Below are 51,614 nucleotides of genomic sequence, written 5' to 3' on the forward strand. Positions count from 1 at the left end.
CGGAGGTTAGTCACCTCCCCCTACTCGATTTTTGCTCATTCATAAAGTCGTGGTAATTCTTGGAGTTTGCTGTCTCATCGCATTAGAAGATAAAGATTTAACATACTACATATATAAGGAAAACAATGTGTAGGGTGTGAGAGTGATGGAAAAATCAATTTATCTCCGAATGCGCCATCGCGTACTGGTACAACCCAATGCAACAGTCAGAATAGGACAAATCGTACAGATAAGTGCGGAAGAAAAAGTATCGCAAGAAATTAAAAATATCGTCATTCATCAAGTCAGTAAAAAAGACAAAAACATTGTTGTGATTGATGTAATGAAGGTAATCGATCAAATAAGAAGAAAATTTCCTCAAGTTGACGTTCAAACGGTAGGACCTGCACAAACGATTGTTGAAATTGCCATAAAGAAAAGAAGGTTTACACCTGCTCTATTTGTGGCCGTTTGGTTTTTATTATTTGTGGGGGCTGCACTTACCATGATGAATTTCCATGAAGATGTATCAATGAGGGAGGTTCATATTCGCATCTATACCATGATTACTGGTGATGAGGTTCTAAAGCCATTGCTTTTCCAAATTCCGTATTCTATAGGTTTAGGTCTAGGGATGATTTTATTTTTTAATCACTTCTTCCGCAAACGTCTTAACGAAGAACCAAGTCCACTTGAAGTAGAAATGTTTAATTACCAACAGGATTTAGATAATTATCTCATTATTACAGAAAATAAAGAAAGCATGAAACACATCGATGACAATTAAGGTCCTCCTTATTATTTTTCTAGGACTAGGAAGTGGACTAGCGGTTGGTGGCGGTTTTGTTGCCTTTTTGGCAGTATTAGGAATCATCCCAAGGCTTACACAATTAACGAAAACGATGAAATTCATTCGTTTTTATGAATGGGGTGTAGTGTTCGGCGCTGTATTTGGTAGCTGGTTTACTCTGAATGATCATATCTTTCATTTATGGGATTTAATAGTACTTCCAGTAGGATTAGCGAGTGGGATATTCGTTGGGATGTTAGCAGCTGCCCTTACGGAGGTACTGAATGTTTTTCCGATATTAGCTAAGAGAATTGGGATAGAAAATAAAATCGTAATATTGGTCATGGCGATTGTTTTCGGAAAAATTGTAGGGTCCTTGTTCCAATGGATTTACTATGTAAAATAACATATTCTTATTTTTGCACGCGAGGAGTGAACATAAAGTGGCTACTAAGAAAAAGATTAAAGACGATTATAAAAATAGTATTAAAAAGTACCAGCCAAAGCCACGTTATTTTATTAATTGTGTTAAAGCATTTCTTGTAGGTGGAGCGATATGCTGTGTCGGACAAGGAATCCAAAATTTCTATATGACTTTCTTTCATTTTTCAGAAAAAGATGTTGGAAATCCAACTGTAGCAACCCTTATTTTAATTTCTTCCTTGCTAACCGGTTTAGGTCTATATGATAAACTTGGTCAGTTTGCAGGAGCGGGGTCTGCAGTTCCTGTAACGGGATTTGCCAATTCGATGACGAGTGCCGCAATGGAATATAAAAGTGAAGGTATCGTATTAGGGATCGCTACAAATATGTTTAAGCTAGCGGGAAGTGTTATCGTATTTGGAGCAGTTTCTGCGTATATTGTGGGGATCATTCGATACTTCTTTAAACTCACAATTTCTTGAATGATTGCAAGGAGTGGACTTTAATGAGGCTAGTTGGAAAACAAACATGGGTATATAAAAATCAAATCTATTTAAATTCAACGGGTACGGCGGTGGGACCTAAAGAAGGTCAAGGTCCTTTAGGCACTAGTTTCGATATAAAGTATGATGATCTGCATTGTGGTGAAGATTCCTGGGAATTAGCTGAAAGAAGACTAATGGTTGAATCTGTTGATTCTTGTCTGCAAAAAGTGAACTTAACGAATGATGATATAGATTTCTTTCTAGCAGGTGATTTGTTAAATCAAAACGTGACGACAAACTATACAGCGAGACACCACCAAATCCCACTAATTTGTATGTTTGGTGCTTGTTCAACTTCTATGGAGACATTGGCTGTCGGTTCAGCATTAGTTGATGCCGGGTTTGCAAACCGTATCCTAGCATCTACTAGCAGTCATAACGCAACAGCAGAAAGGCAATTCCGATATCCAACCGAATATGGTGGACAAAAGCCGGATTCTGCAACATTTACAGCTACTGGTGGGGGAACTGCTCTTGTTAGTAAAGAGAAAGGTCCAATCCGTATTACATCTGCAACGATTGGAAGAGTCATGGATTTAGGAATAACAAATCCATTTGATATGGGTTCTGCAATGGCACCAGCTGCTGCAGATACCATTACTCGACATTTTAAGGATTTAAATATCACTCAAGATGAATATGATTTGATTGTCACTGGTGACTTATCAGGTGTAGGAAGTCCTATTTTGAAGGAAATGGTAAAAGAAGAAGGCTATGATTTAGGCAATAAATATAATGATTGTGGGCTTATGTTGTATCATTCAGACCAAGAAGTTTTTGCGGGTGGAAGTGGTTGTGCTTGTTCAGCAATTGTAACCTATGGGCATATTGTCAAAGAATTAATTAGCGGAAACTTAAATAAAGTTTTCATTGTTGCAACGGGTGCACTCCTTAGCCCAACCATGATTCAGCAAAAAGAAACAATTCCTACAATCGCACATGGTGTTGTTTTGGAACGAGTACAGGGTGGTGAGTAAGATATGGAATACTTATACGCATTTTTAGTCGGTGGAGCAATATGTATTGTTGGACAACTCTTACTTGATTTTGCAAAATTAACACCTGCTCATGTAATGAGTATTTTTGTCGTACTTGGGTCAATTTTAGATGGATTTGATTTATACGACAATCTAATCAGATTTGCAGGCGCTGGTGCAACTGTTCCAATTACTAGCTTTGGTCATTCCCTTTTACATGGTGCCATGCAAAGTGCAGAAGAGCATGGTTTTATCGGAATCGCCATGGGGATTTTTGAATTGACCTCTGCTGGTATATCCTCAGCAATATTGTTCTCTTTCTTAGTTGCACTGATTTTCAGAGCGAAAGGATAGCATATATGGATGAAACTAGAAGAAGAGTAATTCTAGTAACAGATGGTGATGAATATGCACAAAAAACATTAGAATATATTGCAAAAGAGGTGGGAGGACGGTGTATTTCTAAGTCACAGGGAAACCCAACCACTTTAACGGGAAAAGAAATGGTGGAATACATCCTTCAATCCTCCCATGATCCTGTTTTTGTAATGTTTGATGATAGTGGTTATTTAGGTGAAGGGGCTGGCGAGCATGCATTAAAGTTTGTCGCAACCCATCCGAATATTGAAGTGTTAGGCATTATTGCAGTGGCATCGAAAACTCATCAAACAGAATGGGCAAAGGTTGATATTAGTATTGACCGGGACGGTAATCTAACGGAATACGGTGTCGACAAGAGTGGATTAACGGAATATGACATTGGTCGAATAAACGGAGATACCGTTTATTGTTTAGACGAACTGGATGTTCCAATAATTGTGGGTATTGGAGATATTGGAAAAATGGCACGTAAGGATGATATTAAAATGGGTGCCCCTATTACAAGAAAAGCAGTGGATCTAATACTCGAAAGGAGTGGTTACGATCGGAAAGGAAACACACACAACTAAGACTCCAATCTCTCCTGACATTGTAAAAAATGATGATTTTTTTAAAACACATATAGGTATGGGTACGGGAAGTTTTGATATCGGAGTTAGAAAGATAAAAATTTTAAAGAAAGATGTTCATCTCTATTATCTAAATGGACTTTGCGATACTAATTTTATCGTTCAACTTTTAAAGGAACTAGTCAATGTTAATGATAAAGAAACGAACGTAAATCAGGCATTCCAAGTAATTGAAAACCGGCTTGTACATCAACAGGTAAGTACAATTAAGAACTTAGATGAAGGAGTAGACCAATTACTTTCAGGGCTCATCCTTATTTTAGTCGAAGGGGAAGACTCTGGATTAGCAGTAGATGTAAGAAGTTACCCAGGAAGAACTCCACAGGAGCCCGATACTGAAAAAGTAATTCGCGGTTCACGGGATGGCTACGTGGAAAACATTATTGTCAATTGTGCATTAACGAGAAGAAGGATAAGAGATGAGAGACTTCGCCATGAGATTATGCAAGTTGGAGAAAGATCGAAAACGGATATATGTATCTCTTATATTAAAGATGTAGCGGACCCAGATTTAGTGGACATTATTCGCAAAGAACTAAAGAGCATTAACGTCGATGGTTTAACTATGGCAGATAAGACGATTGAAGAATTCATCGTAAATCAAGGGTTTAATCCATATCCATTAGTTCGATATACGGAACGTCCAGATGTAGCGGCAACTCACTTACTTGAAGGACATGTTGTGATTATGGTTGACACATCTCCAAGTGTCATTATTACTCCAACTACAATGTTTCATCATGTGCAGCATGCTGAGGAATATCGCCAAGCTCCCGCTGTCGGTACATTGTTAAGGTGGACAAGATTTATTGGAATTTTAGCATCAATCTTTCTTTTGCCACTTTGGTTTTTATTAGTATTAGAACCTGACATGATTCCAAAAGCTATCGATTATATTGGTCCAAATGAGAAATCAAATATACCGATTGTAGTTCAAATCTTTCTCGCTGATATGGGAATTGAATTCTTAAGAATGGCGGCAATACATACGCCAACCCCATTATCAACCGCAATGGGATTAATTGCAGCTGCATTAATTGGTCAAATTGCAATTGATGTTGGCTTGTTTGTTCCAGAAGTAATTCTATATGTAGCGATTGCTGCCATTGGAACTTTTGCTACACCAAGCTATGAATTAAGTGCTGCAAATAAGATAGCAAGATTATTCTTATTGATACTTGTGGCCATTTTTAAAACACCTGGTTTTGTCATAGGTTGTACGATCTATGTCTTGTTCCTAGCTAATATTCGTTCTCTTAACACACCTTATTTATGGCCATTTTTACCATTTAATGCGAAAGCTTTATTACAAATCTTCATTCGAACATCGGTTCCTGGGGCAAAACTACGACCAAGTATTGTACATCCTCAAAAACCTTTCAAACAATAGTTGCACCATAGTATACGTTGTGTTAATCTATTTTTCATATAGCACAGCGTTAAAGAAGGATAGACAGCTGATGACTATATCAGCTGTCTTTTCTTCTTTAATGATGGTGTGGCACGAAAGTGTGCTTATCGAAAATGGCTCTGATGAGTACTTTACAGAAACGAGGGGAATTAGATGTATCTACACGGAACAAGCAAGGTAAATGATAAGAACCACTTAGAAATTGGTGGGGTTGATACAGTAGAATTAGCAAAACAATACGGAACACCTTTATATGTGTATGACGTGGCACTTATCAGAGAGCGCGCAAGAGGTTTTTTTGAAACATTCAACCGATTAGGTATTCCGGCACAGGTTGCGTATGCAAGTAAAGCCTTTTCAACAATTGCAATGTTTCAGCTCGCTGAAGAAGAGGGGCTTTCCCTAGATGTCGTTTCTGGCGGAGAATTATTTACTGCGTTACAAGCAGGATTCCCAGTAGAAAGAATCCACTTCCACGGGAATAATAAAAGCTATGAAGAACTCGATATGGCGATAAAAAATAAGATTGGTTGTATTGTTGTTGACAACTATTATGAACTTTCATTATTAGAGCAAGTTTGTATCGAAAATAAAACAACGGTAAAGATATTATTACGCGTAACGCCTGGAGTAGAAGCGCACACTCATGATTATATTACGACTGGTCAAGATGATTCAAAATTTGGATTTGGACTAGAAAATGGACAGGCAGACAAAGCTGTTGAGCTGGCTATTCAGTCAGAATCTATCAACTTATTAGGAATTCATTCTCACATTGGTTCACAAATTTTCGAGACAACAGGATTTTTGGTTGCTGCAGGCAAAATGTTTGGTAAACTCAAGGAATGGAAAGATCGTTTCGGTTTTACACCTAAAGTATTAAATTTAGGCGGCGGATTTGGTATTCGCTACACCGAAGAAGATAAACCACTACCACCTTCACAATATGTAGAAGCAATCATTGGAGAAGTAAAGAAACATGCAGATGACCTTTCCATTGATATACCAGAAATTTGGATTGAGCCAGGTAGATCGATTGTAGGGGACGCAGGGACAACTATCTATTCTGTAGGCTCTCGAAAAGAAGTTCCAAATATTCGACAATACCTTGCTGTTGACGGAGGTATGACAGATAATATTAGACCTGCATTATATCAGGCGAAATATGAGGCTGTTTTAGCTAATCGTGTACAGGATCCGGTTGAGGAAACTGTATCAATAGCTGGAAAATGCTGTGAGTCTGGGGATATGTTAATTTGGGATTTACCATTACCTAAAGCAAGTTCAGATGATATGCTGGCGGTGTTCTGTACAGGAGCATACGGATACGCAATGGCCAATAATTATAATCGTATTCCAAGACCTGCAGTTGTGTTTGTAGAGAACGGAGAAGCACAGTTAGTGGTTCAACGTGAAAGCTATGAGGATCTTGTAAGATTAGACATTCCATTAAAATCAAAAGTAGTTGAATAAATTGAGTGCAAAAAACCCACGATTATTCGTGGGTTTTTATTATAGCCAATTATTTAAACAGACCTTTAATAGCGTCTATGAGGTTAACAAAGAATTCTTTCAGTTTATCAAGAAAACTTTGCCCTTCTTCTGACTCAAGGAAATTTGTTAGCTTTTCCTTGGCTAGATTTAGTTGTTCTCCAACTTGATTCCAATCAATATTGAGTTCCAATAACTTATTAAACAGCTCCATAAGTCTAGTTATGTCAGCATCAGTTAATGTGATTCCTAGGTCATTGGCAGCATTAACGATAATAGTCCTAAGTTCTTCGTCATTTTGGGGAGCGTTTTTTGCAATTTCATCTTTTATTTTTGCCATTAATGCCGCAGCATCTTCGGCTCCAATTTTTTCACTTAACTTTGTTGTTTCTACCATCTCTTCATTTGCAATCTGCTTCACTTCTTCAGGAATAGCTTTATCTGAAGAAACTTCATAGGCTTTAATAATTCCAGTTAATGCAGCAGTTCCAGAAACATTACCTGGTCCGGTTACAAAGATTTTTGCATCTTTTACACCAGCTGTGATTAAAGCATTTGCATACATTTCCTCTGTAATTAAGGTGATATGCTCCGTTATCGTTACATCTAATCCAGACCCTTTTTCACCTATGGTGATTGAAGCAGAGGATAAGGCCTTGTTCCCAATTCTAGCCTTTGGAATGTATTGACCAAGGTATTGGTGTTCTTCTTCGTTTGTAACAACCACAATTTGTGGGTTCTCAGGTGCGTTCATTTCGTTTAAAATCGTTTCTTTTTGAGTTTCTGTTAGGTCTTGGCCAAGTGTAATAATCACATCTCCAGGTGCAGCGTCTGCAAAGCTTAGTGATGGAAAAATGAGTGAAAATACAAGTAAAAATGAGAGTGTTATTTTATTTCTCAAACTAGTTTCCTCCTTTATTTTTCGAAAAACAAGGTATCCATCGTACATATTATACATTATTCTATACCGGAAATATCTTTTTGACGGTATTTAGGAAAAACTCCCCACTTTCGTATTGGATTATTACAACCATTTATAGTAAAATGAACTCGTTCAATACATATGGACGAAAGAAAATGAGCGGAGGTTTCAAATGAAAAAAGCAAGCATTGAATTCGAAAATGGAGAAAAAATCGTAATTGAGTTATATTCAAATGAAGCACCTGGAACTGTAGCAAATTTTGAAAAACTTGCAAACGAAGGTTTCTATAATGGACTTACATTTCATCGTGTAATCCCAGGCTTTGTTGCACAAGGTGGTTGCCCACGTGGAAACGGAACTGGTGGACCAGGTTATTCTATAAAGTGTGAAACGGAAGGAAATCCACATAAGCATGTGGCTGGATCGTTATCAATGGCGCACGCTGGTAAAGACACTGGTGGAAGCCAATTTTTCATCGTACATGAGCCACAACCGCATTTAGATGGAGTACATACTGTATTCGGTCAGGTGGTTGAAGGATTAGAGTCTGTTTACCGCATTAAACAAGGCGATGTTATGAAAGAAGTTAAAGTTTGGGAAGAATAATAGTAGATTTTAGACACAGCAGGTGATTCTTGTTGTGTCTTTTTCTTTTATTGTCCTATAATAATTCTTGAGGTGAACTAGATGGGAAAAGGAAAATGGACAGTGTTTTTTGTTCTGCTATTATTATCTTTAGCATGGGGAGTCATTTATTGGTTGTTTATAGTCTAATTTGAATGTAAAGTGTAAAATTCGACAAAATAATAATACTTTATGTTATACTGTTTTAAATCGCTATGATAATTTAATATTTTCCTTCGGGGTTAGGTGAAATTCCTTACCGACGGTGATGAACAATTTGTTCTAAGCCCGTGACCCATTTTAATGCCACATATTATGTTGGTAGGCACTTTAGCCATAAGAACTCAAGGTTTTGATTACTTATTTAAAATGGTGGACTTGGTGAGAATCCAAGGCCGACAGTTAAAGTCTGGATGGGAGAAGGATGTTAGGTACGACAGGTATGTGAAAAAATTTGCTCAATATACCCTTATTTGTGTTGGGCAAAAATACATATTGTGTTACTTGATTACATCTACCAGACCCCGGATTGTATTCCGAGGTCTTTTTTATTTTGGTAACTAAGATAGAAACTCCCTATTAAGTAAAAGATAAAAGAAAGGAGCGTAGTTAAAATGAGAGATCAGGATTATATGAATTTAGCGATAAATGTAGCAAAAGCGGGGGTCGGTCAAACCACTCCAAACCCTGTGGTGGGTGCAGTTATTGTAAATGACGGTCGTGTTGTGGGAATCGGAGCACATCTGAAAGCGGGTGAACCTCATGCAGAGGTGCATGCCATTAGGATGGCAGGAGAAAGGGCACAAAATGCAACTGCGTATGTTACGTTGGAGCCATGCAGTCACCATGGAAAAACCCCACCTTGTGCGGATTTATTAATAACAAATAAGGTGAAAAGAGTGGTAGTTGCAACTACTGACCCCAATCCACTCGTTGCTGGAAAAGGCATTGCCAAACTAAAAGCAGCAGGGATTGAAGTAGAGGTTGGGGTTTGTAAGGAACAAGCCGATGCCTTAAACGCAGTCTTTTTTCACTATTTAGATAAAAAGCGACCATATGTAACCCTAAAATCTGCTACCACTCTTGATGGAAAAATAGCGACCGTTACTGGTGAGAGCAAATGGATAACGGGCGAGGCTGCAAGACAAGATGTTCATTTATATCGTAGTATACATGATGCCATTCTTGTGGGTGTTAACACAGTACTTATGGACAACCCAAGCTTAACAACAAGACTTCCAAATGGTACAGGGAAAAATCCTATTCGTGTTATTTTGGATTCGAAATTACGAACACCACTGGAATCGCAAATAGTAAATGACGGCAAAGCAGAGACGTGGATTATTGTTTCTAATCAAGTAAACCAGGAGAAAATGAATGAGTTCTCCGAAAAGAAAAGTGTTCGAATTATTCAATTACAAGAGGCTAATTTATCTATCAACACCATGTTAACACGGTTAGGTGAAGAAGGCATTTCCTCTATTTTTGTTGAAGGTGGAGCTGAAGTGAACGGCAGCTTTTTAAAGGAAAAAGCAATCAACCAGGTTATCGTTTATTTAGCACCTAAACTATTTGGTGGAAAGCAAGCACCAACTGCAATTGGTGGCTCTGGAATTGAATCAATTGATGATTCATTACAATTAACAATTAAATCGGTAGAACAGCTTGGAGAAGATGTGAAAATCATAGCCGAACCGGTATTGTAGGTGAAAAAATGTTTACAGGAATTGTTGAAGAAATCGGGAAAATTAAGGCGATAAATGGATCACAGGATTCAGTTGAAATGGTCATTAAAGCTAGAAAAATTCTTGATGATGTGAATCTTGGAGATAGTATTTCTGTTAATGGGGTTTGTCTAACGGTGACCGAATTTACATCAGATGGATTCACAGTTGATGTGATGCCAGAAACGGTTAAATCAACCTCGTTACGTGATTTACAACGGAATGATGATGTTAACCTCGAAAGAGCGATGTCTGCAAATGGGCGTTTTGGGGGACATATCGTTTCAGGACATGTGGATGGTATCGGAAAAATTGTTCGAAAAGTCCCTAAAGGGAATGCGGTGTATTATGAAATCGAAATTCCTGAAGAACTTATCCAGTTCATGATCTATAAAGGATCAGTAACAGTTGATGGAACGAGTTTAACGATCTTTGGACTGACAAAAAATACTTTTACACTTTCACTAATCCCTCATACACTAACAGAAACAATTTTGCGAAACAAAGGAGTAGGAGATATTGTAAACATCGAATGCGACATGCTTGGCAAATATGTCAGTCAGTTTATGCGAAGGTCTTTTGGAAATGAAAAATCAACTGAATCAAGGATTACAGCGAGTTTTTTAGAAGAAAATGGTTTTAAATAAAAATAAAGGGGGGACTACAATGTTTGATCCAATTGAAGAAGCACTTGCAGAACTAAAACAAGGAAAAGTAATTATTGTATGTGATGATGAGGATCGTGAAAATGAAGGAGATTTTATCGCGATTGCGGATAAAGCAACCCCAGAGGTCATTAATTTTATGATCACACATGGACGTGGACTCGTATGTACTCCCATTACGGAGTCCTTAGCGAAAAAACTAAATCTTGAGCCAATGGTGGCGCATAATACGGATCCACATGGAACTGCTTTTACAGTGAGTATCGACCATAAAACAACTACAACTGGTATTAGTGCAATCGAACGTTCAACAACAATAATGGAGTTACTTAATCCTGAATCAAAAGCTTCCGACTTCAAAAGACCAGGTCACGTCTTTCCTTTGATTGCTAAGGAAGGTGGCGTTCTCCGAAGAGCTGGTCATACCGAAGCAGCTGTTGACTTAGCTGCGCTTTCGGGTGCAGAGCCTGCAGGAGTGATTTGTGAAATTGTAAAAGAAGACGGAACAATGGCTAGAGTTTCTGATTTACGGAAGATTGCAGATGAATTCAACTTAAAAATGATTACGATTGAAGACTTAATTCGATATCGAAATCAAAAAGAAAAATTGGTTAAAAGAGAAATTGAAGTAACAATACCAACAGAATATGGAGAATTTAAAGCGATTGGATACACTAGTCTTATTGATAATAAGGAACATGTTGCACTTGTAAAAGGTGAGATTAGTGAAACAGAACCAATGTTAGTTAGAGTACATTCAGAATGCTTAGCTGGGGATGTATTCGGTTCAAAGCAATGCGCATGTGGACCACAGCTTCATGCTGCATTACGCCAAATCGAGCAAGTGGGCTCGGGCATCCTCTTATATATGCGTCAAGAGGGTAGAGGTCCTGGTTTAATTAATAAAATGCGTGCCTATAAACTTCATGAGGAAGGGCATGACTCTTCAGAAATCTCTAAAAATCTTGGGGGATTACCGGAATTAAGGGATTATGGGATTGGTGCTCAAATCCTTAGAGACCTAGGCATTAAGAAAATGAAACTTCTAACGAATAACCCAAGAAAAATTGCTGGCCTTGAGGGATATAATTTAGAGATAGTAGAGCGTATTCCCATTCAGTTAGATGAAATAAAAAGTACTGAAAATGTAGGGCATATACTTCATTTTTAAAAAAATAGAACAAATAACTTATAACATAGGAGGATCATGATGAATAAAATTTATGAAGGACATTTAGTTGGTACAGGTTTAAGAGTAGGGATAGTAGTTGCACGTTTTAATGAATTTATAACAGCGAAGCTACTAAGCGGTTCACTTGATGCACTTAAAAGACATGGTGTTGCAGATGAAGATGTTGAAATTGCTTGGGTTCCAGGAGCATTTGAACTTCCGTTAATTGCTAAAAAGATGGCTGAATCAAACAAATATGATGCAGTTATTGCGTTAGGTACAGTTATTAGAGGTTCGACCTCTCACTATGATTATGTTTGTAACGAAGTAGCAAAAGGATTGGCTGCAACTGCCCTAGCAACTGGAAAACCTGTTATGTTCGGTGTTTTAACAACAGATACAATCGAACAAGCAATCGAAAGAGCAGGAACAAAAGCAGGAAATAAAGGATGGGATTCTGCGGTAACTGCAATTGAAATGGCGAATCTATCCCGTTCTTTTGAATAATAAATAAGTTTTTGTATAAAATTATAGGATTTTGGTAATAATTTAAATTTAAGGGTATTCCAAAAAGACTATGGAAAAAAAGAATAGAAAATGGTACTCTTAATTAATGTAATGAGGTTAGTCCAAAAGTAGTAGAAAGTTTGAAAAATATACTACTCGGAAAGTTTTTCGATAATGAGGGATTAATATGTTAATTCGTTATAAAAAGAATTATGAGAAAATCGCAATGGGGCTTCTTTCATTTATGCCGACTGAAAAGGACTTAAAGAACCTGCAAGCAACGATGAAGCAATATGATGAAGATGATACCCAGCAGTTATTCTTATGGAAAGAAGAAGATATTGTAGGAATTATCGGAACAACAATCCATGACGGGAATCTTGTGGAAATTCAACATATCTGTGTCAATCCATCCCACCGATATCAAGGCATTGGGAAAAAGATGGTGAAGGCACTTAAAGAGCATTTTCCAGAACGTGAGTTACGACCAAATGAACATACCGCAGCCTTTTTTGAGAAATGTGATTTCTCAGAGAATGAAAAATGCGAAGAAGGACAGTCCTAAGACTGTCCTTCTTATTTTTCGTTCCTTAATTTTTGCTTTATGATGAATTGTTTTTGTCGCTCAGCAATGACATCACTTCGGTCACGTAATTTATGTTTATGAATTAATCCTTTATTTGATAAGTCACTTGGAGCTCCCCAAGGTTGCCCAAATTGTAAAGCCTGAGAAACACAAGTTTCTAAAAGGACTCGATCATTAAGTGGTAAGCTAATACTTTCATAGGGTACTCCGATTTCAATATCATGATATTTCTTTTGTAATATTGCAATCAACTTATCTACTTGTAGGCCTAACTGAACTAAGGCAGTTTTTTGGGCCTTACATATCGTTAATGCACTTTTCATCATACGTAAAGCACCTGCATGATTTCCACGCCGGTGATGATAAAGGGAAACTGCAATTTGAATTAAACCGACCCAATATTGCTTTCTTTCTGCAACAGGGTCTTCTTTCCAATGATCCTCTAATATTTCATGGCATTCAAAATAGTCCCGGTCACAATGGAAGTGGATTAGATATTCAATATAAGCTTGAGGGTACAAGTGGCTTAACACACTCCTTTAACAATATGTATATGTAGTTTATCATATTTTCATATCCATAACATGGAATAAATAAGGTGTTCAGCAAATGCCGAACACCTTATTATCAAATTTTTGTTTTTCTTAGAACCAAGCTGCACCAACAATAATTAAAAGAATAAACAATACTACGATTAAGGCAAATCCGCCTCCGAAGTTATATCCGTCACCCATTTAAAATACCTCCTTCATTTTCTTGGTTACACAGTTATAGTATGACTTTTAGTCCTTCATGTGTGGGCGATTGTCCATATTGACATCATTTTTTTTGAGAATTTTTGGGGCAAATATCCAAAAACCTGATATGGCTTGAATGCAAATTATGTTCTATACTAATTATTGTGTTAAAATTAACAATATGAAATTGCGATGAAGGGTATTTTTGGTGAGATGAGCGAGGAATTACATTACAGCGTAAAAATAGACTCTTTTGAAGGTCCACTAGACCTTCTTTTACATTTAATCAATCGATTAGAAATTGATATTTATGATATACCAGTAGCGGAAATTACTGAACAATACTTAATTTATATACACGCTATGAAAGTATTACAATTAGATATAGCAAGCGAATATCTTGTCATGGCTGCTACACTTTTAGCTATTAAAAGCAAAATGCTACTTCCAAAGCAGGAAGAAGAGCTAATTGACGAAAATTCCGAATTTGAATTTGAAGAAGACCCACGTGAAGACTTAATGAATCGCTTGATTGAATACCGCAAATATAAGAATGCTGCTGATGATCTAAAACATTTAGAAGAAGAGCGGTCTCAGTTATTTACGAAACCTCCAAGTGATTTAAGTGAATTTACCAAGGATGTTACAATTGATCACTCATTAGATGTCAATATCTATGACATGCTAGGAGCTTTTCAAAAGCTAATGCGACGTAAAAAACTGCAGAGACCATTAGCGACAAGAATCACAAGGCAAGAAATACCCATTGAGAAAAGGATGGAAGAGATTATTCATGAATTAAAAGGGTATCGTGGAAAAAAGAAATTCACAGAGCTTTTTCCATACCATGATAAAAATCATATGGTTGTCACATTCCTTGCACTTCTTGAATTAATGAAAAAGAATGCTGTGTTAATTGAACAACAGAACAATTTTTCAGAGATTTATATATCGAGTATGGAAAGGGATTTTATGTAATGAAATTAATAGATTGGAAAGCCGTTATCGAAGGGCTTCTTTTTGCTGCTGGTGATGAGGGTTTGACATTAAAACAAATGGCACTTGTTTTAGAGATTAATGAGGGTACGGCTTTAGATATCATTAATGAGTTAATAAATGATTATAAGCAAGCTGGCAGAGGTATTAATCTAGTTGAAGTGGCTGGAACCTACCAACTCACAACAAAAAAGGAACATGCCGTTTATCTAAAAAAACTAGTAGAATCACCATCATCTTCTTCATTATCACAGGCTGCCTTAGAGACACTAGCAATTATTGCGTATCGTCAACCGATTACGCGTGCAGAGGTCGAAGAAATCCGTGGAGTGAAGACGGAAAGACCGATTCAAACATTAACGGCAAAGGCATTAATCAAAGAAGTTGGCCGTGTTGAAGGGACAGGAAGGGCTATTTTATATGGTACAACAAAGGAGTTTTTAGAGTATTTTGGATTAAAAACTTTAAAAGAACTACCTCCACTTCCTGAAAAAGTAGATGAGGAATATGTCCAAGAGGAAGCAGACCTGTTTTTTGAAAGATTTCAAGAAACGATAGAAGATTCAAATTAATTCACCTTAAATAGGGTAACTATGATAATATGAAGATATATCTAAGTGGAAAATGATGGCTGATGAGGTGAAATTGTGTTAATTAAAAAATGTAGTGGATTTGAGCTTGAGAAAACGTTAAAAAATACTTTTGAAGATTTCTTTAATCAATCTGAAGTCACTTTTGTTGAAGATGGAGAAGAAAAAACATTCCAAGTCCTATATTTACGTTATTTTGATGAACAATTTACATCATTTACTCCTTTTATTGAAGACCCAGTTTTTACATTTGATTCGAAGGAAGTTAATTTCAAGGATCTCGTAGCATTAGTTTGTTTACTTAAAAATCCTGGGTACCGTCATCGTAAACGGGTATATCTCAATGAACAAAAACAATTTGAAATGCATTTTAAAGATATACAATTTGAGAGATTGAAAGAAATTTTTACACATCTCCATCATAAAAATAGCTATGAAGTAAAATCACCACTGGAGTTTTTACAACCATAACAAGTAACCCCAATTGCAGGTACATTGAGCAATCGGGGTTTTCTTTTATTCTTGAACGCGCGGCTTCGTTGGATTACAATTTGGTTGATTGATTTCCTTTGTGGATTGCGCTAATTTAATTAAGTAGTAACATTCTTCTCTTGCCATATGATCTGCCATTAGTGGGGTAAGGACTCCTAGAATTTCTTTATTTAATTGCATCTCCTCTAACTCTTCAAGAAAACCTTTAAAAATTTTCATCTCTAATTCTACATCATTGTTAAAACGAGTAAGGGCAGGGAATTCATATTGACTGGTACGTAAGAATCCAACCATTTCTACTGCTTTTAAGTAAAAATCCTCCCACTCCTTAACAAATTTCTCGCTTTTTTTGAGTAACTTTTTTTCCACGCGGTCAACATTTGAAGCAATTCCACCTGCATGTCCTGCAGCATCTAATAGCCATATAAGGTGATGATGAAGCGCATGAGTCGGTGGTACACTTTTTCCTTCTACTAGAAAGTTGGATATCCGAAGCCATTCATCTAATTCGTTGACCATATGATTGATAAAAGAAGGAGAAAGACTAATTTTTACATTTCCCACTAATTGTTCTTTAATAATATCTAATTTTAAAATGCGAAGCTGTTCTCCTGCACTTCTACCTTCTTTGATAATGGCGATTATTTGATTTGATTGGAGAGGCTGACGTGCAGCATCTAATAAGTAGTCAAATGTGTTTTTAAATTGTTTGGCTTTGGCAATTTTTGCTTCTTCACTAGGTGCTAATGAATCGTGTAAAAATCGGCTGTGGTCACCTAGAACTTGCATCCAAAACTGGGTTTCAAATATAGCTTGCTCTTGAAAAGAATGATTCAATTCTCTATACCTCCTTATAATATATACAAACGTAATTAAACGTAGGGCCTTTTTATCAATTAGGCGTTTGTCTTGAATTCTATATGTATCTTTATGTTGAAAGGATTAAAGAGGTGAATCATAAACAGGCATTTTCATCCCTTATAGTCACGAAAAAGGGTTATACGCATACGATAGTGACGATTAAACCTTAGGGAGGATAAAGATGAGCACCCCTGAAAAGTATATAGAAGATGTGAAACAATGGTTTTTGAAGCTGAAAAGTCAATTTGAAAATGAACGGAATGAAGACCTGCAATCTTGTTTATCGAATTTTTCATCTTTCTTAGATTCAATAGAAGGGAATCTAACACCGACTAGATTGCTTGAATTGCAGGAGCAAGTGGAGATGCTATATAATGCTGGATTAAGATTTGCTGAACAGTCAGAAGAAAATGAAGAGCTTGGAGCGGTCAGAAGGATAGGGATTGGGCAGCACACATTACCGCCTCTCCCATATGACTATGATGCACTCGAACCATATATTTCAAAAGAAATCATGAGACTGCATCATGATAAACACCATAAAAGCTATGTTGAAGGTTTAAATAAGGCTGAGAAAATGATGGAAAAAGCACGTGACACAGGGGATTACGAATTATTAAAGCATTGGGAAAGAGAAGCTGCTTTTAATGGTTCTGGTCACTATTTGCATACGATTTTTTGGGAAGTTATGAAGCCAAAAGGTGGAGGAATGCCAGGACGTGAATTGCTTCGGCAGATTAATAGGGATTTTGGAAGTTTTGAGGTGTTTAAGAGACATTTCAGTGAAGCGGCAAATAAGGTCGAAGGAGTCGGTTGGGCGATTCTGGTATGGTCGCCAAGGGCAGGGCGCTTAGAAATTCTTCAATCAGAACGTCATCAACTTATGACACAATGGGATACGATTCCTTTACTCGTTTTAGATGTCTGGGAACACGCTTATTATCTTCAATATAAAAATGTTCGTGCAGATTATGTGAAAAATTGGTGGAATATCGTCAATTGGGATCAAGTTGAACGGCGGTTTAAGGAAGCATCAAAACTTCAGTGGAAACAGTATTAATCCAATATTTTCTATGCTGACCTTGTGTTGGTCAGTTTTTTTGTGTTCATTTTGCTATATAACTCCAGGAGACCTCCGTTTTTCATAGTTTGTACATATTTTATTCATATAGGTGGACATGTTCTGCATACACTTTTACAAAACAGCAAAAGGGACGGGGATCGAATGACATTTATTCGCAGAAGAATTTTTATACTTATCATCACTGTTATGGTTCTCTTAGGCTTAGTTCCTCAAAAAACGAGCGCGCTTTCTGTTAGTGCAAAAGGTGCGATCTTAATAGAGCAAGAGTCTGGTAGAATTTTGTTTGAAAAAAATGCCCATCAACGAATGAGAATCGCAAGTATTACAAAAATCATGACGGCTATTCTCGCCATTGAATCTGGGAAATTAAACGAGATGGTTAAGGTGAGTAATAAAGCTGTACGAACAGAAGGCTCGTCCTTATATTTAAAGCCTAATGAACAAGTAAAGCTCGAGGATTTAGTTTATGGATTGATGTTACGATCGGGTAATGACTCTGCAGTTGCTATCGCAGAGCATGTGGGAGGTAGTTTGGAAGGCTTTGTTTTTATGATGAACCAAAAAGCTGCTGAAATTGGTATGCAAAATACAGAGTTTGCAAATCCACACGGGTTGGATGACCATGAAAATCACTATTCATCCGCTTATGATATGGCCATTTTAACGCGTTATGCGATGATGAATGAAAAATATCGTGAGATTGCCGGTACAAAAGTGCATCGTGCCCCTAACCCGACTGAAAAATGGGATCGTGTTTGGAGAAATAAAAATAAGTTACTGACGAAGCTTTATCCGTATAGCACAGGTGGAAAAACAGGCTATACCAAGCGGGCCAAACGGACCTTAGTATCAACTGCAACAAAGGATGGAATTGATTTAATTGCTGTAACGATAAATGCCTCTGATGACTGGAATGACCATATGAATATGTTTAACAGAGCATTTGAAACGTATGATTTAGTGAAGGTCATTAAAGAAGGCGATCTTCAAACAGACAATAGTTTTTATAAAGGGAAGGTATTTGTGGACCATGACTTCATGTACCCACTAAATGAAGAAGAGAAAAAGAATATTAAGCTCGATATTTCTTTATTAGAACCTGAAAAAGAGTGGCGCAAACCAGAGGCCGTTCCGGACATAGTAGGAACGATTACTGTGAACCTTGGTGATGAGACGATTGAGGAGATGCCTATCTATTTTGATAACGGCAATGTCAAAAGGTCTAAGGAAACATTCTGGGAAACAATAAAAAGTATCTTTCTAGTAATTTTAGGGGTTAGATGACGATGGTTAATATCATATGGGTTGCGATGACAATTATTGGGATTATCTTTGCCGTAGTGAATGGAACAATCAGCGAGGTAAATGAAGCGATTTTTAAGGGAGCATCAGAAGCAGTTACTATTTGTATTGGTTTAATTAGTGTCCTTGTTTTTTGGTTAGGTCTTATGAGAATTGCACAAGAAGCTGGCTTATTAGAAAAACTCTCGAAATTATTTCGTCCAGTGGTTAGACGGTTATTCCCAGAAGTTCCGGTAGAGCATCCAGCTATGGGATATATCCTATCAAATATGATTGCGAATATGTTTGGACTCGGAAATGCGGCAACACCCATGGGAATTAAAGCGATGGAGCAACTAAGAGAACTGAATGGGGGCAAAACCTCGGCTAGTCGATCAATGATTACGTTTCTAGCGATTAATACTTCGAGTTTGACGCTTATCCCAACTACTGTAATTGCGATTAGGATGACCTACGAATCTACAAATCCAACAGAAATTGTGGGAACAACCCTCATAGCAACGATTTGTTCGACTATAGGAGCCATACTAATAGATCGATATTTTTATTATCGACGGATGAAGAAGGGTGGCTTGGAAAAATGAGCATAATCAATTCCATATCACTTTGGCTAATACCTGCGATTATAGGATTTATCCTTCTCTATGGGACATTTAAAAGAATTCCAACCTATGAAACGTTTGTAGAGGGAGGAAAGGAAGGAATTAAGATATCCTTTTCCATCATCCCGTTTTTGGTTGGGATGTTAGTTTCCATTTCAATCTTTCGAGCATCAGGTGCAATGGAGTTTTTCATTAATTTAATTCGCCCTGCGCTTGAATTTGTTGGATTTCCTGCAGAAGTTGCTCCATTAGCGCTGATTAGGCCAATATCTGGAACAGCAGCGTTAGGAATGACGACAGATTTAATTGCTACATATGGCCCTGATTCTTTTATTGGTATACTTGCTTCGACCATGCAAGGAAGTACAGATACAACGTTGTATATTTTAACTGTCTATTTCGGAGCTGTTGGAATTAAGAAAATGGGAGATGCACTAAAGGTCGGTCTTTTGGCGGATTTAGTTGGCATCGTGGCGAGTATAATTGTCGTAACTTTAATATTTGGTTAAGTTGAAAACACGTGAAAACGTGTTTTCTTTTTTTATATAGGAAAGTTCTGGGTTGGGCATACTAGAGAATGTTTTTATCTTGTGAAAATACAAAGAAACAAGTAAGATGTTTAAGGGGTGAGCATAGATGGAACGTTTACAGAAAGTAATAGCACATGCAGGTGTAGCATCAAGGAGAAAAGCTGAGGAGCTTATTGTTGCTGGACATGTTAAGGTGAATGGAAAAGTTGTAAAGGAGCTAGGTATTAAAGTAGGCTCAAACGATAAAATTGAGGTAAGCGGCATTCCACTTGAAAGGGAAGAGCCTGTTTATTTTTTATTTTATAAACCACGTTCTGTGATTTCTAGTGTAAGTGATGATAAGGGTAGAAAAGTTGTAACCGACTTTTTCCCAGAAACAAAAGAACGTATTTACCCAGTTGGCAGACTGGATTATGATACGTCCGGATTGCTTTTACTAACGAATGACGGTGAGTTTGCAAATCTTTTAATGCATCCAAAGTATGAGATTGAGAAGGTTTATGTGGCGAAACTTAAGGGTATTCCGCCTAAAGAAAAGCTTCGTCAATTAGAACGAGGAATAAAGCTAGAAGATGGTAAGACGGCTCCTGCTAAAGTAAAGCTTATTTCAATGGATAAGCGAAAACAAACTTCAATTGTCGAAATTAGCATTCATGAAGGAAGAAACAGACAGGTAAAAAGAATGTTTGAGGCGATTGGACATCAAGTAATGAAGCTTAAGAGAGAAAAGTTTGGCTTCCTTACTCTAAACGGCTTAAGTACAGGTGAATTCAGAGAACTACTTCCACATGAAGTTAAGCAATTAAGAGCTTTAGCAAGTACGAAAAATAATCGATTGTAGGGAATAGTTTATTCGGATCAATCAAGCTTTACTCGCTCTATTTAGTAAGCTAGGGTGTGACTAAATTACATGAAATCTTTTCGGAAAAGAAGCTTTCTCCTAAGTCTCATGAAATTTAGTCCAATCTAGTCTGGCGATAATGGTTCTCAATTGTCACATAACCTTCAAAATGTATGCAATGTCGCTATATTAATAAGTGCTATAATGGCAAAGAAAGTACACATCAAATCAAATATAAAATAAAGGGAGATTTCAATGGACAAGAAAAAGCGACGATTAGTTATGCGGACCGTCATATTATTACTTCTCGCCGCTGCACTCGTTTATACATTGTATATCAATTTCTTTACTAGTAAGGAAAAGGTTGCAGTAGGGGATAAGGCGCCAGATTTTGTCGTAACTGACTTGAACGGGAAAGAACACCATTTGTCGGAGTATAGAGGGGAAAAAGGTGTGTTCTTAAACTTCTGGGGGACATGGTGTGAGCCGTGTCAACGTGAATTCCCATATATTGATACATACTATCAGGAATATAAGGATCAAGGGATTGAAGTCATCGCAATCAATGTCGGTGAGCCGCAATTCAGTGTTAATAATTTTATTAAAAAGTATGACTTATCATTTCCTGTTGTAATCGATAAAGGAAACCAGTTGTTAAATGCCTATGGAATTGACCCGTTGCCAACAACTTTATTAATTGATAAGGATGGAAAAGTTGTTAAAATAATCACGGGCGAGATGACAAATAAGATGGTGCGAGATTATATGGAGCAAATTAAGCCATAGGGAGTTATTTTTATGGAAAACGTTAAATGCGAATGTGGGCATGTAAATCCACATGGTACAATTTTTTGTGAGGCTTGTGGTAAACCTGTCCAAAACGAAGAAGAAAATCAGGGTGAAAAAGAGAAAAAGCCATTGCTAGATATGAGGTATGAGGGTAGTGCAAGGCGCTCTCAAACCTATAATAAATCAGTAGTTGATAAGATATGGAATTTCTTTTCCTCTGTAAAAGTGGGGATTTGGATTATCGTTGTGCTTCTAATTGCTTCAGCATTGGGGACTATTTATCCGCAAGAATTATACATACCTCCAGCAATGAATCCAGCTGATTTCTATGAACAAGAATATGGCATCACAGGAAGATTATATTATCAGTTAGGTTTCCACAACCTATATGGTTCTTGGTGGTATATGATTCTAATAGCAATGCTTGGTGTTTCCTTAATTATTTGTAGCATAGACCGTGTAGTACCTCTGTATAAAGCATTAAAAAAACAAGGTGTTACACGTCACGAAAGTTTTCTAAAAAGACAGCGTGTATATGGTAAAAACACTGTCGAAAATATCGAGAAGGACTTTGAAAATGTTAAGGAGAAACTAAGGAAGAAACATTATTCTGTACGTGAAGAAAATGGGAATATTTTAGCCGAAAAGGGTCGTTTTTCTCGATGGGGCCCATATGTAAACCATTGTGGACTTATTCTTTTTCTTATTGGTGCGATGCTTCGTTTTGTACCTGGAATGTACATTGATGAAGTACTCTGGCTTCGTGAGGGAGAAACAGCTAGTGTACCAGGAACAGATGGAAAATATTATTTAAAGAGCGAACAATTTCTTGTAGAAGTTTACGAGAAGGGCAAAGAAAAAGAAGTATTTGATGAAGCGATTGAACTTGCCGGAAATGCGATGGTAGTAAAAAACTATCAAACAGATGTTACGTTATTTGAACGTACAGATGAAATTATTCCTGGAGTGGAACCAGAATTAAAAGAAGTTAAATCTCACGAAATTCGAGTAAATGAACCATTAAAGCATGACCATTATGCAGTCTACCAAGTCGACTATAAATTAAATGAATTTAGCACGATGTCCTTTACAATGGTAGACAAAGAGACGAATCAGGAATTTGGTTCAATTACAATTAACTTAAGAGATCCGCAAGATAAATATGACTTAGGTAACGGATATTCAATCGAGTTGGCAAGCTATTTCCCTGATTTCTTTTTTAATGATGAAGGGGAACCTGCCACAAAAACAAAGATACCGAATAACCCAGCATTTGTATTTAAAATGTATGCTCCGGATAAACCAGAAGGAGAAATCAGTTTCGTAGCTATTCAGCAAAATATCGAGCCTGTGGGTGAGAATAAGTATAAAATGGCGTTTTCTGGTATTGATATGAAGAACGTATCTGGATTAACTGTCAGAAGAGACTTTACATTATGGATACTTGCTTTGGGTGGTGCAATATTTATGATTGGTGTTATTCAAGGATCATACTGGCACCATCGTCGGATTTGGATTCAGCGAAAGAATAATGAAGTTATTGTTGCTGGACATACAAATAAAAACTGGTTTGGCTTGAAAAATGAAATTCGTTATGTATTAGCAGATACCGGAATCGCCGAACCTATCGATCAAGTTGATGCGAAAAATAAGGAAAATAAGGAAAATAAGGAGGGATAAAAATGGCTGAATTAAGTTCAAATTTGCTATATGCTGCTTTTTTTCTCTATCTTGTGGCAACATTTGTCTTTGGTGGAGCGATTCGAGATAAAAAAAGTGCAAATGGGTATAACCGCTGGTCCCATATCGGGATTGCTGTTACAATCATTGGATTTGCTGCACAGTTAGGCTATTTTTTTACCCGATGGATTGCAGCTGGACATGCACCAGTTAGTAACCTATTTGAATTTATTACATTTTTCGGAATGATGCTAGTCCTAGCGTTTATCATTATTTACTTTATATATAAAACAAGTATTTTAGGACTGTTTACTTTACCGATTGCATTATTAGTTATTGCTTATGGAAGTATGTTTTCAAGAGAGATCTCTCCATTAATTCCAGCTTTACAAAGTGATTGGCTACACATTCACGTTACGACTGCTGCATTAGGGCAAGCAATTCTTTCAATAAGTTTTGTCGCAGGTATCCTTTATCTTTTAAAAAGTGTGGATCAGTCTATCAAAAGCAAGGAAACATTTTGGTTAGAATTTGTCATGTATGTATTAGTGGTTGTTGTTGGATTCGTAGCCATTTCGACTGCATTTGGTGCTATGAAATATGAATCAGTGTTTTCATGGGTGGATAAAGACAACGTTGAAGCTGAGATGGTATTCAAATTACCTGCTTTGGTAGTACCTAATGAAGGCGAATTACTAACAGATGGTAAGTTTTCTAGCGGGATTGAATTACCTGCCTTATTAAGTGCTAGAAAAGTAAATACATTACTTTGGTCAATTATTTCAGGATCTATTCTATATGGATTACTTCGTTTAATTTTACGTAAACGTGTAGGTGCCGCTTTACAGCCTTTAACAAGAAGATTAAATTTAGACTTAACTGATGAAATTGGTTATCGTTCTGTAGCAATAGGATTCCCAGTATTCACGTTAGGCGCATTAATTTTTGCTATGATTTGGGCGCAAATTGCATGGACTCGCTTCTGGGGCTGGGACCCTAAAGAGGTATGGGCACTTATTACTTGGCTCTTCTATGCAGCATTTTTACACTTGAGGCTTTCAAAAGGATGGCATGGTAAAAAATCTGCGTGGCTTGCGGTAGTTGGATTCTTCATAATTATGTTTAATACTATATTTGTAAATTTAGTTATTGCTGGTTTACACTCATATGCATAATAAAAAAGCCTTCATCATTTGATGAAGGCTTTTTATCTAACATTTTTTGTGTCGAATTATCGACTTTTCCCTCATTGGATAAACTAGTGTGATATATGTTATAGCAAATTATGAAATTTTTATGTACGATAGTGATGTAGAGAAATATTCTTTCGGAAAGAAAATGGAGGAATAACCAAATGGAAAATGAAGCGAAAATTTTAGTTGTCGATGATGAAGAGAGAATTCGTCGTTTACTTAAAATGTATTTAGAAAGAGAAAATTATGCAATTGAAGAAGCGGAAAATGGAAATATTGCCTTAGAAAAGGCTATGAAAAATGATTATGATCTCATTTTATTAGACCTCATGATGCCAGAAAAAGATGGAATTGAGGTATGTCGTGAATTGCGTGAGAAGAAATCAACTCCGATTATTATGCTTACTGCTAAAGGAGAAGAAGTAAACCGCGTGCAAGGCTTTGAAGTCGGTACTGATGATTATATAGTAAAGCCATTTAGTCCAAGAGAAGTTGTTCTTCGAGTAAAAGCTTTACTAAGAAGGGCATCACTTACAACCTATCTTCAAACTGAAACAACGGCTAAGGATGTTATCGTGTTTCCACATTTAACAATTGATAATGATGCACACCGTGTGCTTGCAGATGGCAAGGAAGTAGGCTTAACACCGAAGGAATATGAACTCCTATGCTTTTTAGCAAAATCACCTGACAAAGTATTTGATCGTGAACAACTATTAAAGGAAGTATGGCATTACGAATTCTTTGGCGATCTTCGTACTGTAGATACACATGTTAAACGCTTACGTGAAAAGTTAAATAAAGTGTCTCAGGATGCAGCGAAAATGATAGTAACTGTATGGGGCGTTGGTTATAAATTTGAGGTTGGACAAGAATGAAATTTTGGAGAAGTGTAGTAGGAAAACTATGGGCAACCATTCTTTTACTGTTTTCCTTTGTGTTATTTGTTTTAACGGTACTATTCATGGAGTACTTTGAGAATTACCATATTCAAGAAGCAGAAAGAAGCTTAACTCAACTTGCTGCAAATATTGCTGTTATTATGGAGCAGCATGAGGATAAAGATGTAGCAAGGAACCTTGCTTGGGAGCTTGTGAATGATGAAACAAAGGTTATTATTGCGGCAGACGAAAACACGTTATGGGTATCTCCTGATCGAATCGCTGTTCCAAACATTCCTGTAACAGTTATTACAGAGGACCCAGATCTTAGACGTGTTATTACAAACGACCAAAACGCAAGCAAAAAGATAAAACTAACTGAAAGTGGAAAAACTCCTCAAGAGCAAACACAAGAAATATTTGTGGTTGGGGCCCCTCTTCACATCGAAAATGACCAGATGGGTGCAGTTTTTCTCTATCAATCCTTAGATGTAGTTCAAAAGACTACCAAGGATACTACTCAATTCATAATATTGGCTGCAGGTATCGGAATTGTCCTTACAACAGTTTTTGCCTTCTTTCTATTAACGCGTATTACAGCTCCTTTGCGTAAAATGAGGGAAGCTGCTACTGAAGTAGCTAAAGGGAAATTTGATACGAAGGTTCCTATACTTACTCATGACGAAATTGGCGCTTTAGGAATGGCGCTAAACCAAATGGGAAGGCAGTTAAAATATAATATAAATGCCCTTAATCAGGAGAAAGAGCAGCTTGCAAGCATATTAAACAGTATGGCGGACGGAGTTATCACTTTAAATCGTGATGGAACGATATTGGTAACTAACCCACCTGCGGAACGCTTTTTGCAAGCTTGGTATTACCAACAAGGTATGTATCAGGACGTTGGTCAAGAGCTTCCACCAGAGGTCAAGGATTTATTTCAACGTTCCGTTTCGTTTGAAAAGGAGCAATTTATTGAAATTAGTCTTCAAGGCAGAACATGGGTTATTTTAATGAGTCCACTTTACAATCAGACGTATATTAGGGGTGCCGTTGCGGTACTTCGTGATATGACGGAGGAAAGACGTTTGGACAAGCTACGTGAAGATTTTATTGCTAATGTTTCTCACGAACTGCGAACTCCGATCGCAATGCTCCAGGGCTATAGTGAAGCAATTATGGATGACATTGCGAGCTCCGAGGAAGAGCGAAAGGAAATTACCAAAGTCATCTATGATGAGTCATTACGAATGGGTCGACTTGTCAACGAGTTATTAGATTTGGCTAGAATGCAATCTGGGAATATTACCTTAAATAAAGAAAAAGTTGATTTCGATACCCTTATTAATCGTGTGATTCGGAAATTCCAAGGCTTAGCTAAGGATAATCAAATAACGTTAACTGCTACAAAGGTAGACGAAATTGGTGAAATCTATATAGATTCTGATCGTATTGAGCAAGTTTTTACAAACTTAATTGATAATGCAATTAGACATACCGATGTAAATGGTCAGGTTGTCGTACATGTTACTGGTCAAGAAACTTCAATAAAAGTTGATATTAAGGATACGGGTTCTGGAATTCCAGAAGAAGATTTACCTTTTGTATTTGAACGGTTCTATAAGGCGGACAAGGCTAGAACAAGAGGAAAATCTGGTACTGGTTTAGGACTTGCGATTGTAAAAAACATTATTAGTGCACACAACGGGAATATCTCGGTCCATAGTAAGCTTGGTGAAGGAACGACATTTACTTTCGTAATCCCTCGAAAAAGTGAGTAATTTGAAAAAACGTGGCGAAGATTCTTGTTCCATAAGAAACAATTTCCTTGTCAAAGGAAAACTCTTCTTGTAATATAGGGATTGTTAAATAGAAAGTTAAATAATTTATTGAATTTTAGGTGTCAGAGAAAGTAGTATAATTCTTTTTGACTTAAAAGGGAATCTGGTGTGAATCCAGAACTGCCCCCGCAACTGTAAAAGTGGACGAAATGAGAAGAACCACTGTATGACTGGATGGCGAATGCTGTTCAACATATGGGAAGGACTCAAAGTAGGAAGAAGCTTAAGTCAGTAGACCTGCCTAATTCATTTCTTTTTTAATTCTCCGGGGTGCGAGAATTAGCATTAAAACACCATGCTTTTTTGTTGTTTTTCTGTTATATCTTCAAAGCTCACCCCAAGGGTGAGCTTTTATTATTTTATTCCGCAGAAGAAGGACACTTCTGCGAAATTAAAATAAGAGCCTCCGGCGGATGCCACGATTATTCAAAGGAAACTTTTCGATCTGTAAGATCAAAGACTAAGAACGCCACATCCTGTGGCAACGTCTTTATGACCCACTTCCTGTGGGCCTAAAAATGGGGCGCAAATACGCCAAGGCGCATTTGATTCGATGTTAGGTGCATAAAACACTTATTCATACACATATTTTAACAAAAGGGGAGCTAGAAACATGAAAAAACTATTAGTTGCTTTACTATCATTGGGAATTTTATTTGGATGCAGCAATGATCCATCAACAAATGAATCTTCCAACAACAACACAGCAGAAACAGTAGATAAAGAAGAAACAGCAGAGATTGTAACAGTTGTTATCTCGAAAAACAATGGTGAAGAAATTATTGAAGAAAAAGAAATTAAAATTGAATCAGGAAAAGAAGTTACCGTTATGGACGTCATGCAAGCAAACTTTGACATCGAAACACAATTCGATGGTGCTTTTGTTGCCAGTATTAATGGCGTTGCAGGCAGCGAAGAAGAAAAGACATCATGGTTTTATTCTGTTAATGGTGAAGAAGCGATGGTAGGAGCTAATGAATTCAAATTAGAGCCAGAAGATAAGATCGAATTCGATCTCCATAAGTGGGAATAATGAATTTATCTGTTAAAAACTTAACGCTTTTATCGATGCTAATCGCATTATCTGTTGTAGGTCGAATTACATTTACATTCCTTCCGAATGTCCAGCCTATGACAGCGATTATCGTGATAACTAGCTTATTTTTGGGTCCAATCTATGGTATGGTTGTTGCTGTTTTCGGTTCTGTATTATCGAATCTTGTAATGGGTATGGGTTTATGGACCATTGGACAAATCGTTGCATGGGGGATAATTGGGTTAATTAGTGGGGCTTTACGGAAGTATCGTGATCGAATTCCTGTCATTTTATTAGCCATCTATGCAGTATTTTGTGGTTTCTTATATGGCTTTGTAATCTCAATCCCTCTTTATTTATTCTCGGGTAAGTTCCTTGCCTATTACGTAGCTGGATTACCATTTGATTTGAGTCATGCAATTGGGAATGGAGTATTTTTTCTCATTTTATATCCAATCCTGAGACTACTATTCTTAAAAAATGTAACAATTGCAAAGTAAGGAAGAATATTACCAAAATATTCTTCCTTTTTTTATTAATTCATACTATATTGGGAGTGTAACTTTTTTTATAAAACATTCGACTAATGAAATGAACGGGAGGATTTGCAAATGGATTCCTTGTTTGAGGAACTATATGAAAAGTATCATCACGATGTCTACTCCTTCTTATTTTATATGGTGAAAAATCGTGAACAAGCTGAAGATCTCGTTCAGGAAGTTTATATAAGAGTTTTAAAATCATATGATAGATTCGAAGGAAAAAGTAGTGAAAAAACATGGTTATTTTCAATTGCAAGACATGTCGCGATTGACTCGTTCCGGAAACAAAAAGGGTGGAAACAGCGAATAATCGATTCCTTTGATTGGAGTCGCCAAGAGGTAAAAGACTTTGCTCCACTTCCGGAAGAAATAGCGTTGCAAAATGAGCAGGTACAAATGATGTTCCGATGCTTGGAAAACTGTACGACCGACCAGCGTATGGTGCTTATATTACGATATATCCAATCACTTTCAATTTCAGAGACTGCTGAAGCTCTTGGATGGACGGAGAGTAAGGTAAAGACAACTCAGCATAGAGGTCTAAAGGTCTTAAAGAAGTATATGGAGGAATCAGGCGTAAAGGAGGGTACAGATGATGAAAAATTCAAAGTGGAGTGATGAACAACTCGAGCAGATGCTATCGCAAATGCCAGAAATAAAAGACAAACGGAAACCACAAGAGATTTATCAAAATATCACCCTTAAAATGAATAAGAAAAAGAGAAAAATGTGGCTTGTTCCTACCCTTGCATCTGCGGCAGCAGTGCTTCTATTATTCATCTTAGCTCCTTCTTTCATTAATAATATGAACAGCTCAAGCTTCGATTCTGCTGAAATGGCAAGAGAAAATACAAACATTACTATGGATTCAGAGAACAGAGAAGCAGCATCAAAGGATGAATCATTAAGCACACTAGAAAAAGCAGAGGAACCACAACAAAATGAAGAGGCTGGAATATTTTCATTTGAGGAACGACTAAGCAATAGTTACACTGTAAATAGTGTAGGGGAAAATGAAGTCCTTCTCACATATGGTGTGTATTTGGGCGGTGTAATGTTTCCTACTGTTGTTTCAGTAATCGTCGAATCTAACGGGGAAAATGTTGTTGAACAATGGCAAAAGACAGTTCCAAGAGTAAATGAGGCTATTCGCGAAAACAAAGAATGGGGCATTGATGAAATTTCGAATTCATATTTTGAAGATTTTTCAGAAGTTGTAACGAAAGACAATTCAAAGGCAGTAAGGGTGGACGTAAATAACTCGATTAATACTGAGTCATTTGCTACTGCTGAAGCTGCAGAATTTTCACATACGATTAGCTCGTTCCGTTATCTGTTAGAAGACTATCAACATGTTGAACTTTTCCAAAATAATCAACAAGGAATTACTATAGGGCAAACGGGTATCATTGAAAATAATATTGATGTTGAGAAAGATACAAAAAAGGCATACCTTTATTATGTAAATGATCATTCAGACCGCAAAATTTTAGCTTTAACTTATGAAGATTTTAATACGATTGAACAAGCGCTGGAAGCAATGAAAGCGGAGGCTAGTCAAGGGGATTATACCCTGCATCCACCAATCATATCTGAAATTAAACAAATTAAAGCAAATGGTACGAATTTAGAAATTCATTTTAGTGATGATGCGGTTTTAGAGAATACAGATAATTATATTCTTATGTTGGACGCAATTATGCTAACCGCTAAAGAGTTTAACTTTGATACAGTTACATTTTACGGAAATATAGATCAAATTGGTGATGTACGAATAGGGGAACCAGTACCAGTACCGCTCGCACCAAATCTAATTCAATTGCAATAAGAGACACTAAGATGTCTCTTTTTTTTGCTTTTAAATATAATTTCTGGGAAGTATCACCTTACAAGTTACGAAAAGTATTACTTTATTTACATAATTTAAGAAAATTTTTCAAATAATGTAAGGGTGTCCCTTATTTGCTTAGTAAATAGAGATAATGTTAGATAGGGGGTGTCCTTGAATCTAAACATAACGGGTTCACATTTTCATAGCATCATTGTTCAATATTTTGAGGAGGATCAAAATGTTTGGTAAACGATTTGCAATTGTTGCCATTTTGGCAGTTTGTACAGGATTACTCTTTATAGGAGAACGTAATGTCAACGCACATGAACTACTAGGTAACAAAGCAACAGAGGAATGGGCGTGGCCAGTCACAGGGAGAATCACTGATACATTTGGAACGAGACAAGGCAATCACAAAGGCTTAGATATCGCTGCTCCACTTGGAGATCACATATATGCGGTTGAGGAAGGAATCGTAAAAAAGTCGTATTACAAGGGTTCATATGGGCATGTCGTTTTTATTGAGCATCCAAATGGATATGAGACAGTTTATGCACACTTAAGTAAACGCAATGTTCAAGAAGGAGAAAAGGTTGTAAAAGGTCAGTTAATTGGTCATATCGGTAGTACGGGTAATTCAACTGGTCCACATTTACATTTTGAAGTACATAATGGAGAATGGAATTCTTCTAGAAACAATGCGATTGACCCTCTTTATATGCTAACCGATGAACAAATTTTAGTTCCTACATTAATGGAATTGGAGAAAGAGGACACTGAAGTTTTAAAAAAGCTTGAAACCTATACAGTGAAGGCTGGGGATTCTTTATCAGTCATTGCGCATAGGGTAGGTATATCTGTTGCGGAAATTAAAATGTTAAATCAGTTAACCGATGATTTAATTTTTCCAAATCAAATCTTAATTGTCGAAAAATCCTAAATAATTTTGAGCTTTTTTATTCCCCTAGAGAGACAAGTTCATGTATAATAAGAAAAACTTTGGGGGGATTCGGTATGCGAACTGATTATCACAATCATTTAGAGCTTGGAACGCTTGAATTAGACTATTTAATGAAGTTTATTGATGAAGCAAAGGCAAAAAAAATTGATCATTTTGGGATTTCTGAACACGCTTATCATTTTTATCAGACAAAAGATATTCTGAGTAATCCGTGGGTTGATGCAAGAAGATATTATGACATGAAGGATTATGTAGATTTATTTAAGCTTGCCTGGAAAAATAATATTGATGTAAAAATGTCCATTGAAATGGATTATACACCTGGAAAGCATGCAGAAATGGAAAAATTCATTGCTTCTTATGATTTTGATTATGTAATTGGCTCCATTCATTGGGTTGGCGATTTTGGAATCGACCTTGCGGAGTTCCGTGAAGAATGGGATAAAAGGGACCTACATGATACATATACAAAGTATTATGATCAGGTGATTACATTGGCCGAATCAAACTTATTTGATATTATGGGTCATATTGATCTAGTTAAGATTTTTAAATATATTCCTGAAGATGAGGAGTTCCTTTTGCATCAATTTGATCGTGCAACGACAGCATTAGCGAACTCAAAAACCTGCGTTGAAATTAGTACTGCTGGATTACGAAAGCCTATTGGCAAGCTTTATCCGGATCCTCGACTACTGCAAATGTGCTTTGACAAAAACATTCCAATCGTCTTGTCATCGGACGCACACCGTCCACAGGATGTAGGTGCTGATTTTGATCAAGCAATTGAACTAGCTAAAAGTGTAGGCTACAAAACCTTAATGACATTTGAAAAAGGGGAACGTAAAGAAGTTCCAATTGGATAATCAAACGACAAAAAGCAGGCAATGCCTGCTTTTTATCATTTAAAAAAAGAACCCCTTAACGAAAGGGTTCTTCCTTGAATATAAGGACTATTCAAATTTTAGTGGATCACCGTCGAATGGCTCGTCTGCTACCTTAATGGAATCCGTTGGGCAACCTTCAAAAGCATCGATCATGTCTTCCTCTAATATTTCTGGAATTTCTACAATTCCTTGGTTATCATCAAGTGTTACAAATGCAATTCCGTCATCATCGTAATCGTAGATGTCAGGTGCAGCTGCACCACATGCACCACATGCGATACAAGTTTCTTTGTCAACAATGGTATACTTTGCCATGTGTACTTTACCTCCCGAAAAATCGTTACATGTATAAAATGTATATTTATAGTAGTTCCCCATCCTACTTCCTCATAGCATGGAAACAGCTTCCTCATATTCATTGTAAAGCTGTTCACTAAACTTTTCAATAAAAATATATAGTGAGATTGCTTAATCTAAAAGGGTTTTTCCCGTTTGACAAGCATGTTCATAATTCCACACGAAAACATCCCACTTTTCGTTATTATTTGATAAAATAAAAGTAACATTCGTTCGACAATTTTCCATCTATTTCGTCGTTTGAGGGGGGAGAAGCCGTGAACATTACCTATCGCTCAATATTAATCTTATATTGCTTGCATAAACTAGATGGTGAAAGGACTGTTTATGGGATTCATCATTTGTTGAACGGTAAAAAGTCCTCTCAAACGATTGGGGATGCGAATCTATTTGGTCTCACTCCTCTATTCGGTATTCTAAGGCCGATTGGAAGAGAACGGGTTGAGAAGGAGATCCAAATACTTTCTGAACATACTCTAATTGAAGAAATAACAGCTTCAAGTAATAAATTTACCATTACAGCTCTCGGTAAAAGGGTACTAAAAAAGGAATTTGAAAAGAAACCGATTCCTCCCCATTTAAATGGCTGGAAACATAATGAACAGTCCATCTTACTATGGCGAAGGCTTTCATTGATAACTCAGGTTTTGTCGAATTTAGTAAGTGAAAAAAAACAATATACTCCAATCCAACAAGAAGATTCAATTGCTGAATGGGTAAAAGGTTTCTTAATTAAGGATGGACATACTCGATTTACATTATCAGAAGCCCTTTACAAAGAGATTTTGTCGCTCCTTGAAATGGTTTCAGAGCTAGAATCAACTATTTTTGTCATGAGGCTGACCAGTTCGGCGAGAATTGGATATACAATCGATCAGATTAGTTCTTTACTAGGTGAGGATGAAGTATGGTGCCATGTTCTCTTTTTACATACCTTACATACGATGATTCATCATCTTGAAATGAATGGGCACAGTTTCCCTCTGCTTGGTTCTATGATTGAGGCTCATCATCAAGAGGAAGTATTACTAACAGCTTCAACAAAGAAAACGTATCATTTGCTACTGCAGGGTAAAACAATTGATGAAATAGGTATCATTCGAAATCTAAAACGGAATACAATTGAAGATCATATTGTTGAAGTAACGCATCAAAAACCTGATTTTTCAATTGATCAATTCGTTCCACACGAACATCTGCAGCAGATACTATCTGTTTATAAGACATTACAAATAAAGCAATTACGACCTTTAAAGGAAAAATTGACGAATGACATCTCGTATTTTGAAATTAGACTAGTTCTTGCAAGATTTGGTGGTAAACATGGATCTTAATGTAATTTTAAAAGAAAAATTTAATCATTCTACGTTCCGAGAAGGGCAAAAGGAAATTATAGATGATATTTTAGCTGGACAAGATGTCATGGCACTCTTACCCACAGGTGGAGGGAAATCGCTATGCTATCAACTTCCAGCTCAAATTCTCGAAGGTAGTGTACTTATCATTTCACCACTTGTTGCACTTATGGAAGATCAGGTCCTTCAGATAAGAAAAATGGGTGAAAAAAGGGTAGTTGCCCTTAATAGTTTTTTATCAAATGAGAGAAAACGTAAGGTTCTACCCAGCTTGCACAAATATAAATATATTTTTGCCTCCCCTGAAATTCTCCAGTCAAAATTTATTTTAAATCGATTAAAAGGAATTCGCTTTTCTATGTTTGTGGTAGATGAAGCACATTGTATCTCACAATGGGGGCATGATTTTCGTCCAGACTATTCCCGTTTGGGTGATATTCGCCGTGAAATCGGATCTCCACCTTGTTTAGCATTAACCGCAACAGCTACAAAAGAGGTTTTAGGGGATATTAGCAGGATATTACAATTGAATGATCCGAAAATGCACATCCACTCAATTGATCGACCCAATATAGCCATAATGGTGAAAAAAGTTGATTCGCTGGAAGAAAAGAAAGATGTGCTTTTAAATTATATAAAAAATTTGCAAGGGCCAGGAATTATTTATTTTTCAAGTCGATTATGGGCCGAAAATATTGCGCAATTTTTAAAAGATGAAGGCTTTGACCGAGTTGCTTATTACCATGGTGGAATGGAACAGGAAAAAAGAATGTTGATCCAGGAGCAATTCATCAATAATCAACTATCCATTATTTGTTGTACAAATGCATTTGGGATGGGTGTGAATAAGTCAGATATCCGATATGTCATTCACTTCCATTACCCTTCACAAATAGAGGCATATTTACAGGAGATGGGGCGTGCTGGCAGGGACGGTCAATCAAGTATTGCTATTTTACTTCATAGTGAATTTGACCGAGAAATACCTGAAGTTTTGCTTAAATATGAGTTTCCAACGAAAGAACAAACCCATCAAATAATTGAATACATGAATAAAGAAATACGAACGAACGGAAAATTTACAAATACAAAATCGGTTGAAGAGTATTTTTATTCAGCATTCGGTGTATCTGAAGTTCAATGGCGATTTATTCAATTTTACCTGGAAATAGATGAGTGTATCGAGCACGAACTAAACACACGGCAGAAAGTTGAGATCATAGAGGATGCTGCAAATAAACGATATTCATACAAGTATAGCAAACTTAAACAGATGGAGAGATGGTTAGAGACTCAAGGATGTCGAAGGGAAGCTGTATTATCGTACTTCGACGAAAGCTTAAAAGTGAGACCTTCATCTTGCTGTGACTTATGTGGAATTGACTTCAATTTGTACAAACGAAACGGTAAGGAAGTAAATGAGTGGGAGCTACCAACTTGGAGACAAGAATTGCATCGTATCTTCCATAGAAATGGGTGAAAATTATGGGTAGGCGCCAAGCTGATATTATTAAAAATTTAACAGATAAAGAAATCGTTTTTCACCTTTATCTAACACAAGGAATCTTATTAATTTTGTCTTTAGGGCTTGGTTTTTTCCTGTTTGATCATTGGTCATCATTTATGGAGCTCTGGAATTGGAAAGATTGGAATATTCTTCTTGTTGGTTCTGGATTTGCAATAGCTGTTGTTATTATTGATTTAATGCTTGTAAAATGGCTTCCAGAAGCAATGTATGATGATGGTGGTATCAACGAAAGAATTTTCCGAAAAAGAAGTATTCCGCATATTTTTATTTTATGCCTATTGATTTCCTTTGCGGAAGAGATTTTATTTAGAGGTGTTATTCAGACCCATTTTGGACTGATTATAGCAAGTATTATTTTTGCATTATTACATGTGCGCTATTTATATAAGTGGGTTCTACTATCGTCTGTTGTTCTTTTAAGCTTTTTATTAGGATTTATTTATGAGGTCTATCAAAATCTTTGGATTACTGTATATGCTCATTTTTTGATAGACTTTATTTTGGCAGTAAAGCTTAGAATTGATTATTTGCGTGATCAAAATGAGGGGGTATCGTCTTGAAGCATCCTGAAGGGGAAGAAAAGTCAGTTGATATAAAAAAACGCACTTCGACTTTACCATCTCGAAGTGAAATCCATAGACAAAAGAAAAAGAAAACACGATTTAAGATAAAATACCCGATTATTCGTTTGTTGGCTCTTTTATTTATCTTACTTCCTGTTGCAATTCTTAGCTTTAAATTTAATACAAATCCTGAAAAACTGGAGGCAAGTCCGGTAAAAAAGAGTGCGAATTTTGAAAGCATAAGCTATGAAAATAAAGATGAGGCCGTTCGTTATCCTGAAACTGATGAGGAAGAAACACCAACTGAAGAAACAGAGACTGAACGAGTACCAGAAACAACTGAACAAGAAGAAACAAAACAGCCAGAAGTAAAAAAACAAGAGGAACCTAAAGAAGAAGCGGGTCAACAGGTTAATGAAAATACATCAAGTAATGAAGAGGCAAAGCAACCAGTTCAGGAACAGCCAAAGGACCGATATGATGTGAAATATCATAAGGTAAAAGCCGATGAAACATTATATCGGATATCTATGAAATATTATAAAAGTCGCTCTGGTGAAGAGTTAATCAAAAGAGAGAATAATCTAAATGGTGATACTGTTATTGAAGGTCAAGTTTTAAAAATACCGATAAAAAATTAACGAATGAATAACGCGAGGTTTTCGCGTTATTTTTTTTGATTAGACATATACAGTTGTACAAGCACATATTTTATAATAGGTCATTCTAGGAGTATAAGGTTTGGGGGGATTAAAAATAGAAGAAAAAATTAGGGGTTTAAATGAATATACGGATGATGTAACCAAGCAAATGCTTCAACATTCGGTAGATAAGAAGAGAAAATTTGAAAAGTTAAAGGCAAGAGCCTATTATATGAAGCTTTGTGCACTTTTTTTATTATCGGTTTTTTTAGTGTATGTGTATAAAACAATCGTCCTTCCATATAGCCACTCCACGGAATTAATGATTAGTATTTTCCTCGACGGATCCATTTATTTTATGTTTGTATTTATAATCGGTGGACTCTATGGTGGAGTTCGCTATGTTGATAAAAAGAAAGACGAAGCTGAGGATAAATACCATGCGATCCGATGTGAAATTGTTGATAAGAGTAAGGATTTATGGAAGGAACCAGTGCAATGGCGTGAGCGCCAGCGGGTTTTTGAAATGATGAAAAAAGAGTTTGACGTGAACGTATATCATGAAAGTAAATAGCTGAATATAGCATTCAGCTATTTACTTATTTAGAAAAATTTCTTTTTATCTCTTTCTTCCTTAAGAATTTCAACAGCTTCTCTAAATCGTTGAGCATGTATTATTTCCCTTTCACGAAGAAATCGAAGACTATCATTTAAATCTGGGTCGTCACTCATATTAATAATCCATTGATAGGTGGCTCTTGCTTTTTCTTCAGCTGCAATATCTTCATATAAATCAGCAATCGGGTCGCCTTTTGCCTGGATGTATGTCGCAGTAAATGGTACACCGCCAGCATTTTCGTAAAATAATGCAGAATCATGGTTCACATAGTGTGCCGCTAGACCAGCAGCTTTTAATTGTTCTGGTGTTGCGTCTTTCGTTAGTTTATATACCATTGTCGCAATCATTTCTAAATGAGCAAATTCTTCAGTTCCAATATCATTTAACAATCCAATTACTTTGCCAGGTATTGTGTAACGTTGATTTAAATAACGTAATGCAGCGGCAAGCTCACCGTCAGCACCACCATATTGTTCAATCAATAATTTAGCTAAAGCTGGATTACACGTACTTACTTTTACAGGATACTGTAGTTTTTTTTCATATATCCACATTTATATTAATTCCTCCCCTTGATGAACAAAAATGATTATTTTGTTAAACCTGCCATGGCCAAGGTTCGTCATCCCAGTTCCAAGGATAAGCGGAATAGCTATAACGACCATATTGAGTTAATGGCCCAAACCTTTCCTCATATAGCTTTGCTACTTTTCTTCGTTGCTGTGAAACTGAGTTGAACTGTTGAATCGCCTCATAATCATTTGGATGGGTATCTAGATACAGGGTGAGATCTACTAAGACAAAATCCAAAGCCTGTAAATCTTCTAATAACGCATAATACTCTGGGGGCATCTGTTTAGGATTCATTCATTTTCAGCCTCCCTTTTAGGTTCATATGGACCGTAATACGGATCATAAAAGATTTTCCAAAGTGTACCTGTGTATAATGCTTGCTTTGGTGTGAATTGGGGTAGGTTTGCTGGTTGAAATGTTATATAAAGATTTGGAGGAGTAACGTAGGTTTTACATGTGATTGGTTTGCAAGGGTCAAAAGGGCTTACATAGGGATAATAGGCCTTCCTAGTAGTAAACATGAAGCAACCTCCTCGATGTCAAAATACAAAACGATGTCAGTTTACTTTATGGCTTTAGAAATAAAAAAATGACTAGGAAATTATTTTTAATACGTAATAGGAAAATTTGTATCTATTTTATCCTCTCTTCATAATCTGAAATAAGAAGGAGATGGGGGTATGGATAAATTTATATATGAAGTGATTGGATTTTTTTGCGGGTTCATGCTCATTTTTTTAACATCAGGAACTTCCATTATTGAAATACCACAATTGTTGACGAGTTTTATCATAAATCCGTTCCTGTTTTTCATCTTAATGATTTGTTTTTTTATCGGGTTTTTAGCCCATTCTGTACTATTTAAGAATGCCATTGAAAACTTTTACCACATGGCTAAAGGTAACCGTTTTTCATTTTTGCAATTAATCTTCCCTCTAAGTTTAGTAGGAGGCTATTTTATATTATTTATTTATGGTCCTTGGCAAACCTTTTTATTGATAGCCTTTTCCATTATTTATGGTATCATTACTGTAGATTTACCTTCATACAGTCAAAGTTCAAACTCCGAATGATTTAAAGTAAAAAGCTGATTAGATAGGTAGGATAATACCATGACCATGCTCATTTTTTACGGTATACTTTTAATTGGAATAATACTCCTTCTCTATATGTGGCGTGAAGCAAGAATGGATCGTGTTATAACGAATACACTTTCGTTTTCAAACTTTCCAAAAAGCTTTGGAAAGATTACCATTTTCTTCATTTCAGATATTCACAGAAGAGAGGTTTCAGAAAATATAATAAATGAGGTAAAAGGGAAAGCAGACATTGTTATAATTGGAGGGGATTTAACCGAAAAGGGAGTACCGTTTGAAAGAGTGGAGAAAAACCTTCAATTAATAAAAATGGTTGGGCCTACTTACTTTGTATGGGGAAATAATGACTATGAAGTTGATTACCATGAACTCGATTCTCTTCTTTTAAGTATGGGAATTAAAATTCTTGATAACACAGCTATGTTTTTTGAAACTGGTGAGGGAGAAAAGCTCGCTCTTTTAGGAATAGATGATTTGAGGGAAGGCAGAAGTCGTTTGGACCTTGCTCTTCTAGACGCAGGGGATGAGGTGGATTTTAAAATTTTGGTTAGCCATAATCCGGAAATTAAAAGTGAACTTCAACCAGAACAAGGGATAAGTCTTCTATTATCAGGACATACCCATGGTGGACAAATCCGGCTTTGGCAATTTGGGCTTTATCCTAAAGGCGGGGTAGAGCATAATAACGGAACGACCATTTTCGTAAGTAATGGATATGGAACATCCGGTGTTCCACTCAGGCTCGGCGCACCACCTGAAACACATTTACTTATCCTACAATCATCACAAAGTGAAAAGACGTCGCAAAAAAAGTCCTAACAACGCTAATTCCAAGAACATAATTTATATTCCTTCATAAAATAAAGAAACGGTTGCTGTAGGTGTGATGGTGAGGGAGGGTTTTTAATGCGTCTCGAACGCTTAACTTATAATAAAATCAAGATTTTTCTAACATTCGATGATCTGGTTGATCGTGGCCTCACTAAAGATGATCTTTTGTCGGATTCGCTTAAGGTCCACCAATTATTTCGAGATATGATCGAAGAAGCAAGTATCGAATTAGGCTTCGAAGCCGATGGTCCTATTGCTGTTGAAGTGTATTCCTTACAGGCTCAAGGTATGGTGATCATCGTAACTAATTCAGTAGGTGACCTTGAAGACGAAGAATTTATGGATGAAGATTACATTGAAATGCAGGTTACACTTGATGAAAGTAAAGATATCTTTTATGAGTTTCGCTCATTCGAAGATGTGATCCAACTTTCAACCAGATTAATAAGTTTATCAATAGATGGTGGAAGATTATATTCATTTAAAGATTATTTTTATTTACTACTTGAAGATAATTTGACACTCCAAACTGAAAACGTCATTGCCATTTTAGCGGAATTTGGCAATCCTGCAACCATTACAAAATATAGGGTCCATGAATATGGGAAAATACTTTTTAAAGAAAATGCAATGAAAGATATTTACAAGTATTTTATTAAAAAATAGGAAAGACCTCTAACCTAGATTAGGGGTTTTTCTTTTATGTTGTTAGCTATAAATCTTATATTGGAAACTGGTTTACAAATTAGAAAGAAAAATGAAGATTCTTCATTTTTCATCTTGCATAAACATATGGAAGGTGTATACTAGTGACTGGAAAGGTGGACAATAAGAGAAATTCGATTCGCCATGTTCACCGCACTTTTTGAACATCCTCTAATGGAATTGTGAAAAATCTTGGGAGGTTTACAAATGGTAGCCGAAAACAAAAAGGACATTTCAGGGCAGAATAAGGAAGAAAAGATGGATGTCCTCAAATCTACACAAACAGTTATACATAAAGCATTAGAAAAACTAGGGTACCCTGAGGAAGTTTATGAACTATTAAAAGAACCGATTCGAATGATGACCGTAAAAATTCCTGTAAGAATGGATGATGGATCTGTTAAAATCTTTACAGGCTATCGCGCACAGCATAACGATGCGGTAGGTCCTACAAAAGGTGGAATTCGATTTCATCCTAATGTGACCGAAAAGGAAGTTAAAGCGCTTTCGATTTGGATGAGTTTAAAATGTGGTATCGTTGATTTACCATATGGTGGAGGAAAAGGTGGAATCATTTGTGATCCTAGAGATATGTCATTCCGCGAGCTTGAACGATTAAGTCGTGGATATGTTCGTGCAATCAGTCAAATCGTAGGTCCTACAAAGGATATCCCGGCTCCAGATGTATTTACCAATTCACAAATCATGGCCTGGATGATGGACGAGTATAGTCGCATAGACGAATTTAACTCACCAGGATTTATTACGGGTAAACCGCTTGTGCTAGGTGGGTCACATGGTCGTGAGTCTGCAACTGCAAAGGGAGTTACAATTTGTATTCGTGAAGCGGCGAAAAAACGTGGCATTGATTTGGTAGGTGCCCGTGTTGTTGTACAAGGCTTTGGAAATGCAGGAAGCTTTTTATCTAAATTTATGCATGATGCCGGTGCCAAAGTAATTGGTATTTCAGATGCATATGGTGGTTTATATGATCCGAATGGTTTAGATATTGATTATCTATTAGATCGTCGAGACAGTTTCGGAACAGTTACGAAGTTATTTAATGATACAATCAGTAACAAGGAATTATTGGAGCTTGATTGTGATATTCTTGTTCCTGCTGCGATTGAAAACCAGATTACTGAAGAGAATGCCCATAACATAAAAGCAAGCATAGTAGTGGAGGCTGCAAACGGACCTACTACACTTGAAGCAACACAAATCTTAACTGAAAGAGGAATTCTGCTAGTACCGGACGTTTTAGCAAGTGCTGGTGGTGTTACCGTTTCTTATTTCGAATGGGTTCAAAATAACCAAGGCTATTACTGGTCAGAAGAAGAAGTGGAAGAAAAACTTGAAAAAGTAATGGTCAAATCCTTTGAAAATATTTATACAACTGCGCAAAATAGACGTGTTGACATGAGACTTGCAGCCTACATGGTAGGAGTAAGAAAAATGGCAGAAGCTTCACGCTTCAGAGGTTGGATTTAACATTATTTTCATGTGAGTTTAACGAGTCTGGGCAGGAAATGTGTATACTGTATTTGATTTATCATTTTATTTGCAAAGACAAGAAAAAACTCCTATCATTTTGGTAGGAGATTTTTTTTTGACTAATAGGAGTGACAAATATGCAATTCGAAGAAGTCGTCATTGTTGGTGGGGGTCCCTGTGGACTGGCAGCAGCAATCGCACTGCAAAATATTGGAATCGATCCATTAGTGATTGAAAAGGGGAATATTGTGAATGCAATATACCATTATCCAACACATCAAACATTTTTTAGTTCAAGTGAAAAATTAGAAATAGGGGATGTACCATTTATTATTGAGGGTCGAAAGCCAAAAAGAAACCAGGCCTTGGCTTATTATCGTGAAGTGACAAAACGAAAGAAAATTAGAGTAAATGCGTTTGAAAAAGTGGCAGAAGTCCTAAAGCAAGAAAATGGAGAGTTCCTGATCACTACTTCAAAGGGTAAATATCAATCAAAATACGTTATTATTGCGACTGGATATTATGACAATCCAAACTATATGAATGTTCCTGGTGAGGATCTACCTAAAGTGTTTCATTATTTTAAAGAGCCACACCCATATTTTGATAAGGATGTCGTTGTTATCGGAGGAAAGAACTCGAGCGTGGACGCAGCATTAGAACTTGCAAATGCAGATGCAAGAGTAACAGTCTTATATCGTGGTTCCGAATATTCGCCTAGCATTAAACCCTGGATTTTACCTGAATTTGAAGCATTAGTACGAAATGGGATTATTACCATGGAGTTTAATGCAAATGTCCTGGAAATCACACCAGATGCTGTTAGTTATCAGGTTGGGAATGAGAAGAAACAAGTGAAGAATGATTATGTCTTTGCAATGACGGGTTACCATCCGGATCACAGTTTTTTACAAAAAATGAATGTTGAAATCGATAAAGAAACAGGCAGACCTCTATTTAACCCTGATTCAATGGAAACGAACGTAGAGGGTATTTTTATTTCCGGTGTTATTGCCGCAGGAAATAATGCCAATGAAATATTCATCGAAAATGGACGTTTCCATGGTGACTTAATTGCAAAAACTATAATGGAAAGAAAATAGGGCGACCATACTGGCGCCCTTTTCTTATTTGTAAAACATTTCTTGGAGTTCGTCATGGTCATTTGTGATTTCTAAAGTGACTAGTAGTTTGAGTCTTGCCTTTTGACCATTTAAACCATTTGAAAAAATCATACCAAAATCTTTTAATTGGCGTCCGCCGCCTTCATAATTGTAAACTTCCTGTACATATCCATTGAAACAGCGGGAAACTAAGACAACCGGTATTCCACTATCTATAAGCTTCTTTAACTCTGGTACCATTGTTGGGGGGAGATTACCTTGTCCAAGGGCTTCGATAACTAAGCCATCAGGATGTAATGAGCGAATCGCTTGAATGATGGACCCATCCATACCCGCGTATGCTTTTAGTAGGACAACATTTTTTGTGATCTTTTCTATTTCATATGTTTCTCGAACATTTGGTACATGGTGAAAGGTAATCTCTCGTTTACTCACAATCCCTAATGGACCATACTGTGGGCTTTGGAATGTAGCAATATTACTTGTGTGAGTCTTTGTTACGTTCTTTGCTGAATGTATTTCATCGTTTAGGACAACTAAAACCCCTTTCCCAACTGCACTATCGGAAGCCGCTACCCGTACAGCTGAGATCAAATTATACGGACCATCTGCCCCAATCTCATTGCTTGACCTCATCGCTCCAGTTACAACAATTGGTATATCAGATTGAACGGTTAAATCTAGGAAATAAGCCGTTTCCTCAAGTGTGTCAGTCCCATGAGTAATAACTACACCCTCGATCCTATCTTCCTTGATACTTGTTTCTATTTTTTCCTTTAGTATCAACATGATCTTTTCAGTAATATGTGGAGATGGCAACTGGAATAAATCCTCTACCTTAACATCAGCAATGGATGATAAAGCATCAGTGTGAAGAAGCAATGGATTTTGTTGGTTTTGCTGTACCGCACCGGTGTCTTTATCCTCCATCATTGCGATTGTTCCGCCTGTGTGTATAATAAGTATTTTTTTCAATGTTACTCCCTCAATTCTATATAGGAAAATTATCCATAAACAGGATAGTTCATATTTTCTTTTACCAATTTACATGTTACGATAAAAGTATCTGTTACTCAAACATTAATTGATTATTAGGGAGAAGAGGAATTATATGGTGGCGGTCATAACCGCAGGACTTGCACCTGGACTTGCGTTATTAAGTTATTTTTATTTAAAAGATAAATATGAAGCAGAACCCATTTTCATGGTTTTTCGAATCTTCATTTTTGGTGCTTTATTGGTATTTCCAATCATGTTTATCCAATATGTCTTAGGGGTTGAAGAGGTATTTAAGCACAGCTTTTCACAGGCGTTCTTAAAGGTAGCTCTATTAGAAGAGTTTTTTAAATGGTTTATCCTTTTTTATACCGTTTATCAGCATATTGAATTTGATGAACAATATGACGGAATAGTCTATGGTGCAGCGCTGTCGTTAGGATTTGCAACTTTAGAAAATATTCTTTATCTATTGGCGAACGGGGTTCATTTAGCTGTAGGTCGTGCCCTATTGCCAGTATCAAGTCACGCTCTGTTCGGTGTGATTATGGGGTTTTATCTTGGAAAAGCTAAATTTTCTCCGAATGAAAAGCGAAAATGGATTTTGATATCCTTCTTATTTCCATTCCTCTTACATGGGATGTACGATTACATACTTTTATCTTTAAAAAAATGGATTTATATGATGATCCCATTTATGTTGTTTTTATGGTGGTTTGGATTACGAAAAGTAAAAATAGCAAAACCAAATGTTTAGATAACCTGTCGCTTAGGCAGGTTATTTTTTATGTTCATTTTTAATCAAATATAAAATCTGAATAAAATACCAATCTCTACAGAAAATACTTGTAAGTATATATAGAAAATGGTTAGGGAGGTAATTGATCATGAGCTTCAAAAAATATTTGATGTTCCCCATCGTCCTTATCATGTTTGTCAGTGTGTTCATAGGCGGAACTAACTATAATGTTCATGCTTTTTCAGAACAGATTATTCAACGTGGTGCAACAGGTGACGATGTAATTGAACTGCAATCAAGACTTCAGTATAACGGTTATTACCACGGAACGATTGATGGAGTATATGGATGGAGTACGTATTGGGCTGTTCGTAACTTCCAAAAGGCTTTCGGGCTAGAAGAAGTAGATGGTCTCGTTGGTGACAAAACGAAAGCCATGATAAACCGCTTTACAAAATATAATAAGCAATTTGTATATGATAATTTGCGTAAAGGGAATCGTTTTACCCACTATGGAGGCGTTCCGTGGAGCATCCAGTCCGCTCCATCTGAAGCGAATATCCAAAAAGCAAAAACAGCTGCAGAGGCAAGGCGAACTGATATAGAAAAGCAATTTACAGCGGTGCAAAAGCAACCACAGGCTGGAAAGGGCCAAGCTCAACAACCGAAGACTAAAGCACCAGCACAACAGCAACCAAAAGCGAAGCAACCAGCTCAACAGCAACAGCAGCCTCAAGCTCAGCCAAAACAACCACAAGGGCAGCAGGGCCAAGCTGGTCAGGCTCAACAGCCTCAAGCTCAACCGAAACAACCAGCTAAACAACAAGCAAAGGTTGAACAGCAGGAAGAGGTACAATCACAAGGTCCTACAGCAGTAAATATGCCGGGTGGATTTTCGCAAAATGATATTCAGCTCCTTGCAAATGCTGTTTATGGAGAAGCTCGTGGAGAGTCATATGTTGGACAAGTAGCAATTGCAGCAGTGATTTTAAATCGTTTGGATAGCCCGACCTTCCCGGATACAGTATCTGGTGTAATTTTTGAACCACTTGCGTTTACGGCAGTTGCGGATGGACAAATTTGGTTGACGCCGAATGAGCAGGCAAAGAAAGCAGTAATTGATGCAATAAATGGTTGGGATCCGACAGGTGGTGCAACCTATTACTTTAATCCAGATACAGCAACAAGTAAGTGGATTTGGGGTAGACCACAAATTAAGAGAATCGGAAAGCACATATTCTGTAATTAGAATGGAAGGTGAGACAAGTTGCTAAGAGGAATATTAATTACAGTACTTACGATAGGGATTATTGGAACAGGCTATTGGGGCTATAAAGAGCACCAAGAGAAAAATGCCATTCTAATACAAGCAGAAAATAACTACCAACGAGCGTTTCATAATTTAACGTATCATATTGACCTTTTACATGACAAAATTGGAACAACACTTGCAATGAATTCACAAAGTTCACTATCTCCAACACTTGCAGATGTGTGGAGACTTACGTCCGAGGCACATTCAGATGTAGGACAATTACCATTGTCTCTTATGCCTTTTAATAAAACGGAAGAGTTTCTAAGTAATATCGGGGATTTTAGTTATCGTACAGCAGTACGTGACCTATCAAAAGAACCATTGTCTGATAAAGAATACAAAACGCTTCAACAGCTCTATAAAAATGCAGAGGATATCCAAAAGGAGCTTCGGACTGTCCAACATCTAGTTATGGAGAATAACCTTCGCTGGATGGATGTTGAATTAGCGCTAGCTTCAGGTGAAAAACAGGCTGATAACACCATTATCGATGGTCTTAAAACCGTTGAAAAAAATGTGGCTGCTTATTCTGAGAGTGAGTTTGGTGTCACGCTTACAACGACGAAAAAAGATGGTAATAAATTTCCTAACTTAGAAGGACCAGAAATAAATGAAGAACAAGCAAAAGAAGTCGCAAAAAAGTTCCTAGGGTTAAAAGGGAACATTGAAATGAAGGTTACCGAAAACGGTGAGGGATCACAAAATGGATTTTATAGTCTAGAAATAAATGATCCAAAATCAAAAGTAAATACGTTCATGGATATTACGAAAAAGGGTGGAATTCCGATTTGGATCATTCGTAACCGTGAAGTTGCAAAAAGTACAATTAGTCTTAATGATGCATTTAACCGAGCTCAGAAATTTTTAAAAGAGAATAAATTCGAAAACTTAGAGCTATTTGAAAGTGCTCAATATGATAACATAGGAGTATTTAATTTCGTTTCCTCTACTAATGGAGTCAGAGTGTATTCAGATTCCATTAAAATGAAAGTAGCACTTGATGATGGAAACATTATCGGTTTTACCGCAAGAGATTATTTAATGGCTGGCAAGATTAAAACAACTGGTAAACCAAAAATTTCAATAGAAGAAGCGAAGAAACATATTAACCCGAATCTTGAAATAATGGAAGATCGTCTAGCTATCATAACAAATGACCTAGACCAAGATGTCCTTTGTTATGAGTTCTTGGGAACAATTAATAATGATACGTACCGAATCTTTATCAATGCTGAAAATGGATTTGAAGAAAAGGTTGAAAAGCTTAAAAATGCTGAGCCAGTCTACAAAGGGTTAAACAAATCATAGGCGTACAAAAAGGAAAGCAAATTTGCTTTCCTTTTTTTATTGGCTAGCACAAGCACCTAGCCCCTCGAGGTCATAAGCCAATCCTTCAAGAAGGATAAAAGGCATCCTTCTCGCCGGCTTTTCTTAAGCTTGTCGGGGCTGAACAAGGTACTTGTGCTTTTCTATTTATTCGTGGTTTAATTAATATACAGAATGTTTTTAGAAAGAGTGAACGTCCGTGTTGAAAATTGGGGATATGATCAACCTTGAACCAACCACTAATCCAAATGGTGAAAAATATAGATGCAGGGTTGTTGAAAGAAAAGAACACAAGCTCTATATTGACTATCCTGTTAATATGAAAACAGGGAAAACAGTTTATTTATTAAATGGAACAATGTTAAAGGCTTTTGTAGCGGGAGATAGTACTTCGGCTTATTTTTTTGATACTTCAGTACTAGGCAGAGTAAAACAAAATATCCCTATGATTGTTCTTTCCTTTCCAGGTGACGATCATATGTTTAAGATTCAACGACGAGAATATGTACGAATAGAAACACCGGTAGATGTCGCAATTCACAGCATGAACGGGGATTTTCAGCCATTTGTTACAATTACACATGATATTAGTGCTGGTGGCGCCTCAATCATTCTACCTTCTTCGAAAAGCCTTAATCCTGGAGTAGATATAAACACATACTTTGTCTTCCCATCTCTTTCTGATGAATATCAATATGTATCCTTTAAAAGTAAAGTAATCCGTATTATTGAAGGGAAAAACGAAGAAAGAAAAAAAGCGTCAATTAAATTTGTGGACGTTACAGAGTCAGCTAGGCAACAGTTAATTAAGTTTTGTTTTCAAAGACAATTATTGTTAAAGAAAAAAGGCATACATTCTAGCGAATTGAAAGAATAGCACGCTTTTCTAGAATAAAAAAAGAGTTACATTAGCATACTAGTAGTAAAAACTTGGTTTAGGGCTGGTATGGAATGAAAAATTTTGAACGTATTTTAATTAAGCTTGCTATTATTCAATTTATCTTTCTACTTGTTGCACAGGCTATTATTTTATATAGCCCGTTGACTCCGTACATCACGAGAATGATTGAATATGAAGGTGTCGACAAATCAGACACGACTAAAACCATTGAAACATTATTAAATAACAATTAGAATATAAATGCAGGGATTCCCTGCATTTTTTCGTAAGTAGGAATACTGTTCTAATGAATAAATATAATAAGCTTTAGAGAACAAGCTTATTTGTTTATCGGGGTAAAGGACCTTTTTAGAGCGTTACTAACAGGAGGCATACTTAGTTTATGGACAAGAAGATTTCAATCGCAATAGACGGACCAGCAGCTGCTGGAAAAAGTACTGTTGCAAAAATTATTGCAAAAGAATTATCTTACATATATGTTGATACAGGTGCAATGTACCGTGCATTAACTTACAAAGCATTGCAATTATCCTTAGATTTAGAAAGTGAAGAACAGCTTCTTGATGCTCTTCAAAATGCAAATATAGAATTAAGACCTAGCGAAAATGGTCAGCTTGTTTTTATTGATCACAAGGATGTAACCGAAAAAATTCGTGAGCATGATGTAACAAATTCAGTTTCGATTGTTTCCAAACATCGTAAGGTTCGGGAAGATATGGTAAGACGCCAACAAAGCTTTGCTAAGTCCGGTGGAGTTGTGATGGACGGAAGGGACATCGGGACGCATGTGCTGCCAGATGCAGAAGTGAAAATATTCCTTCTCGCTTCTGTTGACGAAAGAGCTGAACGTCGCCACCAAGAAAACCTTTCAAAAGGATATCAGTCGGATTTAGAACAACTAAAGTTGGAAATTGCACAAAGAGACAAATTAGATTCAGAACGTGAGGTTGCTCCATTACGAAAAGCAGAAGATGCGATCGAAATTGATACAACATCATTAGGCATCGAAGAGGTTGTTGCGAAGATTATGGATGTTGTAAAGGAAAGGATTTGAATGGAATGAATCTTTACCCCTTTGCAAGAGGATTAGTTGGAGCAATCATCAAGCCTCTTTACCGTATTGAAGTCATAGGTAAGGAGAATATACCTAAGGAAGGTGGGGTCTTGATTTGTTCGAATCATATCGACAATTTAGACCCACCTGTAGTTGGAGTAACTTCTCCAAGACATATTCACTTTATGGCAAAAGAGGAATTGTTTAACGTACCATTATTAGGTGCGATTTTACCAAAAATAAATGCATTCCCAGTAAAACGTGGGATGAGTGATCGTGAAGCACTAAGAACAGCGTTAAAGGTGCTAAAAGAAGGGAATGTGTTAGGCATTTTCCCTGAAGGAACAAGGAGTAAGGATGGAAAGCTTGGAAAAGGTTTAGCGGGAGTTGGCTTTTTTGCACTACGAACTGATTGTGTTGTTATCCCGTGCGCAATCTTAGGGCCTTATAAACTGTTTGGTAAATTAAGAGTGGTATACGGTAAACCAGTTCATATGGAAAAGTTCAGAACTGAAAAAGCATCACCTGAAGAAGTAACCAATAAAATTATGGATTCTATAAGAGAAATACAGCAAAAATATCAATAGATTAAGAGTTTATACTTGACAAATATCTCTATTTATTAGAAGTTAATTAAAAGAATATTTTTATAAATGTCTTTATACATACATTGTTTTTCGTGTTTGACTTTGAAGGAGGTAATTGGAATGGCAGAGGATATGAACCAAGTTGAGTACAAAGAGTTACAAGTTGGTGATGTAATCACTGGCAAGATTACAAAGGTTGAAGAGAAGCAAGTTTTTGTTTCAGTTGAGAACAGTAAGTTAGATGGCATTATCCCAATTAGTGAGCTATCCAGCCTACATGTTGAAAAAGCTAGTGATGTTGTTTCAGAAGGAGAAGAATTAGAGCTTTCTGTTACAAAAGTTGAGGAAGAAGCTTTAATTTTATCCAAAAAAGCTGTACTTGCTTCTAAAGCGTGGGATGATTTAGAGCAAAAGTATAATTCAGGTGAAGTATTCGAAGCGGTTGTTAAAGATGTTGTAAAAGGTGGACTTGTTGTTGACCTTGGTGTAAGAGGATTTATTCCAGCATCTTTAGTTGAAAATTATTATGTGGAGGATTTCTCTAATTACAAGGACAACTCATTAACTGTTAAAGTTGTTGAGCTTGACCGTGAGAAAAATAGAGTAATCTTATCACATCGTGCTGTAGTTGAAGCAGAGCAAAAAAATAAAAAACAACAGGTTTTAGATTCTTTACAAGTTGGAGCTGTACTTGAAGGTACTGTTCAACGATTGACAGATTTCGGCGCATTTGTTGATATCGGTGGCATTGATGGACTTGTACACATTTCTCAGCTTTCGCATGAGCATGTTTCAAAGCCTTCCGATGTTGTTTCAGAAGGTCAAGTGATTAAGGTTAAAGTATTATCTGTCGACCGTGATAATGAAAGAATTTCGTTATCAGTGAAGGAGACATTACCTGGACCTTGGGAAAGCATCTCTGAAAAATTATCGATCGGTGATGTAGTTGAAGGAACAGTAAGAAGACTTGTTTCCTTTGGAGCTTTTGTTGAAGTGTTACCTGGAGTTGAAGGGCTTGTTCATATTTCACAAATTTCTTCTAAGCATATCGGTACTCCTCATGAGGTACTGAAAGAAGGCCAAGAAGTAAAAGTGAAGGTCCTTGAACTGAATCAATCTGAAAAACGTATTTCATTAAGCATGAAAGAACTAGAAGAAAACGTTGAAGAAGACTACAGCAAATACCAACAACAAGAAGAAACAACAGGTTTTCAGCTTGGAGAAGTAATTGGTGACCAATTAAATAAATTAAAGTAAGCATCGAAAAAGCTCTCACCCATAATAAAGTGTACCCCTTGTAAAGGACA

At 36.7% G+C, this 51,614-nt stretch carries 60 protein-coding genes and 2 riboswitches; of the genes, 51 read left to right on the forward strand and 9 right to left on the reverse strand.

Going from position 1 to position 51,614, the window contains the following annotated elements:
* Positions 1-145 precede the first annotated feature (145 nt).
* The 8 genes from CKK03_RS11085 to lysA all read left to right on the forward strand — a co-directional run bounded on the left by CKK03_RS11085 (position 146) and on the right by lysA (position 6,608).
* Positions 146-766, forward strand: a complete 621-nt coding sequence (locus CKK03_RS11085) for a stage V sporulation protein AA (protein ID WP_099362654.1) — start codon at positions 146-148, stop codon at positions 764-766.
* A complete protein-coding gene (locus CKK03_RS11090; RefSeq protein ID WP_099362655.1) occupies positions 756-1,175 on the forward strand; it encodes a stage V sporulation protein AB in 420 nt (139 codons plus the stop codon). The genes CKK03_RS11085 and CKK03_RS11090 overlap by 11 nt, the downstream gene beginning before the upstream one ends.
* A gap of 37 nt (positions 1,176-1,212) precedes the next feature.
* Positions 1,213-1,674, forward strand: coding sequence for a stage V sporulation protein AC (spoVAC, locus tag CKK03_RS11095; protein WP_099362656.1), 462 nt, complete (start codon positions 1,213-1,215; stop codon positions 1,672-1,674).
* Positions 1,675-1,697: 23 nt separating this feature from the next.
* On the forward strand, positions 1,698-2,714 hold the full coding sequence (spoVAD, locus tag CKK03_RS11100; protein WP_099362657.1) for a stage V sporulation protein AD: 1,017 nt from the start codon (positions 1,698-1,700) through the stop codon (positions 2,712-2,714).
* A 3-nt stretch (positions 2,715-2,717) separates the two neighbouring features.
* Positions 2,718-3,068, forward strand: a complete 351-nt coding sequence (gene spoVAE / locus CKK03_RS11105; RefSeq protein WP_099351758.1) for a stage V sporulation protein AE — start codon at positions 2,718-2,720, stop codon at positions 3,066-3,068.
* Positions 3,069-3,073: 5 nt separating this feature from the next.
* Complete coding sequence (gene spoVAEA, locus CKK03_RS11110) at positions 3,074-3,664, forward strand: stage V sporulation protein SpoVABEA (RefSeq protein WP_099362658.1); 591 nt, start codon at positions 3,074-3,076, stop codon at positions 3,662-3,664.
* A gap of 58 nt (positions 3,665-3,722) precedes the next feature.
* Entirely contained in the window at positions 3,723-5,114 is a 1,392-nt protein-coding gene (locus tag CKK03_RS11115) for a spore germination protein (RefSeq protein ID WP_099351878.1), read from the forward strand.
* A 174-nt stretch (positions 5,115-5,288) separates the two neighbouring features.
* Positions 5,289-6,608: a diaminopimelate decarboxylase gene (gene lysA, locus CKK03_RS11120; RefSeq protein ID WP_099362659.1), complete on the forward strand. Its 1,320-nt coding sequence runs from the start codon at positions 5,289-5,291 to the stop codon at positions 6,606-6,608.
* 49 nt (positions 6,609-6,657) lie between these two features.
* Here lysA and CKK03_RS11125 read toward each other — a convergent pair whose 3' ends face one another.
* Positions 6,658-7,575, reverse strand: coding sequence for a DUF1002 domain-containing protein (locus CKK03_RS11125; RefSeq protein WP_425432859.1), 918 nt, complete (start codon positions 7,573-7,575; stop codon positions 6,658-6,660).
* Positions 7,576-7,720: 145 nt separating this feature from the next.
* On the opposite strand from CKK03_RS11125, the gene CKK03_RS11130 reads away from it, so the two are divergent.
* From CKK03_RS11130 to CKK03_RS11155, 6 genes are all read left to right on the forward strand, one after another.
* On the forward strand, positions 7,721-8,155 hold the full coding sequence (locus CKK03_RS11130; protein ID WP_099362661.1) for a peptidylprolyl isomerase: 435 nt from the start codon (positions 7,721-7,723) through the stop codon (positions 8,153-8,155).
* Between the two features lie 246 nt (positions 8,156-8,401).
* Positions 8,402-8,602, forward strand: a riboswitch (FMN riboswitch).
* A 185-nt stretch (positions 8,603-8,787) separates the two neighbouring features.
* Entirely contained in the window at positions 8,788-9,879 is a 1,092-nt protein-coding gene (ribD, locus tag CKK03_RS11135; protein ID WP_099362662.1) for a bifunctional diaminohydroxyphosphoribosylaminopyrimidine deaminase/5-amino-6-(5-phosphoribosylamino)uracil reductase RibD, read from the forward strand.
* An 8-nt stretch (positions 9,880-9,887) separates the two neighbouring features.
* Positions 9,888-10,544, forward strand: a complete 657-nt coding sequence (gene ribE / locus CKK03_RS11140; RefSeq protein WP_099362663.1) for a riboflavin synthase — start codon at positions 9,888-9,890, stop codon at positions 10,542-10,544.
* Positions 10,545-10,563: 19 nt separating this feature from the next.
* Positions 10,564-11,733 carry a bifunctional 3,4-dihydroxy-2-butanone-4-phosphate synthase/GTP cyclohydrolase II gene (locus tag CKK03_RS11145; RefSeq protein WP_099362664.1) on the forward strand — a complete coding sequence of 390 codons (1,170 nt, stop codon included), beginning with the start codon at positions 10,564-10,566 and terminating at the stop codon, positions 11,731-11,733.
* 39 nt (positions 11,734-11,772) lie between these two features.
* Complete coding sequence (gene ribH / locus CKK03_RS11150; protein ID WP_099362665.1) at positions 11,773-12,240, forward strand: 6,7-dimethyl-8-ribityllumazine synthase; 468 nt, start codon at positions 11,773-11,775, stop codon at positions 12,238-12,240.
* Between the two features lie 187 nt (positions 12,241-12,427).
* On the forward strand, positions 12,428-12,805 hold the full coding sequence (locus CKK03_RS11155; RefSeq protein WP_099351749.1) for a GNAT family N-acetyltransferase: 378 nt from the start codon (positions 12,428-12,430) through the stop codon (positions 12,803-12,805).
* Between the two features lie 11 nt (positions 12,806-12,816).
* Here CKK03_RS11155 and CKK03_RS11160 read toward each other — a convergent pair whose 3' ends face one another.
* Positions 12,817-13,347, reverse strand: coding sequence for a DUF309 domain-containing protein (locus tag CKK03_RS11160; RefSeq protein ID WP_099362666.1), 531 nt, complete (start codon positions 13,345-13,347; stop codon positions 12,817-12,819).
* Between the two features lie 123 nt (positions 13,348-13,470).
* Positions 13,471-13,560 carry a YjcZ family sporulation protein gene (locus CKK03_RS11165; protein ID WP_077618657.1) on the reverse strand — a complete coding sequence of 30 codons (90 nt, stop codon included), beginning with the start codon at positions 13,558-13,560 and terminating at the stop codon, positions 13,471-13,473.
* Between the two features lie 216 nt (positions 13,561-13,776).
* Between CKK03_RS11165 and CKK03_RS11170 the strand changes: the two genes are divergently transcribed.
* The 3 genes from CKK03_RS11170 to CKK03_RS11180 all read left to right on the forward strand — a co-directional run bounded on the left by CKK03_RS11170 (position 13,777) and on the right by CKK03_RS11180 (position 15,620).
* Positions 13,777-14,541 carry a segregation/condensation protein A gene (locus tag CKK03_RS11170; protein ID WP_099362702.1) on the forward strand — a complete coding sequence of 255 codons (765 nt, stop codon included), beginning with the start codon at positions 13,777-13,779 and terminating at the stop codon, positions 14,539-14,541.
* Positions 14,541-15,131 (forward strand): SMC-Scp complex subunit ScpB, encoded by a 591-nt coding sequence (gene scpB / locus CKK03_RS11175; protein ID WP_099362667.1) that lies wholly within the window; start codon positions 14,541-14,543, stop codon positions 15,129-15,131. Before CKK03_RS11170 ends, scpB begins: the two co-directional genes overlap by 1 nt.
* A gap of 75 nt (positions 15,132-15,206) precedes the next feature.
* A complete protein-coding gene (locus CKK03_RS11180; RefSeq protein WP_099362668.1) occupies positions 15,207-15,620 on the forward strand; it encodes a hypothetical protein in 414 nt (137 codons plus the stop codon).
* Between the two features lie 45 nt (positions 15,621-15,665).
* On the opposite strand, the gene CKK03_RS11185 is transcribed toward CKK03_RS11180, so the two are convergent.
* Positions 15,666-16,478 carry a DUF2935 domain-containing protein gene (locus tag CKK03_RS11185; RefSeq protein WP_099362669.1) on the reverse strand — a complete coding sequence of 271 codons (813 nt, stop codon included), beginning with the start codon at positions 16,476-16,478 and terminating at the stop codon, positions 15,666-15,668.
* Between the two features lie 205 nt (positions 16,479-16,683).
* On the opposite strand from CKK03_RS11185, the gene CKK03_RS11190 reads away from it, so the two are divergent.
* The 16 genes from CKK03_RS11190 (at position 16,684) to CKK03_RS11265 (ending at position 32,481) form a co-directional block, all read left to right on the forward strand.
* Positions 16,684-17,562, forward strand: a complete 879-nt coding sequence (locus CKK03_RS11190; RefSeq protein WP_099362670.1) for a superoxide dismutase — start codon at positions 16,684-16,686, stop codon at positions 17,560-17,562.
* A 165-nt stretch (positions 17,563-17,727) separates the two neighbouring features.
* Positions 17,728-18,870: a D-alanyl-D-alanine carboxypeptidase family protein gene (locus tag CKK03_RS11195; protein WP_099362671.1), complete on the forward strand. Its 1,143-nt coding sequence runs from the start codon at positions 17,728-17,730 to the stop codon at positions 18,868-18,870.
* 2 nt (positions 18,871-18,872) lie between these two features.
* On the forward strand, positions 18,873-19,472 hold the full coding sequence (locus tag CKK03_RS11200; protein WP_099362672.1) for a nucleoside recognition domain-containing protein: 600 nt from the start codon (positions 18,873-18,875) through the stop codon (positions 19,470-19,472).
* Positions 19,469-19,999 carry a spore maturation protein gene (locus CKK03_RS11205; RefSeq protein ID WP_099362673.1) on the forward strand — a complete coding sequence of 177 codons (531 nt, stop codon included), beginning with the start codon at positions 19,469-19,471 and terminating at the stop codon, positions 19,997-19,999. The genes CKK03_RS11200 and CKK03_RS11205 overlap by 4 nt, the downstream gene beginning before the upstream one ends.
* A gap of 127 nt (positions 20,000-20,126) precedes the next feature.
* Positions 20,127-20,861 (forward strand): 23S rRNA pseudouridine(2605) synthase RluB, encoded by a 735-nt coding sequence (gene rluB / locus CKK03_RS11210; RefSeq protein ID WP_099362674.1) that lies wholly within the window; start codon positions 20,127-20,129, stop codon positions 20,859-20,861.
* 255 nt (positions 20,862-21,116) lie between these two features.
* On the forward strand, positions 21,117-21,647 hold the full coding sequence (resA, locus tag CKK03_RS11215; protein ID WP_099362675.1) for a thiol-disulfide oxidoreductase ResA: 531 nt from the start codon (positions 21,117-21,119) through the stop codon (positions 21,645-21,647).
* A gap of 12 nt (positions 21,648-21,659) precedes the next feature.
* Positions 21,660-23,330: a cytochrome c biogenesis protein ResB gene (gene resB, locus CKK03_RS11220; RefSeq protein WP_099362676.1), complete on the forward strand. Its 1,671-nt coding sequence runs from the start codon at positions 21,660-21,662 to the stop codon at positions 23,328-23,330.
* Positions 23,331-23,332: 2 nt separating this feature from the next.
* The gene (gene ccsB, locus CKK03_RS11225) at positions 23,333-24,505 is read left to right on the forward strand and encodes a c-type cytochrome biogenesis protein CcsB (protein WP_099362677.1); all 1,173 of its coding nucleotides are present in this window, start codon (positions 23,333-23,335) and stop codon (positions 24,503-24,505) included.
* A gap of 179 nt (positions 24,506-24,684) precedes the next feature.
* Entirely contained in the window at positions 24,685-25,401 is a 717-nt protein-coding gene (locus CKK03_RS11230; RefSeq protein WP_099362678.1) for a response regulator transcription factor, read from the forward strand.
* Positions 25,398-27,185: an ATP-binding protein gene (locus CKK03_RS11235; protein ID WP_099362679.1), complete on the forward strand. Its 1,788-nt coding sequence runs from the start codon at positions 25,398-25,400 to the stop codon at positions 27,183-27,185. Before CKK03_RS11230 ends, CKK03_RS11235 begins: the two co-directional genes overlap by 4 nt.
* A gap of 102 nt (positions 27,186-27,287) precedes the next feature.
* Positions 27,288-27,504, forward strand: a riboswitch (cobalamin riboswitch).
* A gap of 354 nt (positions 27,505-27,858) precedes the next feature.
* Entirely contained in the window at positions 27,859-28,278 is a 420-nt protein-coding gene (locus CKK03_RS11240; protein ID WP_099362680.1) for a DUF4430 domain-containing protein, read from the forward strand.
* On the forward strand, positions 28,278-28,781 hold the full coding sequence (locus CKK03_RS11245; protein ID WP_099351733.1) for an ECF transporter S component: 504 nt from the start codon (positions 28,278-28,280) through the stop codon (positions 28,779-28,781). The genes CKK03_RS11240 and CKK03_RS11245 overlap by 1 nt, the downstream gene beginning before the upstream one ends.
* A 111-nt stretch (positions 28,782-28,892) precedes the next feature.
* The gene (gene sigX / locus CKK03_RS11250) at positions 28,893-29,441 is read left to right on the forward strand and encodes an RNA polymerase sigma factor SigX (protein WP_099362681.1); all 549 of its coding nucleotides are present in this window, start codon (positions 28,893-28,895) and stop codon (positions 29,439-29,441) included.
* On the forward strand, positions 29,419-30,651 hold the full coding sequence (locus tag CKK03_RS11255; protein WP_142354018.1) for a hypothetical protein: 1,233 nt from the start codon (positions 29,419-29,421) through the stop codon (positions 30,649-30,651). The genes sigX and CKK03_RS11255 overlap by 23 nt, the downstream gene beginning before the upstream one ends.
* 241 nt (positions 30,652-30,892) lie before the next feature.
* On the forward strand, positions 30,893-31,594 hold the full coding sequence (locus CKK03_RS24135) for a peptidoglycan DD-metalloendopeptidase family protein (RefSeq protein ID WP_099362683.1): 702 nt from the start codon (positions 30,893-30,895) through the stop codon (positions 31,592-31,594).
* A gap of 74 nt (positions 31,595-31,668) precedes the next feature.
* The gene (locus tag CKK03_RS11265) at positions 31,669-32,481 is read left to right on the forward strand and encodes a histidinol-phosphatase (RefSeq protein WP_099362684.1); all 813 of its coding nucleotides are present in this window, start codon (positions 31,669-31,671) and stop codon (positions 32,479-32,481) included.
* Between the two features lie 87 nt (positions 32,482-32,568).
* Here the strand turns inward: CKK03_RS11265 and CKK03_RS11270 are convergent, their stop codons facing one another.
* Positions 32,569-32,817 (reverse strand): 4Fe-4S domain-containing protein, encoded by a 249-nt coding sequence (locus CKK03_RS11270; RefSeq protein WP_077618638.1) that lies wholly within the window; start codon positions 32,815-32,817, stop codon positions 32,569-32,571.
* 299 nt (positions 32,818-33,116) lie between these two features.
* Here CKK03_RS11270 and CKK03_RS11275 point away from each other — a divergent pair, with 299 nt between their 5' ends.
* From CKK03_RS11275 to CKK03_RS11295, 5 genes are all read left to right on the forward strand, one after another.
* Positions 33,117-34,193 (forward strand): YpbB family protein, encoded by a 1,077-nt coding sequence (locus CKK03_RS11275; RefSeq protein ID WP_099362685.1) that lies wholly within the window; start codon positions 33,117-33,119, stop codon positions 34,191-34,193.
* On the forward strand, positions 34,183-35,694 hold the full coding sequence (locus tag CKK03_RS11280; protein ID WP_099362686.1) for a RecQ family ATP-dependent DNA helicase: 1,512 nt from the start codon (positions 34,183-34,185) through the stop codon (positions 35,692-35,694). Before CKK03_RS11275 ends, CKK03_RS11280 begins: the two co-directional genes overlap by 11 nt.
* A gap of 5 nt (positions 35,695-35,699) precedes the next feature.
* On the forward strand, positions 35,700-36,302 hold the full coding sequence (locus tag CKK03_RS11285) for a CPBP family intramembrane glutamic endopeptidase (RefSeq protein WP_099362687.1): 603 nt from the start codon (positions 35,700-35,702) through the stop codon (positions 36,300-36,302).
* The gene (locus tag CKK03_RS23490; protein ID WP_142354019.1) at positions 36,299-36,946 is read left to right on the forward strand and encodes a LysM peptidoglycan-binding domain-containing protein; all 648 of its coding nucleotides are present in this window, start codon (positions 36,299-36,301) and stop codon (positions 36,944-36,946) included. Before CKK03_RS11285 ends, CKK03_RS23490 begins: the two co-directional genes overlap by 4 nt.
* A 100-nt stretch (positions 36,947-37,046) precedes the next feature.
* Positions 37,047-37,520 (forward strand): YpbF family protein, encoded by a 474-nt coding sequence (locus tag CKK03_RS11295; RefSeq protein WP_099362688.1) that lies wholly within the window; start codon positions 37,047-37,049, stop codon positions 37,518-37,520.
* A 29-nt stretch (positions 37,521-37,549) separates the two neighbouring features.
* Here the strand turns inward: CKK03_RS11295 and cotJC are convergent, their stop codons facing one another.
* Genes cotJC through CKK03_RS11310 form a run of 3 tightly spaced genes read right to left on the reverse strand, consistent with a single transcriptional unit; the run spans position 37,550 to position 38,659 of the window.
* Complete coding sequence (gene cotJC / locus CKK03_RS11300; RefSeq protein WP_099362689.1) at positions 37,550-38,119, reverse strand: spore coat protein CotJC; 570 nt, start codon at positions 38,117-38,119, stop codon at positions 37,550-37,552.
* A gap of 43 nt (positions 38,120-38,162) precedes the next feature.
* On the reverse strand, positions 38,163-38,432 hold the full coding sequence (locus tag CKK03_RS11305) for a spore coat protein CotJB (RefSeq protein ID WP_099362690.1): 270 nt from the start codon (positions 38,430-38,432) through the stop codon (positions 38,163-38,165).
* The gene (locus tag CKK03_RS11310; protein ID WP_099351722.1) at positions 38,429-38,659 is read right to left on the reverse strand and encodes a spore coat associated protein CotJA; all 231 of its coding nucleotides are present in this window, start codon (positions 38,657-38,659) and stop codon (positions 38,429-38,431) included. Before CKK03_RS11310 ends, CKK03_RS11305 begins: the two co-directional genes overlap by 4 nt.
* A gap of 159 nt (positions 38,660-38,818) precedes the next feature.
* On the opposite strand from CKK03_RS11310, the gene CKK03_RS11315 reads away from it, so the two are divergent.
* From CKK03_RS11315 to CKK03_RS11335, 5 genes are all read left to right on the forward strand, one after another.
* A complete protein-coding gene (locus tag CKK03_RS11315; protein ID WP_099362691.1) occupies positions 38,819-39,211 on the forward strand; it encodes a hypothetical protein in 393 nt (130 codons plus the stop codon).
* Between the two features lie 45 nt (positions 39,212-39,256).
* Positions 39,257-40,054 carry a metallophosphoesterase gene (locus tag CKK03_RS11320; protein ID WP_099362704.1) on the forward strand — a complete coding sequence of 266 codons (798 nt, stop codon included), beginning with the start codon at positions 39,257-39,259 and terminating at the stop codon, positions 40,052-40,054.
* Positions 40,055-40,141: 87 nt separating this feature from the next.
* Positions 40,142-40,732, forward strand: a complete 591-nt coding sequence (locus CKK03_RS11325) for a genetic competence negative regulator (RefSeq protein ID WP_099351720.1) — start codon at positions 40,142-40,144, stop codon at positions 40,730-40,732.
* Between the two features lie 246 nt (positions 40,733-40,978).
* The gene (locus CKK03_RS11330; RefSeq protein ID WP_099362692.1) at positions 40,979-42,262 is read left to right on the forward strand and encodes a Glu/Leu/Phe/Val family dehydrogenase; all 1,284 of its coding nucleotides are present in this window, start codon (positions 40,979-40,981) and stop codon (positions 42,260-42,262) included.
* Positions 42,263-42,402: 140 nt separating this feature from the next.
* Positions 42,403-43,368 carry a YpdA family putative bacillithiol disulfide reductase gene (locus tag CKK03_RS11335; protein WP_099362693.1) on the forward strand — a complete coding sequence of 322 codons (966 nt, stop codon included), beginning with the start codon at positions 42,403-42,405 and terminating at the stop codon, positions 43,366-43,368.
* Positions 43,369-43,392: 24 nt separating this feature from the next.
* Here the strand turns inward: CKK03_RS11335 and CKK03_RS11340 are convergent, their stop codons facing one another.
* Positions 43,393-44,364 (reverse strand): asparaginase, encoded by a 972-nt coding sequence (locus CKK03_RS11340; RefSeq protein ID WP_099362694.1) that lies wholly within the window; start codon positions 44,362-44,364, stop codon positions 43,393-43,395.
* A gap of 136 nt (positions 44,365-44,500) precedes the next feature.
* On the opposite strand from CKK03_RS11340, the gene prsW reads away from it, so the two are divergent.
* The 8 genes from prsW (at position 44,501) to rpsA (ending at position 51,564) form a co-directional block, all read left to right on the forward strand.
* On the forward strand, positions 44,501-45,142 hold the full coding sequence (gene prsW / locus CKK03_RS11345; RefSeq protein WP_099362695.1) for a glutamic-type intramembrane protease PrsW: 642 nt from the start codon (positions 44,501-44,503) through the stop codon (positions 45,140-45,142).
* Between the two features lie 172 nt (positions 45,143-45,314).
* On the forward strand, positions 45,315-46,373 hold the full coding sequence (gene sleB / locus CKK03_RS11350; protein WP_425432861.1) for a spore cortex-lytic enzyme: 1,059 nt from the start codon (positions 45,315-45,317) through the stop codon (positions 46,371-46,373).
* An 18-nt stretch (positions 46,374-46,391) separates the two neighbouring features.
* A complete protein-coding gene (ypeB, locus tag CKK03_RS11355) occupies positions 46,392-47,747 on the forward strand; it encodes a germination protein YpeB (protein ID WP_099362697.1) in 1,356 nt (451 codons plus the stop codon).
* Between the two features lie 217 nt (positions 47,748-47,964).
* Positions 47,965-48,642, forward strand: coding sequence for a flagellar brake protein (locus CKK03_RS11360; protein ID WP_099362698.1), 678 nt, complete (start codon positions 47,965-47,967; stop codon positions 48,640-48,642).
* Positions 48,643-48,716: 74 nt separating this feature from the next.
* Positions 48,717-48,899, forward strand: a complete 183-nt coding sequence (locus CKK03_RS11365) for a YpfB family protein (RefSeq protein WP_099362699.1) — start codon at positions 48,717-48,719, stop codon at positions 48,897-48,899.
* A 149-nt stretch (positions 48,900-49,048) separates the two neighbouring features.
* Positions 49,049-49,720, forward strand: coding sequence for a (d)CMP kinase (cmk, locus tag CKK03_RS11370; protein WP_099362700.1), 672 nt, complete (start codon positions 49,049-49,051; stop codon positions 49,718-49,720).
* Between the two features lie 5 nt (positions 49,721-49,725).
* A complete protein-coding gene (locus tag CKK03_RS11375) occupies positions 49,726-50,307 on the forward strand; it encodes a lysophospholipid acyltransferase family protein (RefSeq protein WP_099362705.1) in 582 nt (193 codons plus the stop codon).
* A gap of 120 nt (positions 50,308-50,427) precedes the next feature.
* Entirely contained in the window at positions 50,428-51,564 is a 1,137-nt protein-coding gene (rpsA, locus tag CKK03_RS11380; RefSeq protein WP_099362701.1) for a 30S ribosomal protein S1, read from the forward strand.
* The last annotated feature ends 50 nt before the right edge of the window (positions 51,565-51,614 follow it).

This window comes from Fredinandcohnia onubensis, assembly GCF_002734215.1.
In the GTDB taxonomy this organism is placed as follows: Bacteria; Bacillota; Bacilli; order Bacillales; family Bacillaceae_L; genus Ferdinandcohnia; species Ferdinandcohnia onubensis.

Bases quoted from the DNA above. Each gene is read 5' to 3' on its own strand.
- rpsA (WP_099362701.1), top strand. From the start codon at position 50,428: ATGGCAGAGGATATGAACCAAGTTGAGTACAAAGAGTTACAAGTTGGT.
- lysA (WP_099362659.1), top strand. From the start codon at position 5,289: ATGTATCTACACGGAACAAGCAAGGTAAATGATAAGAACCACTTAGAA.
- rluB (WP_099362674.1), top strand. From the start codon at position 20,127: ATGGAACGTTTACAGAAAGTAATAGCACATGCAGGTGTAGCATCAAGG.
- CKK03_RS11115 (WP_099351878.1), top strand. From the start codon at position 3,723: ATGGGTACGGGAAGTTTTGATATCGGAGTTAGAAAGATAAAAATTTTA.
- CKK03_RS11335 (WP_099362693.1), top strand. From the start codon at position 42,403: ATGCAATTCGAAGAAGTCGTCATTGTTGGTGGGGGTCCCTGTGGACTG.
- ribH (WP_099362665.1), top strand. From the start codon at position 11,773: ATGAATAAAATTTATGAAGGACATTTAGTTGGTACAGGTTTAAGAGTA.
- spoVAEA (WP_099362658.1), top strand. From the start codon at position 3,074: ATGGATGAAACTAGAAGAAGAGTAATTCTAGTAACAGATGGTGATGAA.
- CKK03_RS11170 (WP_099362702.1), top strand. From the start codon at position 13,777: ATGAGCGAGGAATTACATTACAGCGTAAAAATAGACTCTTTTGAAGGT.
- CKK03_RS11205 (WP_099362673.1), top strand. From the start codon at position 19,469: ATGAGCATAATCAATTCCATATCACTTTGGCTAATACCTGCGATTATA.
- CKK03_RS11320 (WP_099362704.1), top strand. From the start codon at position 39,257: ATGCTCATTTTTTACGGTATACTTTTAATTGGAATAATACTCCTTCTC.
- CKK03_RS11315 (WP_099362691.1), top strand. From the start codon at position 38,819: ATGGATAAATTTATATATGAAGTGATTGGATTTTTTTGCGGGTTCATG.
- CKK03_RS11245 (WP_099351733.1), top strand. From the start codon at position 28,278: ATGAATTTATCTGTTAAAAACTTAACGCTTTTATCGATGCTAATCGCA.
- CKK03_RS11325 (WP_099351720.1), top strand. From the start codon at position 40,142: ATGCGTCTCGAACGCTTAACTTATAATAAAATCAAGATTTTTCTAACA.
- resB (WP_099362676.1), top strand. From the start codon at position 21,660: ATGGAAAACGTTAAATGCGAATGTGGGCATGTAAATCCACATGGTACA.
- sleB (WP_425432861.1), top strand. From the start codon at position 45,315: ATGTTTGTCAGTGTGTTCATAGGCGGAACTAACTATAATGTTCATGCT.
- resA (WP_099362675.1), top strand. From the start codon at position 21,117: ATGGACAAGAAAAAGCGACGATTAGTTATGCGGACCGTCATATTATTA.
- CKK03_RS11265 (WP_099362684.1), top strand. From the start codon at position 31,669: ATGCGAACTGATTATCACAATCATTTAGAGCTTGGAACGCTTGAATTA.
- ribD (WP_099362662.1), top strand. From the start codon at position 8,788: ATGAGAGATCAGGATTATATGAATTTAGCGATAAATGTAGCAAAAGCG.
- CKK03_RS11085 (WP_099362654.1), top strand. From the start codon at position 146: ATGGAAAAATCAATTTATCTCCGAATGCGCCATCGCGTACTGGTACAA.
- cmk (WP_099362700.1), top strand. From the start codon at position 49,049: ATGGACAAGAAGATTTCAATCGCAATAGACGGACCAGCAGCTGCTGGA.
- CKK03_RS11145 (WP_099362664.1), top strand. From the start codon at position 10,564: ATGTTTGATCCAATTGAAGAAGCACTTGCAGAACTAAAACAAGGAAAA.
- spoVAD (WP_099362657.1), top strand. From the start codon at position 1,698: ATGAGGCTAGTTGGAAAACAAACATGGGTATATAAAAATCAAATCTAT.
- CKK03_RS11255 (WP_142354018.1), top strand. From the start codon at position 29,419: ATGAAAAATTCAAAGTGGAGTGATGAACAACTCGAGCAGATGCTATCG.
- CKK03_RS11305 (WP_099362690.1), bottom strand. From the start codon at position 38,432: ATGAATCCTAAACAGATGCCCCCAGAGTATTATGCGTTATTAGAAGAT.
- CKK03_RS11235 (WP_099362679.1), top strand. From the start codon at position 25,398: ATGAAATTTTGGAGAAGTGTAGTAGGAAAACTATGGGCAACCATTCTT.
- CKK03_RS11375 (WP_099362705.1), top strand. From the start codon at position 49,726: ATGAATCTTTACCCCTTTGCAAGAGGATTAGTTGGAGCAATCATCAAG.
- CKK03_RS11190 (WP_099362670.1), top strand. From the start codon at position 16,684: ATGAGCACCCCTGAAAAGTATATAGAAGATGTGAAACAATGGTTTTTG.
- prsW (WP_099362695.1), top strand. From the start codon at position 44,501: ATGGTGGCGGTCATAACCGCAGGACTTGCACCTGGACTTGCGTTATTA.
- CKK03_RS11330 (WP_099362692.1), top strand. From the start codon at position 40,979: ATGGTAGCCGAAAACAAAAAGGACATTTCAGGGCAGAATAAGGAAGAA.
- CKK03_RS11230 (WP_099362678.1), top strand. From the start codon at position 24,685: ATGGAAAATGAAGCGAAAATTTTAGTTGTCGATGATGAAGAGAGAATT.
- CKK03_RS11130 (WP_099362661.1), top strand. From the start codon at position 7,721: ATGAAAAAAGCAAGCATTGAATTCGAAAATGGAGAAAAAATCGTAATT.
- CKK03_RS11165 (WP_077618657.1), bottom strand. From the start codon at position 13,560: ATGGGTGACGGATATAACTTCGGAGGCGGATTTGCCTTAATCGTAGTA.
- CKK03_RS11125 (WP_425432859.1), bottom strand. From the start codon at position 7,575: ATGTACGATGGATACCTTGTTTTTCGAAAAATAAAGGAGGAAACTAGT.
- CKK03_RS11270 (WP_077618638.1), bottom strand. From the start codon at position 32,817: ATGGCAAAGTATACCATTGTTGACAAAGAAACTTGTATCGCATGTGGT.
- CKK03_RS11310 (WP_099351722.1), bottom strand. From the start codon at position 38,659: ATGTTTACTACTAGGAAGGCCTATTATCCCTATGTAAGCCCTTTTGAC.
- cotJC (WP_099362689.1), bottom strand. From the start codon at position 38,119: ATGTGGATATATGAAAAAAAACTACAGTATCCTGTAAAAGTAAGTACG.
- CKK03_RS11200 (WP_099362672.1), top strand. From the start codon at position 18,873: ATGGTTAATATCATATGGGTTGCGATGACAATTATTGGGATTATCTTT.
- ribE (WP_099362663.1), top strand. From the start codon at position 9,888: ATGTTTACAGGAATTGTTGAAGAAATCGGGAAAATTAAGGCGATAAAT.
- ccsB (WP_099362677.1), top strand. From the start codon at position 23,333: ATGGCTGAATTAAGTTCAAATTTGCTATATGCTGCTTTTTTTCTCTAT.
- CKK03_RS11155 (WP_099351749.1), top strand. From the start codon at position 12,428: ATGTTAATTCGTTATAAAAAGAATTATGAGAAAATCGCAATGGGGCTT.
- CKK03_RS11090 (WP_099362655.1), top strand. From the start codon at position 756: ATGACAATTAAGGTCCTCCTTATTATTTTTCTAGGACTAGGAAGTGGA.
- CKK03_RS11195 (WP_099362671.1), top strand. From the start codon at position 17,728: ATGACATTTATTCGCAGAAGAATTTTTATACTTATCATCACTGTTATG.
- sigX (WP_099362681.1), top strand. From the start codon at position 28,893: ATGGATTCCTTGTTTGAGGAACTATATGAAAAGTATCATCACGATGTC.
- spoVAE (WP_099351758.1), top strand. From the start codon at position 2,718: ATGGAATACTTATACGCATTTTTAGTCGGTGGAGCAATATGTATTGTT.
- CKK03_RS11365 (WP_099362699.1), top strand. From the start codon at position 48,717: ATGAAAAATTTTGAACGTATTTTAATTAAGCTTGCTATTATTCAATTT.
- CKK03_RS24135 (WP_099362683.1), top strand. From the start codon at position 30,893: ATGTTTGGTAAACGATTTGCAATTGTTGCCATTTTGGCAGTTTGTACA.
- CKK03_RS11280 (WP_099362686.1), top strand. From the start codon at position 34,183: ATGGATCTTAATGTAATTTTAAAAGAAAAATTTAATCATTCTACGTTC.
- CKK03_RS11240 (WP_099362680.1), top strand. From the start codon at position 27,859: ATGAAAAAACTATTAGTTGCTTTACTATCATTGGGAATTTTATTTGGA.
- CKK03_RS11285 (WP_099362687.1), top strand. From the start codon at position 35,700: ATGGGTAGGCGCCAAGCTGATATTATTAAAAATTTAACAGATAAAGAA.
- scpB (WP_099362667.1), top strand. From the start codon at position 14,541: ATGAAATTAATAGATTGGAAAGCCGTTATCGAAGGGCTTCTTTTTGCT.